The 57,671-nt window shown below is 39.4% G+C and carries 57 protein-coding genes and 3 tRNA genes (1 of these 60 running past the window's edge); 24 read left to right on the top strand and 36 right to left on the bottom strand.

The window, feature by feature from the left end:
* The 6 genes from DI060_RS12850 to DI060_RS12825 form a co-directional block, all read right to left on the bottom strand.
* Positions 1-546, bottom strand: the 5' portion of a protein-coding gene (locus tag DI060_RS12850) for a hypothetical protein (RefSeq protein ID WP_108977272.1). It extends 225 nt beyond the left edge of the window; 546 of the gene's 771 nt are visible here — the first part of the coding sequence; its start codon is at positions 544-546; its stop codon lies beyond the left edge, outside the window.
* 3 nt (positions 547-549) lie between these two features.
* Positions 550-2,064, bottom strand: coding sequence for a rod shape-determining protein RodA (gene rodA / locus DI060_RS12845; RefSeq protein WP_108977270.1), 1,515 nt, complete (start codon positions 2,062-2,064; stop codon positions 550-552).
* Positions 2,064-4,001, bottom strand: a complete 1,938-nt coding sequence (gene mrdA / locus DI060_RS12840; protein WP_108977268.1) for a penicillin-binding protein 2 — start codon at positions 3,999-4,001, stop codon at positions 2,064-2,066. Before mrdA ends, rodA begins: the two co-directional genes overlap by 1 nt.
* Positions 3,998-4,513 carry a rod shape-determining protein MreD gene (gene mreD, locus DI060_RS12835; protein WP_108977266.1) on the bottom strand — a complete coding sequence of 172 codons (516 nt, stop codon included), beginning with the start codon at positions 4,511-4,513 and terminating at the stop codon, positions 3,998-4,000. The genes mrdA and mreD overlap by 4 nt, the downstream gene beginning before the upstream one ends.
* Positions 4,510-5,652 (bottom strand): rod shape-determining protein MreC, encoded by a 1,143-nt coding sequence (mreC, locus tag DI060_RS12830; RefSeq protein ID WP_108977264.1) that lies wholly within the window; start codon positions 5,650-5,652, stop codon positions 4,510-4,512. The genes mreD and mreC overlap by 4 nt, the downstream gene beginning before the upstream one ends.
* 167 nt (positions 5,653-5,819) lie before the next feature.
* A complete protein-coding gene (locus tag DI060_RS12825; RefSeq protein ID WP_108977262.1) occupies positions 5,820-6,467 on the bottom strand; it encodes a hypothetical protein in 648 nt (215 codons plus the stop codon).
* Between the two features lie 110 nt (positions 6,468-6,577).
* Between DI060_RS12825 and DI060_RS12820 the strand changes: the two genes are divergently transcribed.
* Positions 6,578-7,294: a lysophospholipid acyltransferase family protein gene (locus DI060_RS12820; RefSeq protein WP_108977260.1), complete on the top strand. Its 717-nt coding sequence runs from the start codon at positions 6,578-6,580 to the stop codon at positions 7,292-7,294.
* Here DI060_RS12820 and DI060_RS12815 read toward each other — a convergent pair.
* Entirely contained in the window at positions 7,291-8,061 is a 771-nt protein-coding gene (locus DI060_RS12815; RefSeq protein WP_108977258.1) for a 1-acyl-sn-glycerol-3-phosphate acyltransferase, read from the bottom strand. The genes DI060_RS12820 and DI060_RS12815 overlap by 4 nt on opposite strands.
* Positions 8,062-8,231: 170 nt before the next feature.
* On the opposite strand from DI060_RS12815, the gene DI060_RS12810 reads away from it, so the two are divergent.
* A complete protein-coding gene (locus DI060_RS12810; RefSeq protein WP_108977256.1) occupies positions 8,232-10,472 on the top strand; it encodes a hybrid sensor histidine kinase/response regulator in 2,241 nt (746 codons plus the stop codon).
* Positions 10,473-10,525: 53 nt separating this feature from the next.
* Here the strand turns inward: DI060_RS12810 and DI060_RS12805 are convergent, their stop codons facing one another.
* Positions 10,526-11,611 carry a DUF7955 domain-containing protein gene (locus DI060_RS12805; protein WP_108977254.1) on the bottom strand — a complete coding sequence of 362 codons (1,086 nt, stop codon included), beginning with the start codon at positions 11,609-11,611 and terminating at the stop codon, positions 10,526-10,528.
* Between the two features lie 140 nt (positions 11,612-11,751).
* On the opposite strand from DI060_RS12805, the gene DI060_RS12800 reads away from it, so the two are divergent.
* Genes DI060_RS12800 through DI060_RS12790 form a run of 3 tightly spaced genes read left to right on the top strand, consistent with a single transcriptional unit; the run spans position 11,752 to position 13,196 of the window.
* Positions 11,752-12,258 (top strand): DinB family protein, encoded by a 507-nt coding sequence (locus DI060_RS12800; protein ID WP_108977253.1) that lies wholly within the window; start codon positions 11,752-11,754, stop codon positions 12,256-12,258.
* Between the two features lie 9 nt (positions 12,259-12,267).
* Positions 12,268-12,723 carry a GNAT family N-acetyltransferase gene (locus DI060_RS12795; RefSeq protein ID WP_108977250.1) on the top strand — a complete coding sequence of 152 codons (456 nt, stop codon included), beginning with the start codon at positions 12,268-12,270 and terminating at the stop codon, positions 12,721-12,723.
* The gene (locus DI060_RS12790; RefSeq protein WP_209452045.1) at positions 12,723-13,196 is read left to right on the top strand and encodes a VOC family protein; all 474 of its coding nucleotides are present in this window, start codon (positions 12,723-12,725) and stop codon (positions 13,194-13,196) included. Before DI060_RS12795 ends, DI060_RS12790 begins: the two co-directional genes overlap by 1 nt.
* 166 nt (positions 13,197-13,362) lie before the next feature.
* Here DI060_RS12790 and DI060_RS12785 read toward each other — a convergent pair whose 3' ends face one another.
* From DI060_RS12785 to DI060_RS12750, 9 genes are all read right to left on the bottom strand, one after another.
* On the bottom strand, positions 13,363-14,280 hold the full coding sequence (locus DI060_RS12785; protein ID WP_108977248.1) for a phytanoyl-CoA dioxygenase family protein: 918 nt from the start codon (positions 14,278-14,280) through the stop codon (positions 13,363-13,365).
* A 114-nt stretch (positions 14,281-14,394) separates the two neighbouring features.
* Complete coding sequence (locus tag DI060_RS12780; protein ID WP_282097155.1) at positions 14,395-16,257, bottom strand: 7TM diverse intracellular signaling domain-containing protein; 1,863 nt, start codon at positions 16,255-16,257, stop codon at positions 14,395-14,397.
* A 15-nt stretch (positions 16,258-16,272) separates the two neighbouring features.
* Entirely contained in the window at positions 16,273-16,473 is a 201-nt protein-coding gene (locus tag DI060_RS19190; protein ID WP_244594395.1) for a hypothetical protein, read from the bottom strand.
* A 45-nt stretch (positions 16,474-16,518) separates the two neighbouring features.
* A complete protein-coding gene (locus tag DI060_RS12775) occupies positions 16,519-17,343 on the bottom strand; it encodes an SDR family NAD(P)-dependent oxidoreductase (RefSeq protein ID WP_108977246.1) in 825 nt (274 codons plus the stop codon).
* A 157-nt stretch (positions 17,344-17,500) separates the two neighbouring features.
* Positions 17,501-17,875 carry a DUF2256 and DUF3253 domain-containing protein gene (locus tag DI060_RS12770; protein ID WP_108977244.1) on the bottom strand — a complete coding sequence of 125 codons (375 nt, stop codon included), beginning with the start codon at positions 17,873-17,875 and terminating at the stop codon, positions 17,501-17,503.
* 43 nt (positions 17,876-17,918) lie between these two features.
* Positions 17,919-18,518, bottom strand: a complete 600-nt coding sequence (locus DI060_RS12765) for a MarR family winged helix-turn-helix transcriptional regulator (protein WP_108977242.1) — start codon at positions 18,516-18,518, stop codon at positions 17,919-17,921.
* 87 nt (positions 18,519-18,605) lie between these two features.
* Positions 18,606-19,076: a peroxiredoxin family protein gene (locus tag DI060_RS12760; protein WP_108977240.1), complete on the bottom strand. Its 471-nt coding sequence runs from the start codon at positions 19,074-19,076 to the stop codon at positions 18,606-18,608.
* A gap of 1 nt (position 19,077) precedes the next feature.
* Positions 19,078-19,560, bottom strand: a complete 483-nt coding sequence (locus DI060_RS12755; protein WP_108977238.1) for a cytochrome P460 family protein — start codon at positions 19,558-19,560, stop codon at positions 19,078-19,080.
* A 114-nt stretch (positions 19,561-19,674) separates the two neighbouring features.
* Positions 19,675-20,364, bottom strand: a complete 690-nt coding sequence (locus DI060_RS12750; protein WP_135355053.1) for a hypothetical protein — start codon at positions 20,362-20,364, stop codon at positions 19,675-19,677.
* A 101-nt stretch (positions 20,365-20,465) separates the two neighbouring features.
* Between DI060_RS12750 and DI060_RS12745 the strand changes: the two genes are divergently transcribed.
* Positions 20,466-20,846 (top strand): ArsR/SmtB family transcription factor, encoded by a 381-nt coding sequence (locus DI060_RS12745; protein ID WP_108977234.1) that lies wholly within the window; start codon positions 20,466-20,468, stop codon positions 20,844-20,846.
* On the opposite strand, the gene DI060_RS12740 is transcribed toward DI060_RS12745, so the two are convergent.
* The 3 genes from DI060_RS12740 to DI060_RS12730 form a co-directional block, all read right to left on the bottom strand.
* Entirely contained in the window at positions 20,843-21,307 is a 465-nt protein-coding gene (locus DI060_RS12740; RefSeq protein ID WP_108977232.1) for a DUF1772 domain-containing protein, read from the bottom strand. The genes DI060_RS12745 and DI060_RS12740 overlap by 4 nt on opposite strands.
* Positions 21,308-21,319: 12 nt before the next feature.
* Positions 21,320-22,204, bottom strand: a complete 885-nt coding sequence (locus DI060_RS12735) for an alpha/beta hydrolase (protein WP_108977230.1) — start codon at positions 22,202-22,204, stop codon at positions 21,320-21,322.
* A 70-nt stretch (positions 22,205-22,274) separates the two neighbouring features.
* Positions 22,275-23,795 carry an HD domain-containing phosphohydrolase gene (locus DI060_RS12730; RefSeq protein WP_108977227.1) on the bottom strand — a complete coding sequence of 507 codons (1,521 nt, stop codon included), beginning with the start codon at positions 23,793-23,795 and terminating at the stop codon, positions 22,275-22,277.
* Positions 23,796-23,932: 137 nt separating this feature from the next.
* Here DI060_RS12730 and DI060_RS12725 point away from each other — a divergent pair, with 137 nt between their 5' ends.
* The 3 genes from DI060_RS12725 to DI060_RS12715 are packed head-to-tail and all read left to right on the top strand — an operon-like array spanning position 23,933 to position 26,174.
* Positions 23,933-24,571, top strand: a complete 639-nt coding sequence (locus DI060_RS12725) for a hypothetical protein (RefSeq protein ID WP_108977225.1) — start codon at positions 23,933-23,935, stop codon at positions 24,569-24,571.
* A 2-nt stretch (positions 24,572-24,573) separates the two neighbouring features.
* Entirely contained in the window at positions 24,574-25,383 is an 810-nt protein-coding gene (locus tag DI060_RS12720; protein WP_167837005.1) for an SDR family oxidoreductase, read from the top strand.
* Positions 25,341-26,174 carry an RNA polymerase sigma factor gene (locus DI060_RS12715; RefSeq protein WP_209452044.1) on the top strand — a complete coding sequence of 278 codons (834 nt, stop codon included), beginning with the start codon at positions 25,341-25,343 and terminating at the stop codon, positions 26,172-26,174. The genes DI060_RS12720 and DI060_RS12715 overlap by 43 nt, the downstream gene beginning before the upstream one ends.
* Positions 26,175-26,284: 110 nt before the next feature.
* Here the strand turns inward: DI060_RS12715 and DI060_RS12710 are convergent, their stop codons facing one another.
* Together DI060_RS12710 and DI060_RS12705 are read right to left on the bottom strand one after the other, a co-directional pair.
* A complete protein-coding gene (locus tag DI060_RS12710; protein ID WP_108977221.1) occupies positions 26,285-28,141 on the bottom strand; it encodes a TPM domain-containing protein in 1,857 nt (618 codons plus the stop codon).
* Positions 28,138-28,896 (bottom strand): hypothetical protein, encoded by a 759-nt coding sequence (locus DI060_RS12705; protein ID WP_108977219.1) that lies wholly within the window; start codon positions 28,894-28,896, stop codon positions 28,138-28,140. The genes DI060_RS12710 and DI060_RS12705 overlap by 4 nt, the downstream gene beginning before the upstream one ends.
* Before the next feature lie 265 nt (positions 28,897-29,161).
* On the opposite strand from DI060_RS12705, the gene DI060_RS12700 reads away from it, so the two are divergent.
* Positions 29,162-29,650, top strand: a complete 489-nt coding sequence (locus DI060_RS12700; protein ID WP_108977217.1) for a DUF3592 domain-containing protein — start codon at positions 29,162-29,164, stop codon at positions 29,648-29,650.
* Positions 29,651-29,887: 237 nt separating this feature from the next.
* Here the strand turns inward: DI060_RS12700 and DI060_RS12695 are convergent, their stop codons facing one another.
* The 7 genes from DI060_RS12695 to DI060_RS19325 form a co-directional block, all read right to left on the bottom strand.
* Positions 29,888-30,985, bottom strand: coding sequence for an alkene reductase (locus DI060_RS12695; protein WP_108977216.1), 1,098 nt, complete (start codon positions 30,983-30,985; stop codon positions 29,888-29,890).
* Positions 30,986-31,110: 125 nt separating this feature from the next.
* The gene (locus tag DI060_RS12690; protein WP_108977214.1) at positions 31,111-31,758 is read right to left on the bottom strand and encodes an NAD(P)-dependent oxidoreductase; all 648 of its coding nucleotides are present in this window, start codon (positions 31,756-31,758) and stop codon (positions 31,111-31,113) included.
* 65 nt (positions 31,759-31,823) lie between these two features.
* On the bottom strand, positions 31,824-32,273 hold the full coding sequence (locus DI060_RS12685) for an Rrf2 family transcriptional regulator (protein WP_108977212.1): 450 nt from the start codon (positions 32,271-32,273) through the stop codon (positions 31,824-31,826).
* Between the two features lie 376 nt (positions 32,274-32,649).
* A complete protein-coding gene (locus DI060_RS12680; RefSeq protein WP_209452043.1) occupies positions 32,650-32,988 on the bottom strand; it encodes a TRL domain-containing protein in 339 nt (112 codons plus the stop codon).
* Positions 32,989-32,990: 2 nt separating this feature from the next.
* Positions 32,991-33,308: a TRL-like family protein gene (locus DI060_RS12675; protein WP_108977210.1), complete on the bottom strand. Its 318-nt coding sequence runs from the start codon at positions 33,306-33,308 to the stop codon at positions 32,991-32,993.
* Positions 33,309-33,310: 2 nt separating this feature from the next.
* Positions 33,311-33,769, bottom strand: a complete 459-nt coding sequence (gene lsa14, locus DI060_RS12670; protein ID WP_108977208.1) for an adhesin Lsa14 — start codon at positions 33,767-33,769, stop codon at positions 33,311-33,313.
* Between the two features lie 1,165 nt (positions 33,770-34,934).
* The gene (locus DI060_RS19325) at positions 34,935-35,687 is read right to left on the bottom strand and encodes a putative Ig domain-containing protein (RefSeq protein WP_167837004.1); all 753 of its coding nucleotides are present in this window, start codon (positions 35,685-35,687) and stop codon (positions 34,935-34,937) included.
* Between the two features lie 7 nt (positions 35,688-35,694).
* Here DI060_RS19325 and DI060_RS18985 point away from each other — a divergent pair, with 7 nt between their 5' ends.
* Positions 35,695-36,012 (top strand): hypothetical protein, encoded by a 318-nt coding sequence (locus DI060_RS18985; RefSeq protein ID WP_167837003.1) that lies wholly within the window; start codon positions 35,695-35,697, stop codon positions 36,010-36,012.
* Positions 36,013-36,402: 390 nt separating this feature from the next.
* Here the strand turns inward: DI060_RS18985 and DI060_RS12650 are convergent, their stop codons facing one another.
* Positions 36,403-39,261 carry a fibronectin type III domain-containing protein gene (locus DI060_RS12650; protein WP_108977202.1) on the bottom strand — a complete coding sequence of 953 codons (2,859 nt, stop codon included), beginning with the start codon at positions 39,259-39,261 and terminating at the stop codon, positions 36,403-36,405.
* A 434-nt stretch (positions 39,262-39,695) separates the two neighbouring features.
* On the opposite strand from DI060_RS12650, the gene DI060_RS12640 reads away from it, so the two are divergent.
* Positions 39,696-40,757 carry a DUF4352 domain-containing protein gene (locus DI060_RS12640; RefSeq protein ID WP_108977198.1) on the top strand — a complete coding sequence of 354 codons (1,062 nt, stop codon included), beginning with the start codon at positions 39,696-39,698 and terminating at the stop codon, positions 40,755-40,757.
* A gap of 206 nt (positions 40,758-40,963) precedes the next feature.
* On the opposite strand, the gene DI060_RS12635 is transcribed toward DI060_RS12640, so the two are convergent.
* Complete coding sequence (locus DI060_RS12635; protein ID WP_108977196.1) at positions 40,964-41,986, bottom strand: rod shape-determining protein; 1,023 nt, start codon at positions 41,984-41,986, stop codon at positions 40,964-40,966.
* Positions 41,987-42,139: 153 nt separating this feature from the next.
* On the opposite strand from DI060_RS12635, the gene DI060_RS12630 reads away from it, so the two are divergent.
* A complete protein-coding gene (locus DI060_RS12630; RefSeq protein ID WP_108977194.1) occupies positions 42,140-43,741 on the top strand; it encodes a Ppx/GppA phosphatase family protein in 1,602 nt (533 codons plus the stop codon).
* On the top strand, positions 43,738-46,290 hold the full coding sequence (locus tag DI060_RS12625; RefSeq protein WP_108977192.1) for a SpoIIE family protein phosphatase: 2,553 nt from the start codon (positions 43,738-43,740) through the stop codon (positions 46,288-46,290). Before DI060_RS12630 ends, DI060_RS12625 begins: the two co-directional genes overlap by 4 nt.
* On the opposite strand, the gene DI060_RS12620 is transcribed toward DI060_RS12625, so the two are convergent.
* Complete coding sequence (locus DI060_RS12620) at positions 46,279-47,754, bottom strand: leucyl aminopeptidase (protein ID WP_108977190.1); 1,476 nt, start codon at positions 47,752-47,754, stop codon at positions 46,279-46,281. The genes DI060_RS12625 and DI060_RS12620 overlap by 12 nt on opposite strands.
* On the bottom strand, positions 47,751-48,224 hold the full coding sequence (bcp, locus tag DI060_RS12615; RefSeq protein ID WP_108977188.1) for a thioredoxin-dependent thiol peroxidase: 474 nt from the start codon (positions 48,222-48,224) through the stop codon (positions 47,751-47,753). Before bcp ends, DI060_RS12620 begins: the two co-directional genes overlap by 4 nt.
* Between bcp and DI060_RS12610 the strand changes: the two genes are divergently transcribed.
* Both DI060_RS12610 and DI060_RS12605 read left to right on the top strand, forming a co-directional pair.
* Positions 48,223-48,708: a hypothetical protein gene (locus DI060_RS12610; RefSeq protein ID WP_439956918.1), complete on the top strand. Its 486-nt coding sequence runs from the start codon at positions 48,223-48,225 to the stop codon at positions 48,706-48,708. The two genes, bcp and DI060_RS12610, sit on opposite strands and share 2 nt — an antisense overlap.
* 7 nt (positions 48,709-48,715) lie before the next feature.
* Positions 48,716-50,188, top strand: a complete 1,473-nt coding sequence (locus DI060_RS12605; RefSeq protein WP_244594394.1) for a potassium/proton antiporter — start codon at positions 48,716-48,718, stop codon at positions 50,186-50,188.
* 2 nt (positions 50,189-50,190) lie between these two features.
* On the opposite strand, the gene DI060_RS12600 is transcribed toward DI060_RS12605, so the two are convergent.
* Genes DI060_RS12600 through DI060_RS12590 form a run of 3 tightly spaced genes read right to left on the bottom strand, consistent with a single transcriptional unit; the run spans position 50,191 to position 53,141 of the window.
* On the bottom strand, positions 50,191-51,210 hold the full coding sequence (locus DI060_RS12600; protein WP_108977186.1) for a hypothetical protein: 1,020 nt from the start codon (positions 51,208-51,210) through the stop codon (positions 50,191-50,193).
* 7 nt (positions 51,211-51,217) lie between these two features.
* Positions 51,218-52,600 (bottom strand): APC family permease, encoded by a 1,383-nt coding sequence (locus DI060_RS12595; RefSeq protein WP_108977184.1) that lies wholly within the window; start codon positions 52,598-52,600, stop codon positions 51,218-51,220.
* Position 52,601: 1 nt separating this feature from the next.
* Positions 52,602-53,141 carry an LIC10415 family protein gene (locus tag DI060_RS12590; RefSeq protein ID WP_108977182.1) on the bottom strand — a complete coding sequence of 180 codons (540 nt, stop codon included), beginning with the start codon at positions 53,139-53,141 and terminating at the stop codon, positions 52,602-52,604.
* A 176-nt stretch (positions 53,142-53,317) separates the two neighbouring features.
* On the opposite strand from DI060_RS12590, the gene sppA reads away from it, so the two are divergent.
* The 8 genes from sppA to DI060_RS12550 all read left to right on the top strand — a co-directional run bounded on the left by sppA (position 53,318) and on the right by DI060_RS12550 (position 57,668).
* A complete protein-coding gene (gene sppA, locus DI060_RS12585) occupies positions 53,318-54,280 on the top strand; it encodes a signal peptide peptidase SppA (RefSeq protein ID WP_108977180.1) in 963 nt (320 codons plus the stop codon).
* Positions 54,277-54,885 (top strand): hypothetical protein, encoded by a 609-nt coding sequence (locus tag DI060_RS12580; protein WP_108977178.1) that lies wholly within the window; start codon positions 54,277-54,279, stop codon positions 54,883-54,885. The genes sppA and DI060_RS12580 overlap by 4 nt, the downstream gene beginning before the upstream one ends.
* Positions 54,886-55,626: a 5'/3'-nucleotidase SurE gene (gene surE, locus DI060_RS12575; protein WP_108977176.1), complete on the top strand. Its 741-nt coding sequence runs from the start codon at positions 54,886-54,888 to the stop codon at positions 55,624-55,626.
* 10 nt (positions 55,627-55,636) lie between these two features.
* The gene (locus DI060_RS12570; RefSeq protein WP_108977174.1) at positions 55,637-56,674 is read left to right on the top strand and encodes a poly(ethylene terephthalate) hydrolase family protein; all 1,038 of its coding nucleotides are present in this window, start codon (positions 55,637-55,639) and stop codon (positions 56,672-56,674) included.
* 13 nt (positions 56,675-56,687) lie between these two features.
* Positions 56,688-57,359 carry a tetratricopeptide repeat protein gene (locus DI060_RS12565; protein ID WP_108977172.1) on the top strand — a complete coding sequence of 224 codons (672 nt, stop codon included), beginning with the start codon at positions 56,688-56,690 and terminating at the stop codon, positions 57,357-57,359.
* 60 nt (positions 57,360-57,419) lie between these two features.
* A tRNA-Pro gene (locus DI060_RS12560) sits at positions 57,420-57,491 on the top strand.
* A gap of 17 nt (positions 57,492-57,508) precedes the next feature.
* Positions 57,509-57,582: transfer RNA gene (locus tag DI060_RS12555), tRNA-Arg, on the top strand.
* Between the two features lie 14 nt (positions 57,583-57,596).
* Positions 57,597-57,668: transfer RNA gene (locus DI060_RS12550), tRNA-His, on the top strand.
* The last annotated feature ends 3 nt before the right edge of the window (positions 57,669-57,671 follow it).

Genomic DNA, 57,671 nt, shown 5'->3' with positions numbered 1-57,671 from the left:
TCCCTTTCCGGGAAACAAGGGTATTTTCCTTCCATTTAAAACAATATGTGATTTGTATGCTGGAATTTGTCGGAGAATTTTAAAGCTTTGGTATGGTAATAAGAAGAGTACACCATCAGTTTTAAAAATTGTATACCGAGTTTTATGCTTTAGATCTTGAGTGGGAAGTTCCGGATCGGCTTTTTGTAAATTCTTTGCAACTTTTGCAATACGATTCTTTAAGGCTGAATCTAAAAATTCAATGCGATCTTCATTGCGAATTTTCTCTAAAGTATGGTAGATACCATCAAACTCATCTTTTGCATAATGTTTTTTAATTTTTAAGGCGTGAATAAGTGCATCTAGCTTTTTCACCCTTTGGAGAAAGTAAGTGGAATCATTTTGATCTGCTATTTCTTTCATCTTAAGCAGAGAATGATCTATCTTTTGAAATAGAGGATCGGTTTCCATGATCATTTTTTCTAAATCAATCACAGCTTGTTCGAGTCTGATTTTCTCTGTGAAAAAATCCTTACTCTGGGTTACTTTTTTTAGAGGACTTGACATACATTAGTTTGCGAATTTTCTCTTCTTAATGGAAAGAATGATCCCAACAGCGATCATTGCCATTACCAAGTGAGATCCACCATAACTCATAAAAGTTAGCGGAACACCCGTTACGGGAAGCAAACCGATCACAATCCCAACATTGATGGCAATGTGGAAAAAAATCATTGCCACAATACCAGAAGCAAGCAAGGAACCAAATCTATCCTTACTTTCAAAGCTGATCTGCAATCCTCTTAACGGAATGGACATCAGAAAGAATAGAAGAAGCACACTACCGATAAAGCCAGTCTGTTCTGCCCATGAAGCAAATATAAAATCTGTTCCTGCTTCCGGAACATGAGGTACGCGTCCTTCTGTCATTTCACCATTGAATAGGCCTTTTCCAAAGATCTTACCCGAACCGACGGCAGGTTTTGAGGCACGAAGTTGGTAACCCGCACCTTGTTTGAACTGGTCTGGATTCAAAAAAGCGGTCAAACGAATGACCTGGTTTTCTCGGAATGGAATGGATTTGTGAACCGCCATTGCAGACAAGATAGAGATTCCTAGTATGCCGATAGGGATGTAATATTGCCGAATGGTTTTTGATCCTTGTGTTATCCTTATCCCAATCATTACAAGACTGACAAGTAAAAGGATGACTCCAAAACCAATCATAAAAACTTCGTTAGATAAAATTTTAAATCCAATGCTTCCGTACTCATCTTTCACTGATTCCGCTGCTTCGCGAATCAGTTGTAAATTTTTTTGGTTTTGGAAACCAGGGATATCAAAGCCAGGTACTTTTTTTCCTTCGAGGATTGGCCAAATCTTACCTTGCACTTGGCTAACCAAAGAGACCAGCTCGACTTTGTTTTCCTTTCTGAGAAGATCGATAAGCGGTTGCACCAAGGTGAGTTTATAGTATGCCAAATACATCGGGACCATGAGGGAGATTCCACCAAAAGTAAGCAATGAGCCAACGTGTAAAATATCCGCTCCGCCTAAATATAACATGGTAAATAACATTGGTAAAAATGAAACAGCAGTTCCAAAGTCTGGTTGTAAAATGATAAATAACATGGGAACCAAACAGATAATGAAAGGTACAACAAGCACGGTAATTTTATGCATCTCTTTCTCTTTCAACACTAAGTATTGGCCCAATAATATAACGGTAGCTAGTTTAGAAAACTCAGATGCTTGTAGCGTGATGGGTCCTAATTTTAGCCAAGACCTTGCACCACGACCAGAAGGTAAATAGCCGATGCCAGGAATGAGAGTTAGGATAAGCAAAATGATCGAAAGCAAATAAATAGAAAGTGCATAAGATCCAATCAACTGATAGTTGATTCTAGACATAAACCACATTCCTGCAAGTCCTACAAAGAGAAATATAAATTGTTTGTACCAGCGGCCTAAACCATCTGCCGTATTTGCTTCTTGGGTGTACAATGTCAGAACACCTGCTAAACCAACAATACAAACTGAAAAGATCAAAAAGTAATCTAACTTTTCTGTATTTCTTTCGGCCATTAAAATGCCTCCTCTTCCACAGGCGCCTCTTCCTCCATAGTTCTTACTTTTGATCGATCCGTTTTTGGGAAAGATCCAGGTGGAAAGGCTGCTTTAAAAATTTCTCTCGCGGCAGGTGCGGCAGAAGCTGCTCCTCCAACGCCATACTCTACGAAGGTAGCAACTAATATTTGTTTTTCGGGTGGTGCATTAAAAGGAGCATAACCTATGAACCAAGCATGATTTGAGGAGGAAGCACCTCTGCGTCTTGTTTGTGCAGTTCCCGTTTTTCCTGCTACTTCAGGGAGACTTGGAATGTTTAATACACCAGATGCAGTTCCAGAATATCCTACCAAATAAAGACCTTCTTTGATTGCTTCGATTGTGGATTTTTTTAGAGGTATATCTCTTAAAATGGAAGGCTGGGTTTTTTGTATGATGGAATTGTCCAATGGACTTCTAATTTCGGAAACTATATAGGGTTTATAGATTTTACCATTGTTTATGATCGCCATAAAAAAGAGTGCCATCTCAATGGGAGTGACAGAAATAAATCCCTGTCCTATTGAGAGATTGACAGTGTCTCCATCAAACCATTTGTTTCCATAGGTTCTTTTTTTCCATTCTGAACTTGGTATAAACCCAGTGATTTCACCCGGAAGTTCAATTCCTGTTTTTTTGTCCAAGCCGAAAAGTCTAGAATAAGCTAATATTGGTTCTGCGCCTAATTTATATCCTAATTGGTAAAAATAAACAGAGTTTGATTTTTCAATCGCTTGTGCTAGGTTTAACTCACCGTGATTTTTTTTATCCCAATTGTAAAAGACCTGATCAGGTACACCTTTGAAGGTAGATTTTAAAGTAAAACTCGCGGGACAACTAAATGTTCCTTTCGGATCATAATTGATTTTGTGTTCACTTTCCATTGCTGCCAAAGCAACTAACACTTTAAATGTGGAAGCAGGTGGAAATTTAGATTGTATGGCTAGGTTTAAAAAACCACCATTGTTTTGAACCCTTGCAAAATGATTTGCTCGTTCTTGTTTATTTTTTCCTGATAGGAGATTTGGGTCATAGGAAGGATTTGAAGCCATTGCTAAAATCTCTCCCGTTGTTGGTTTGATCGCAATAACTGTGCCTCTCACACCTTTTAAGGCGCGATAGGCGGCAATTTGTAGATCACGATCTATGGTTAATATGAGATTGTTCCCAGGTATCGAATGTTCAATCACCCGCTCTTCTTCAATATTACCTTCTGTATTTCGTTTTTGGATTCTGAAACCATCTTGGCCTCTAAGAATTGTATCAAATTGTGATTCTATCCCTCCTTTGCCCACCAATTGGTATGATTTGATTTCTTTTTCTTGGATATCAGAGGTAGATGGTTTGCCAACGTAACCAGAGACATGTGCGAGAGCCGGGCCCATATGATAGATTCTGGCTGGTGAGGAAACGAGATAGACATAGCGGTTAATATTGTCTAAAACAAGAATTCTTTCTTGTTGGTCTCTGGAGATACCTTCTAAAAGTACAAATGGTTCTCTGGAACGGATTTTTTTGATCAGACGATTTTCTTGAAGATCCTTTTCGTAATATGCAAGTGGTATCGAAAGTGATTCACAAAATTTATAAATAAATTCTTTTACTTTTTTGGGATCATTCTTAAGTAAACTTGTATTCAAAATTACATCCAATGATGCTGAGTTTGATACCAATGGTTGAGATGTTTCTGGTGTGATAAAGTTGCGATCAAAGATCTGCCCTCTGTCAGCAGGTATGGACTCACTTCTACGAACAAAGCGTTCGGCTTTTAGGGAGTTTTCACTTCCTTGCACAACTTGCAAATTGAAAAGTTGAAAGATATATGCAGTCAGAGTGAAAACGATCATCCCTGTAAAGAAATACAATCGTCTTCGAAATGAGTTTTCTAATCTAAACTCGGTAGCGGAACCACTCATTGACGAACCTCATCATGTTCAAGTCGATAGGCCAAAGTTAAAAGAAAAAACATAGCTGGCCCTATGAATGCATTGTAGATTGAAACATATAAAAACGAATAACTATGGTTAGAATGGAAAAATAACCAGAAAAGCAAATAAGTTAATATTCTAGAAAGAATAGTGAAACCAAAAACATAGATCGTTGTTGAAACATAATTTTCCGTATAGGCTCCTCTTGCTACTTTCCCTACCAAGTAACCGGTGATCGCATATGAAAAAGAATGTAAACCAATCTTGTAATAAATCAGATTGTCTGGTCCTATTTCTCCACCTAAGGCAGTATCAGCGAGTAATCCACCAAAAAAACCTAACCAGAGTCCATAAAGCCCACCTTTTCTAAAGGCAAAAAAGATGACAAAAATAATCATGAAGTCAGGGCGAATCGCATTTCCTAACTCAAACAAATTTGACCCATTTAAAAAATGAGCGAGTAACATACCGAAGATGATAAATACTTTTTCGAGAATCATGGATTTGCCTCCACTGGTTCCTCTTTAGGAGCAATTGGATTTTCTTGGCCGTTCTCGGGTTTCAATGAAGGTTTGTTGTTTAGCGGATTTAAGCTCTTCTTAGGAGTTTGTTGGTTTTTCTGGTTATAATCTTTTTCTCTGGGAAAATCAATCTCACCAAAGTACGGCCCGTCAATTTGGATCGTCTTTTCCGCTGGCCACTCTTCTCGCCATTTTTCTGGGAGTTTTTTGATCACAACGACATTCAGGAGTTTATCAAATTCCACGAAGGGGCGCACAAAGGCTGTTTTAAAGGACCCATTCCTCGGCCCCTCTTCGATGATGATCCCGACAGGGATTCCAGAGGGATATACGCCCGATCCGCCAGAACTGAAGACAGGCTTTCCGATTTTGCTAAAGCCTTCTGTAAAGTAGGTGTTGCTTGTTCCAGGAGGAGTTGGGCCCATGGGAAAACTTCCAATGGCTTTTGGGTCAATGACAATCCCTGAGTCAATGTAATCCAAAAGAACATCCGTCCCCCTCCCGCTATTGCCTGAAAGAGAGGCCCAGAGATTGGTTCCAGGGACGGAAACACCCATAGAAAAATTGGAATTGATTAGAGGTTGGACTACGGCAGATCCTTTGGAAACGGCGATGATCTTTCCGACGAGTGCCTCGGCAAAGCGGCCTTTCTCATCGAGAGCCCTCGCGACGACTGGCATATAAGGCTTAATCCCAACTTCCGACCCTTTATTGATGATGATGGTCCGATAAATGGAGTTGAGCCGAACGCTAAGCACCTCTGCCCGTACAGCAGGGTAATCAGAACGAAGAGGAAAATTCAGTTCTTGCCGAAGGATATCATTCTCAGCTTTGAGGCGGTCGATGTCCTTTGCCATTTGTCGGTATTCTTCCATGACGTTTAAACAGGAATCGCGTTCTTCTCTCACACGTTCAAAGGATTCGAGTTTATTGTAAGAACTTTTGATTAAGCTGCCCAAAGAATCAAACGAACCTGAAAAAAAATCACCGACTCCTTGGAAGGTAGCAATCCCCCGCACCATAAAATTCCCATTCCAAATGAGGGAGGTAAAGGAGAAGACCAGCACAAATCCCAGAGACAGCGCTTCCGCATTTTTACTAAATCGGTTCCAGATCATGGATATTATGTCACATGAAATCTAGGGGCTGAGAAAAATTCAACAAGTTATCTAAATCGGCTGGGAATCCAAGGGATCATCATTAATGCGAAGATGAGAGGTTTCCTTACTTTCTTGGAGTTTTAGGCCTGTCCCTTGGCTATGGCAGAGGCAAGATTGACGATCTACTAACCAAGCTGTCCTGTTGGGATAAAAGCAATATGGTTGTGGGAAATTTTTTTACTTTTTCCTTGGAATCTTTGGATGCCAACTCCCTTTCGGTAAACGATGGCTTCCATCTTTCCATTTTGTGGAAGTTTATGGAATTTTTTTCCTTTGATCGAAAGTACAATCTGTTCACTTGATCTGGTTGTTACTTTTGCCAATCCAGAATTTGACTGCGATCGATAGGCAATCATTTCTTTCTCTTGGAGTTCAAATGGACTTTTTAAAGGATAGGAATCGATGGAGCTATTTTGGAAATGTAAGAGATGAATTATTTCTAAATAGGTATCGGAATGGCCATCATCTAAATTTGCGAAATAGTGAAATAACAAATGAAATAGCTGCTCTTTTGAATCGAAAATAGTTTCTTGTTGTTTTAACTTAAGCCTAAAGAAAAAAAGATGTAGTATCTTTTTTTGACTTAGCTTTAATCCTCGTTTTGTGGCAAGTATACTTAAACGAACCCAGTTTTGCCTGGCATTATGGTTTCTTCTGGAAAGATAGCCTAAAAATTGAATCAAAAAATAAATAATCAGAATAAAGAACAAGAATTGAATAAGTGTTTCTGTGCCGGACTTAGGCCAGATCCATATTGCCTTTTCTGAATCCATAACTATTAGTCTATTCGGTAAGTTCCATGGATTTAAACACTTGATAACTTTGACCAAATTCGAAAATCTTTCCTAGAACTCATGATTCATGATAAAAGGTAAGGCATCTCATGTTCCGCACAATTTTATTCTACCTCTATTTTTTCATAAGAGGAGCTTTTAGTTTTATTGGAAGGGCAAAGGCAAAAAAGTTAAGTCTGAATTCCACCGAAGAGACTGATTGGCAGAAAAACAAAATACCAAGACAATGGGCGAGCACCTTACTTAAAATCGTTGGGGTAAAGGTCATTCCAAAGATAGAGACTAGCCCTCCATTTGGTGCCGTTTTATTTGTAGCAAATCATGAAGGAAATTTTGATATTCCCACCTTAATTTCTTCAGTACCAAAGCCATTTGGTTTTATTTCAAAGATTGAAGTCCTCAAAATTCCTGTGGTAGGATCTTGGATGAAAGTCATGCATTGTGTTTTTTTGGACAGAAAGAATCGGAGTGATTCTACCTTAGCGATAGAAACTGGTGTCAAAGTACTGAAAGAAGGACATTCACTTTTAATTTTCCCGGAAGGCACTAGGAGTAAAGGTGCAGGAATGCGGGCATTCAAAGCAGGAAGCTTTCGTTTAGCAATGGACTCTGGCGTACCGATAGTTCCAATTGCAATCAAAGGTACATCCAATATTATGGAAAAGAGTGGGATGATTTTACAACCTGCCTCTGTTCATGTGTCGATTTTGCCAGCAATTTACCCAGAAGAGTTTGCAGGGGTCTCGAGCAAGGATCTTGCATTGAGAGTAGAACAACTCATCAAAGAGGAATTAACCAAAATTTAATTTGGAAAGTACAGTGTGTCCAAATTTTCTTTCTTTTTTTTCATCATTTTTTCTGCACATTGGAGGTAAGATTCAAAGCTAGCATGTTCGCTCGCCTGGATTTTACCGCAGAAAGCTACATAGACTAGATTGTTCTTTCTAAAATGAATGAATTTGGTATCATCACTGAATTTCATCAATCCTCCGACGACAAAGATATCCAAATCTATTTGGAATTTATAGGCTATTTTCATGACTCCTGTCTCAAAAGGCAAAATTTCTTCTGAGTAGGTACGTTTTCCCTCAGGGAAAAGAAATATAGTTCTCCTTTCCAAAACGTACAAAACGTCCTTTTTAAAATTGCGAAAATTTGGTTTTTTTTCGGAATAGGTGACCGCTTCTACAATTCGTGCATGCATCATCAGCGGAATTAGTTTGTATCTTTGGATGATGTCACCTCCTAAATAAGAGAGATTCAAATTGGGAGTATGTTTTAAGTAAGGTAAACCAACGACTATCGGAACTTCAAGGGCATTGGTGTGGTTGCATATGATGAATTTTTTAGATTGCCCGGGCTCCCAATTGTCCAAATCACAAATGAGTTTTGTTCGTGTAAAAAAAAGGAACAGCCTTAACCAAGTGTACGCCAAATGATTATTGATTCGATTGGAGTAGAGATCATTTCCAAGAATTTTCAGTAAATAGGATAGGCACAAACCCAAAAAAAACTGAGGAAAGAGGAAGGGTATGGCATAACAGATGGTTAGATAAAAAGTTAATCGATTCATCGGTTATTCTATTGAACCAAAAAAATCTAGAAAATCAAGACGGATCTGGTCTTTTTCTTGGCTTTAGGTCAAATCTTTCGAGATAAATCATTTACATTCTTGTTAGATGATGCAATAATACAACACCATCACAGAACGATAGTTATCGATCTTTTGGGAGAGGACTACTTGTGGCAAAGTTAATAAAGAGCTTTCAAATTCAGATTACCTTTTTTGTCCTCTATATTGGGTTTGGAAAGCTATGCCTCAACGTATTCGCATTAGATGGTGCAAGCTCTCCGATTTGGCCCTCCGCAGGAATTGCACTAGGCTTTGTACTCGTCTATGGGAAAAAGGTCTGGCCAATCTTATTTTTTGCTTCTTTTCTCACCAACCTTAGCTTTGCATCTTTTCTGCACGCACAAGATATCCCATTCCATGAGTGGTCGCGGATTGGTTTTATTGCTTTTGGAAACACAATCGCCTCAATCATTGGTGGGCTAACTCTCCGGCGTTCTTTGGGACATAAACTTGATCTTTACCAAACAAAGGAGATGAAAAGGTTCTTTTTGATAACCGGCCCTATCACATCGGTTATGTCCGCTTCCATGGGAATATTTGCTCTCGTACTTTTTGATCATATCCAAGTTCAAGAAATATGGGATTCCTGGTTTCGTTGGTGTTTGGGTGATACGATTGGCATTTTGATCTTTACTCCTCTCACATTGTTTTATTGGAATTGGAGAAGGGGTGAAGAAACAGGAGAACGATTCGCATTTTACTTTGTCGCTTCTGCGATCTCGTTTCTTTTAAGTTTGTTGGTATTTTTCTACACTCGAACTTGGGAAAATGAATTTATACAAAATAGGCTTTCTTTTGAAGCAGAAAGGATCCAACAAATCATTGGTGAGCGATTTGAAGAACTAGGGCAACAAAGTACCAGGGACATTTTGGATAAAGATATGCTTGCTAGTACATTATGCATTCAGATAAAAGAAATAGTAGATAAACATAATATACTATTTGACTATAATTGTAATTCTGCTAATAATCCAATTTTTTCGGAATTTGAAAAATCGCTTAGCATACAATCAAAAGAATTCAATTTCCAATTAACCATCATTGCAACGAGAGCATTTTATCTAGTAAATATTTCTAGAGCATCAGAGGTTTTGCTTTTGTTTTCGTCCTTACTTTCAGGGCTTTTGGGTTTGGTAGTCATGATGATTTTAGGAAAGGAAAGAACCGTTGAATCTTTGGTAAAGGAAAGAACAAAAGAATTACAAGAGGCGAACCAAATCAAAACTCAATTCTTAGCAAATATGAGCCATGAAATCAGAACACCAATGAACGGCGTACTCGGTATGTTATCCCTTTTAGAGAGGACAACATTAGACAAGGAGCAAGAAGATTACCTCTTCCAAGCGAAAAAATCCATTTTATCTTTACTTACAATTATCAATGATATTTTAGATGTTTCTAAACTTGAATTTCAAAAAATAGAAATCAAAAAAGAACCCATTCAACTAAGTAGTCTATGTGCAAATTTACAGTTATTGTTTGAAGAGGAATCAAAGGAAAGAAATGTACATTTTCAAATTGAGATTCAAAAGGATCATTTTACAGAACCTTTACTTTTAGACGAAAGTCGCCTTAGGCAAGTACTCATCAATCTCATCAGCAATGCCTTTAAATTTACAAAGATCGGCTCAATACGATTGATTGTCAAAAGAGCCAAAGATCCAAGGTGGATCGAATTTTCCGTCAAAGATACGGGCATTGGAATATCACATGAGGACCAACATCGATTGTTTGAACGATTCACTCAATTGGGGACTTCAAGAACAAAGAAACAGGAAGGCTCCGGCTTGGGATTGTATATTTCCAAAGAACTTGTACACCTTATGGGTGGTGCTATTCGAGTCGAAAGTGAGCTAAAAAAAGGATCCACCTTTATTTTTACCCTTCCTTATGAGACTGCTCGGCGGGAGCATTCCAAAAGCTTAGGTTCGGTTGCACACAATACTTTAGAAAATTCAAAATTCCATTTGTTAATTGCTGAAGACAATCCTTTAAACCAAAAGTTTATCATGCGTATTTTAGAGAAGGAAAACTATACAGTTCATGTTGCAATGAATGGTAAAGAGGTGGTTCATCTATTGGATTTGGACGAATACCCATATGATCTCATCTTGATGGATATCCAAATGCCTGAAATGGACGGGATTGAGGCGACTCGTCAAATAAGGTCAAGAAAAGATAAATTTCAGAATATTCTAATTATAGCTGTTACAGCAAATAGTATGGAAAACCAAGTAAAAGAGTATTATGCTGCTGGCATGAATGCTTGTCTTAAAAAACCAATCATTGTTTCCGAATTGCTATCTACTCTATATTTATTTTTACATAAAGAAAATGATTTTGTGAATTAATAAATGAATCTAGAAAAACTAAATGCAATCATTCGCCTTTACTTGAGAGTAGGCTATTTTATTTTGCTTAACATTTGGTTGAAATAATCCTCATTTGAACTATAGGTTTCTAAAAATGCAGAGAAATTGATCACATGGTATTTCCCTGGTTCAATCTCCTTAATTCTATGAATCATGATGGTTGGCAATTTACTCTCTAAATCAAATACAATGTAAGAGACAGTTGTTTCTTTATCATTGATAGGATTAAAATATAATGAGATAGCTAAAAGCATGGGGGTAGAGTTAGCAATTTTTTGAGCAAAATCTAAACTCGACTTAATTTTTGCCTCTTTGGGAAGTTTCTTATTTTCCACAATTTCGATTCCAATTTGCGCATCTCTTTTTGAGTTCACCTCTAGCCAGAAGGTATCGTGGTAAAGTTTGTTTTTAGCATCTGCTAGGTGAGGTTTCCAGTTTTCGTCTAAGATTAGGGAATAACCCTGGCTTACAAAAACCTGTTCTGTTTTCGAAGGAACAGTAAATTTCGCGTTCTGGTTTTCTACAATCAAAGGAAAATCGAATTGGAAGAAGGAAGTATCATTCCCACTGACCATTCTACCCATTACAGCGATTTCATAATTTGGAGTTTCCGAATCTGTTTTTCTGGTGCTATATAAGTGAAAGAAGGGAATCTCTCTCCAAAAGGTATGCTCCAATGTATAGCCAAATTCTGGCCAAGGATCTTCAAACCGGTCCTTACCTTCCGTGAAGGAAGATTTATGTTTAAACTCTTGCGTTGCTATGTTTTGGAGATCTACAAATACATATTGAATGTCTTTTTCAAAGTTTCCCGAAATCAATTTAAGAGGTTTGAGTTCGAGATTGTTTTCTTTTTCCTCTATTTGGAATGTAATGGTCGTTTGTGATTTGTCTTTCAAATTGATTGTGCGGCAAATAAGAGTGCCATCAAAAAACTTTAAGATCCCAGTGAGTCGTTTCTGGTCTCCTCTTTTGTCCAGATAATAGATATATTGGCCAGGTTTTGTCTCCGGGAAATCATACTTCGTTTGGGCCGAAAGTGTTTGGAAGGGAAACCAGACAAAGAGCACAAATAAAAAAAGTCGATTGATGGTGAGTTGTAGATAGTTTCTGGACATAGAGCATGCAATAGGCTAACAAAAAAGCAATAAAATGCAACTGGAATTACATCAATATAAGGAAAATTAGGATGGGCTTACAGGGTCCACCATAAGATTTTCTACTTTGATTCCTTTCGATTCCAGATGAAGTAGCATACATGAAGGCATTTTTTGTACGAAATCACCAATATCATTTTTGGGCGACTGAAGTATTGTACAGATCCTTGGATGCTTTTTCTGAAGATGACCTAAAAAAAGATATGGGTTTGTTCTTTCGGTCTATCCATGGGACAATCAACCATCTGCTATTGGTGGAAAAATTATGGTTCTCCAGATTGGTAGGCGAAGATTTTCAACCTAAAACACTTTCGCAAGAATTGCAATATGATCCAAAGGCTTTGAAAATGGAACTTTTCCTAGCAATGAAAAGATGGGAAACCTGGCTAGAGAGCCAAACAGAGGATATTTGGCAAAAGGTTTTCACTTATAAAACAATGCGAGGTTTTGTATCTAGACTCCTTTACTGTGACTTAATCCATCACAATATGAACCATAGGACCCACCATAGAGGTCAAATTTCTGCGGCTATCACAGCATTAGGTGGCACTACACCAGAGATGGACTATGTATATTTTCTTCAACAAACTCAATATCAGAATGAATAGGAGGCAAATTTGGACCTAAAAGTAAGAGAGGCAAATTTTAATGATTTACATAAAATTTCGGAACTTTTTGATCTCTACCGTCAATTTTATGGACAAAAAAGTGATCGAGATACTGCATTTCATTTTTTAAAAGATCGGATGGAGCATCGGCAATCAATCATACTCTTGGCAACGGAGCTTGGCCAGGATGTACTTCTTGGCTTTATTCAATTGTATCCTGTATTTTCATCAATCAGTATGGAGCGTTCCTACCTCTTAAACGACTTGTATGTGCTTTTAGAATACAGAAAAAAGGGAATCGCTAAACTCTTGATAAATGAAGCAAAAAAATATACGGAAGTCTTTCAAGGGAAAGGATTGGAGCTGTCCACTTCAAAACACAATCTCACGGCAAGGCGTTTGTATGAAAGAGAAGGTTTTGAAGAGGAAAAGGAATTTTTGACTTATTTCTGGAAACGAGTCTAATGGAATCCAATAGAGCAATGAAGATGATTGGAAAAGTGATTCTCTTTACATGGCTTGTTACTTTGGTTTGTTTTTGTTCTCATAAAAAAGACCTCGAAGGTTCTATGGCAAATCCAGTTGTGTATTTTGAAATTCCTGTCAGTAACCTTGACCGAGCCATTCATTTTTATTCAACTGTATTCTCATTTACATTCGAGAAAACTAGTCTCGATGGCAATGAGATGGCCTTATTTCCCTTTGTGGATGGGAGTTCCCATATTTCTGGTGCACTTGCAAAAGGAAAGACGTACCGTCCCTCCAAAGAAGGAACACTTGTTTACTTTCAATCAGAAGATATAACAAGCACTTTGAAAAAAGTTGTGTCAGAAGGCGGATTCATTTTGTATCCAAGAACAAGAATCGAATTTGGCTTTGTAGCAGAATTTCAAGATTCAGAAGGAAATAGAGTTGCTCTATTCGAAAAAGAAAAATGAAGTTCTCACTTTTTTTATACAAAAAATCTGTTAAGTGGATTGCTGAGCCTTGTTCGGTTTGTTTCCGCTGAGAATGAGAAAGGATTTTTGAATTTCATTCTTTGATAAAAGAAATTCGTCGAAGCATTCTTTAAGAAATAAGAAACTCTTTAAGTATTGCAAAAATTTAATACTCATTTTTAGCAAAGAATGGAATACCTTGGTCAATATACTTTCGTTTGTTATATGATTTGTAAGAGAAGACGGAAAATTTAGGAACGGGTGCCTTTGAAAAAAATACATCTTCGCCATGGATGGGAGCTAATTTAGCTTTGTAATGAAAGACAATAGATTTTCTTGATTGTTTGGAATTGTCAATCTTGGATCCACCATGGGGAAGTTCCGCATGCCAGATTAGGACATCCCCTTTCTTTGCTAAATTTTTTTCTAGTCCCAAACCCAACTGTCTGCACTTCGACTCTATAGCTTTACTATACTCAGACCAACCTCCTCCTTCTTGTATAATTTTCTCTACAGAGATTGGAATCAAATGACCTTTGGGAAAATATACAAGCTCACCTGTGCCTTCTTGGATATCCTCCAATGCTACCCAGACTCCAACAAAGAGATTTTTGGGAACAGTGTAGAAGAAAGGTCCATCGCGATGAATCCTCTGCTCGCTCCCTTTTTCAAAATAAAGACTAGAACATAAAACCGCTTCAGATGAAAAAATCTCATCTAAGATAGAGACTAAAGTTTTATGAAAAGCAATTTCTTTAGCCTTGGAAGAAAACATATGAAAATTACAAAGTCGTGAATGGAAACCGAAGGAATCTTCCGCCGATCGTGCCTCCTCATGATTGGACTCAACGTATTTAGAAAACTTTTGGTTTAATTCATCGCATAGCTGATTAGGTATAAGTTTCGATAGGATGACATACCCTTTATCTTTAAATGTTTTTATAGATTCCCTGTTTCTCCTTTTTTGGATTTCCGTATCATCGGCCCAATCAATCCAAAGGCCAGATTTGGAATCAACAGGAAGGTAGGTTTTCGGTAGAAGAAAATTTAGGATCGATTTAATGAAATTGGCAAGGATTTGCATGGGAAAGCTATTCGAGAACAAGTATAAAATGACCCTTTTGAAATTTCCACTGACTTTTCACATAAATCATTATTTTCAATGGGATCATGATAAGGAATCGGTTTACAATTTATTCTAATGCTCATCAAAACTCTGATCCTTAGTAACAGGATACAATCGTTTCAAATAAAGTTGCGTTGCCTTATCTTGTGGGAATATATTAAGTACCTTTTCAAAATGGACCTTTGCTTCTTCAAAGTAATTGGAGTAAAAAGCATTCACACCTTTTTCATAGGTATCCTTTGTTGCAATCTTTAGATCTTGCTCCTCGGGCTCATCTCCATCGATCACTTCGTAAATCGATACAGGGATTTTTTTTCCTTTGACCTTGACTCTGTCCAAAAAACGAAAATGGAATCGTCCATCACGCTTTACCTCTTCAATGGTGCTTTCACTGACTGCAATTCTAGATCCATATATCTTAGTTAGGTTTTCAATCCTGGAGGCAAGGTTTACTGTATCTGAAATAACGGTACCTTCCAATCTTTCCTCGGCTCCGATGGTTCCCAACATGAGTGAGCCAGAATGAATCCCTACTCCAATTTGGATGGGTACATATCCCTGTTTATTTCTATGATCATTATAAATTTTTAAGTACCTTTGCATTTCGATTCCAGCGTTTACAGCATCGAGAACATTTTTTTGGAATAATGCCATAATGGCGTCACCGATAAATTTATCTATAAAGCCATGGTTCCTCTGTATGATGGGACTCATACGACCTAGGTAGGAGTTGATAAAATTGAAATTTTCAGCGGGTGTCATTTGTTCAGAAAGCGTTGTAAATGAACGTATATCACTAAACAAGACAGACATATCTTTTTGGATTTGGTCACCTAACTTTACATCTAAGATTGATTCTTTGCCTAGATTTGCTAAAAAATCTTTTGGTACGAAACGAGCATACGACTCTGTTAAAATTTTTTGCATCTCTAAAGTCTTTGCTTGTGCTTCTGATTTTTCACGCTTCATGATGTTGATACGGTCAGCTAGAGCGATTGAAAGTAATATTACTTCCATAGTAGATCCAAGATACAAACCGTACTCTGTTATGAATGTGTTACCTAGAATATTGATAAATCTTAAAACGACAACAATACCTGAAACTAGGAGTACGGTAAATGCTAAGAGAAAGTATCTTGCTGGCCTGAATTTTTTTAGGAAACTCATAACGGAGGCAGTTGGAATCATAAAAAGTACAGGGAGGCTCAAAAGGAGTGCGATTTTTACGGTAATCTCAGGTGGAAAGAGTAGAGGTGTAATCACTAGGATAGCATGTGCGACAACCATTACTTTCATGGACTTGTCCAACCAGATAGGAATATTCTCTTTCGTATTTAAAAATCGTTTGGCAAAGAGAAGTGCAGATGACATACAAATGCCGGTAAAAAAAACGTAAAAATTTCTCTGGAGGGACGGATACTCAGGCCAAAGGTATTGGAATCCATGACCCGTCAATACCAGTTGTATACCTAAAAAGCCGAGAATATACGTTACATAGTAAAAGTAACTAATGTCTCGGATCGAAAAAAAGATGAATAGATTATAAAGGATCATTACAATCATCACTCCATAGTAAATACCTAGGCCGTGCTGTACGTCCGCATTGTGGAGTATGAAAGAGTCCTGGTTCCATAAGAGAATGGGAAGGCTTAGGCCACCACTTGTCCAAGTTAAGAAGTAATAAGTCTTCTTTTGCCCTGGCCCAATTGCTATAGGAAAAACAAAATTTCTATTTTTGTATTTCCTAGTGGCAAAGGGAAAGAGCATACCTGTTTCCGTTTTTACAAAAGATCCATCATCTAAAGGTTCATAAAATTGAATGAGATCTATATTGTTATAATTGATTTCGATGAGTTTGGACACAAATACATTAGCCTTGTTTTCAAGGGTGATGCGTAGCCAATAGTGATGGTTTGTTTGTCCAAATTCTAAAATCTCAGAATTAGATTTTTAGAAAATCTCCTGTAATTTAAGAAATTTAATATCCTCAAAGCTAAGTTTTTTTTCACTATCTTCCAAATAGTAAATGAAATTTCCGAGTAGCTGTTTTTCCAGAGCATCGTTCACTTCTACCGTATCATTTGCCTGTAATGTAATGGTAGATAAGAAAAGAAAGGAAGTGAGGAGAGTTACATATTTGTATCGTTTCATTTTTTCGGATTTTTTAAAGAAGGAAACTTTCCTTGTTTTGCGGACTCATCTAAAGAGTCCTTTTTCTTTCCATGACTCTAAATTCTTATATCCTTTCTTCGCCAGAATGGGATAGATCCACTGTAAAAGGTAAGGAAATAGAAGGGCAATCCTAGCCAGTAGGCCTTGCGAGTAGGGAACATAGACTTCCGCAATATCAGAATCGATAGCTTTTGCAATTGCTTGGGCTACATCTGAGGCTGGTAAGGGAGGGTTAAGATATGCCATGGGAGAGCTGTCTTGGGAAGCCATAAACTGAGTCATAGGCGATTGAATGGTTCCTGGCAAAATGTTTGTTACACGGATACCCAATTCTTTCCATTCCAGATACAAACTCAAAGCAAATCCTCTCAAAGCAAACTTGGTCGCGCTATAAATAGAATGATGGGGAGCTGGGACAATTCCAGCTAATGAAGACAAGATGATAAGCTTCCCTTGGGAGGATTTGAGATGCGGCATTGCCAAATGGGTCAGTCGAATCGTACCTTTAATATTTACATCTATCTGCTCTTCAATTGCATCAATGGATAGATTGTGGAATTTTGCAGGTCGCATAATACCTGCATTGTTGACTAAAATATCAATCCGACCAAATCTTTTTATACATTCTTTGATTGCCACAGAGCATTCTTTTGGTGATGCAATATCACAAGGATAGACAATGTGATTTTTATTTAAGGATCCAACAAATTCCTTTAGAGAGGAGATTTGTTCTCGGCGATCGGTTAAAAAAAGAGTAAAACCTTTTTGGGATAGCAAAAGAGCAGTCTCTCTGCCTATCCCTCCTGAGGCACCCGTAATGAAAGCTACCTTTCCAATCCCTTTACTCAATTTGTTCCTACCTTACGAATGGATGTCTTTTACCCATTGAATTGATAGCTTTCGTCAAAAGCCCAGAATTTTCTAGTGCACTAACAAATGATAGCAAGGAAAATTTTTTTATTTAGGAAAGAATTTTCGAAATGAGGAAAAATAAGCAAACTTTTGTTTATTGCAAAGAATTTAATTTTAGACGGATTGGACCTTTGAAGGAGTCGGGATCAATTGCTTTCCCTTTCTGTGTGATGGTGATTTGGCCTTTATTGGCAAGCCTTCTCGCTGCTCTACGCACAAGTTCCATTTTTTCTTTATCTGTTTTTTCTTCGCTGCTTAATACTTCACTAGGGCAAATACTAGCCATAGTAGATCTTGTCCGCAGAAGGGACAGGATAGCTTCCTCGTAGTTTAACTTAGCTTCAACCGATTTGCTCCTGCGACAAGCATCCGAACAATAGAGCACCTCATCCCAAACCTTTTCCCACTTCTTTCGGTAGGAGAAACTGCGCCCACAGACTGTGCATATTTTTGAAGGCAAAGATTTCATCTGGATTTTTGAACCCCTAAATAGAATGAATCCTTTTCAGATATTATACTGAACTAAATTCTGGACAATCCAATCGAAGTTGCTCAGCGGCTAGCTGTCTTTGTAAAAGATTGCAATAATGTTTTTCCTTTCGGTTTGTATAATGAGAACATAGTGTACACATTCTTTGTACTGTAATTACGCCTGACTGATTGAGCTCATAAATAAGGTTAAATAAACCATCTAACATTGATAACTTTGTATCTTCTGGTAGTTGTGATAAAGGTTTTTCTATTTTTTGGGCAAAGTTTGCAGATTCTAAAACAATTTTTTTTCCTTCTTTGCTCAATTTTAAAGTGAAGGAACGGGTGTCATTGGGGTCAGAAATTTTTTCTAAGTATGTTTTCTGTACAAGTACTTTGATACTGTCACTCATCGTGGCTTTCGTGACATTGAATTCATTTGCTAGGTAAGTAACATTGCAGAGTTCTCTGGCATGAAAATATACAAATAATAAAATTTGAATTTGGATTGGGCTGAGAGCAATTTCCTTACTTTGTTGCCACAGTAGTACCCGAAAGGCTTCGGATACTCGTTCCAGTGCAACAACTAGTTTGCTGTCAATACTCTCATTTTGTTGGTCTAAACCAAAGGCGGATTTCATTGCAAAAGGTTCCTTTCAGAAAAGAGTTTAGGTCCTAAACACAATCCTTTACTCAAAAAACCAATAAAAAGGAGAGATTGGCAACCTTTATTCAGCGATTAACTTTCCGATCTCGTAGCCAAATGAGAGTGGGTCTACCGGCCCAAAGTAATGAGATCTCAAATTACCTGCTTTATCAAATAGTAAAAAACTCGGAGTACCTTGTAATTCTAATCTTCGCATCACATCAGGGATTGGATGAGGACTGTTATGTTTGTCGATGACCACAGGAAAGGAATATCGAAATTCAGCAAGATATGTTTCCAGGGCATCAGGACCCATTACATTATGGTGCTCAAATACAGTATGGATTCCGATTACCTTCACTCCCTTGTCGGCAAAGGTTTGATGTATTTTTTGTGCAAATGGAGAACCATGTAAGATACAGGAAGGACAGAGCATTTGAAAGGCATATAAAACAATCACATTGCCTCGTAGCTTTTCCGATCGAATTGGCTCCGTTAGAAGCCATGGGTAGGCTTCTAACTCTAGGAACGAAAAAGAATTTTTTTCTTCCATCTTATTCACGATATTCTGAAAAAGTATAATCAGTAGCTGATTGGTTGGCATGGCATCCAAAACAACTGGCATGATTTCCATTTACGAGACGATCTTTCGTATTTCCTTTAAACCCTTCAAAACCCCATCCCTTTGTCTCAGGAAAGGCTTTTGAATTTTTATACATGACAGCCAATACCTTTCGTTTTCCTTCAGATGCAACTTCTTCATTTGCATCCGATTCCAAAAGATCAAAAACTAAGATAGATCCATCTGGATAGACAGACTTGGAAAGCAATGCATCACGGCCAGTGGGATTCACGTATACGTGGTGGATGCCTCCGAAACTTGCATATAGTGGATGTTTTTCTTTAAGTGTTAGTGTTTTAACATGTGTCCAACTTCGATATCCTTCTGGATATGGAACTTCATTTGTTAACTTTTCTGAACAGGAAAGACCTAAGACAAGGAAAAGACCCAATGCCCATGTTGCGAATTGATTCATACGATACCTCTTTGCTTAAGTTCCATTTAGTAAGGAATCCTAACTATATCAAGTCTTTTTTCTCCCAAAGGCTACAAATTTAGAATTCAATTTATAAAAAAATTGGCTAAGCGTTTACAGTTCTTGTTTAAAACCATAAACTATAAAATTGGATCCACAGGGAGGGGTGGGTGGACAAAAAACTCCATAGATGCCAGAACGATGGTGAATCCTAGAAAAGATTTTTGTTTTATCGGAGAATCCCGGTATGCTGTAGTCAACTTCGAACAAAAGATAATTCAATGTGGCTCTCGATTCTACATCGTCTGTTACAAAGCGGCCCTTATCATATCCTAAATCCCAATTTTCGAGCCTTGGCAATCTTGAGGCAAAGGAAATCCCCTCACCAACCGCCAAACTAAAGTTTGATCCAAATAGATTGGGTATCCTCGCGATCCCAACTCCAACTGCTTCATAGTGGTTCATAGCGCCTGTATGGCGGGCAAGGATACCCTCCAGTTCAAATTGGAAAATGGAAAAACGAGGAGTAATTCCTTGGTTGAATCCAAACCCCCAGATATAAGATGGCTGGTATTTGAAATCCAATTGGAAGGAGATGGGTGCTAAATCGGAGTTAACAAACACACCGCCGAAACCATTGATTGAGCGCTTTTGTGAGAAAAAGGAATCTTGGCTTTGTAATGGAAACTCTTGCCCAAAGAGTATAAGAGAGAAATACAAAGAGAATAATCCAAGTATAGGTCGCATGACAGGGTTTTTGTTATACCAAAGTAGCAAAGATTTGGGCAAGTATCTTTTCTGCAAAAAAAACGATAGTCTTTCCTTTTCTTGACAAGCAAAGAAAGTTGTTTTTATTAACTATTAGGTTAATTACTAAAAAAGTTAATTAAGAGGTTAGTTAATTGATGCAAGATACTCTCAGTCATATTTTTTTCGCTCTGTCTGATCCTACACGGAGGAGTTTGCTAGAGGCTTTGAGTCGAGGTGATGCTACCGTTAGTGATTTGGCATCTCCCTTGCTAAAACAAATGAGTCTTCCTGCTATTACGAAACATATCAAAGTACTCGTGAATGCAGGTCTTGTCACAAAGTCCGTGGACGCACAATTTCGCCAATGCAGTATTAACCACGAAGCATTCAAAGACGTAACAGATTGGATGGAACAGTATCGTCTTTTGTGGGGAGAACGTTTTGATAGACTGGATGCTTATCTCTTAAACACTTCCAAACAAAAGGACAAATCTAGGCATAAAGAAACCCAGACTTTCAAAAAACGTAAATCTTAATGTTCTTTTTGTAAGAATACCAAAGCTGCGATAAACGCAACAGATCCTAAGCCGACTCGAATCCATTGCCAATTTCCCCATCTTTGGATGGTATCAATAAATACTTCTTTGGCAATCGGCCCAGCATTCAACTGTGCATTGGCATCTTTAAAAAATATAAAGAACGTCAAGATTACAAATAAAGAAAATAGAAATGAGATACCCATCCACAATCCTCCCGAGCTCTTTTGAATTTGCAATACAATCAAAGACAAAAGTGTCAATAACAGACTCGATACTTCTAGTAGAGTATAATAATCAACGAGAGATGCTTGGTTCTTTGTATACCAGGAAAAAAATTCATCAGGATTTAATCTTAGCCAGAAAGGAACAATGATACTTGCTTCAGTTAACATCGCTCCAGCCGTAAGTCCCAAAACAAGAGTCGTTACAAAAAAAAGGCTTTTATAAATTGGTTTCATCAAGTATTCAGCTTACCGATTTTCACCTATCCATGTCAAACAATCATTGGCAATCTTTTCCCATCCTTTTTGTCTGTGGAGCAAATGTCCTTTTCCTTTGTATTCGATAAAGTTCGTGATGCCTGCTGATTCAGAATATGCTTTTTTGTTATCTTGAACAAGAGTATTGGGAATCACTCGGTCTTCCTCTGCCGCCACTAAAAGCAATGGACCCCTGGCTCTTTCAAAATCAATGGCACCTTCGTCAGTTAGGATTGATCGCGGCAATCGTCTTGATTCAGGTACGATAAATTGTTGGTAGGCTTGCCTAGCATCAGACTCCTCTAAACCATTTGCGAATTTTTGAACAAAATGTTCCTCTTCCATAAAGATGGGAGAATCATCCGAGGCAAATGGATTGATCACGGGCCATGAGGAAGTCACAAAGCCAAATCCATGTTTGATGGCAGTGGCTTTGGAAACTATTCCTTTCGGTGGTGCAGGGCTGATTGCGATAGCAGAAGATCCAATACCATCGTTTAATAAAGATTGTACGACGAGTCCTCCCATCGAATGTCCAATTAGAATGGGCTTTTCATTCAATGTTTGGATGAATTGTTTGTAATGTTCTTTTACCTGTGCAAAGGTTAGCTTTGCGAGTTCAGGATCTGGGTGTTTTTTTCTCTGAATATCTGGATCGATATCATGAAGAGGGTAGGCAGGAGCGTACACTTTGAATCCTTTTTCTTTGAAAAAGGCCATCCATGGCTCCCAAGTTTTGGGGGTCATATACATTCCGTGTACAAAAACAATCGTTTTGCTGGATTGGATAGTGAGTGGCTTTGTGAGATTTGATTTCTTGGTTTCGGAAGAACAAGAAAGGATAAAAAACATAAGAATGCTCAGTAAAATTTTCATATAGACCTCAAAGAGAAAGTTCTATGAAAAGAATACTTGATCTAGACTTTAGGAAAAAGGGCCAAATGGCCTATAGTTGTAAAATTTTTTCTTTGAATGCAACCATCACTGCGGCCGATCGACTCTTAACCCCCATTTTTTCATAGATGTGGATGGAATGGTGTTGCACGGTTCTGGATGATATCTGTAAATCTTTAGCGATTTGTTTGTTCGTATGCCCTTCTGCGATGAGTTCTAAAACTTGGATCTCTCTATCCGTTAAGGAGTATTTATTCTCTCCACGATTTGGAGTTTTCTGTTTGAATCCCAAGTATTCTTCGACGAAGGGAAAGATCCTTTCTTCTAGGATTCCCGCTAACACTTCTTGCTTTAAAATTTTTAAGATCTCTGTATTCGGATAGGCTTTTCGAAATGATCTGTCCGATCCAAGTGCAATCACTTTATCCGCATAGCAAAGTATAGATTGCCCGATATTTAGATCCTTGGTCCTTCTATGATAGCCAGTACCTTGTAAGTTTTCATGATGGGAGATACAATACTCTAGGTAGGGTTCTAGTAGTTTACTTTTTTTCAATATTTGGTCAGTAAAGAAAGTATGCGTTTCCATACGCTCTCTTTCCGATGGATTTAACTTTCCCTCTTTTTCCAATATCCCCGTGGGGATACAGACCATTCCAATATTCATGAGTAATGCTGAAATGTACACTTTGTTCTGTTCATCTTCAGTTAATTTCAATTTTTTTGCGAGATAAAGAGCAAGTTCAGAGACTTTTTTAGAATGAAGAGAAGTATATCTTGACTTAAAATCTGGCAAATAGGAAATCATCATTGCCACTGATTGTAAGTGGTCTACATATATATTTGGTGAAATAAACAAAGCATCCTCGTGGATAGTATTGGAATGGATCATGAGAGAGAGTTCCTCGATAAATCTGAGCAAATAATCCACAAGGACTGGATCAAACATTTTGCCTTTGTTCTTCTCTAGAAGTTTGCGAATGGATTTTGTATCAGTGATTTCTGATAGACTATTGAAATAATAGGAAATCGATATGATCCGAGCAAGAAAATGTATTTCATTGGCTTTCTTTTTACTTGGTGTTCCTTTGCCATCAAATCGTTCGTAGGTGTCATTGATAATTTTACTGATCTCGGGATCTAAGTTGATTTCTTGGATTAGCATTCTCGCCGAATCGCAATGGGCTTCGATGATATTTTTGTACAAATTATTGCCATCGATGATCAAACGAAACTTCATTTTCAATTCTTCCCATTTGGAATCGGCCCGAAGTTTTTGAATCTGTAACAAGGCTTCTAGTTTGTTGATAGAATCGACTGTTGAAAATGCTGATTTGAAACTGATGTCATCTCCTGAGAAAATTTCAGCTTCTTCGGGAGAATATGAGGTACATCCTATGGATTTAAATAATGAAGAAAGATAGACTAAATGGATCTCTCTTTGGCTACAGTTTGCTAATTTTGCCAAAAAAACAGAAACCAAAGCCAATTTGAGAGTAAATTCAGGTTTCCTTCCATTCGCATAATCGAGTGCAATCGAAATCCGGATTAAGATTTCTTTGATATCTAACATTGGTCGTATTTTGTTTATTAAAATCTAGCCGAGGAATACAATAAAGTTTTTAAAAAATTTTGAACGTAAGCGTTTTAGAATCCATTCCTTTCTACCCGAGTTTTGTAACACCTGAGAGAATCCTTGTCTAATCTGCCATGAAAACAATTGACTACTTCAAAATCCCAAGCCTTCTTCTCCTTCTCTCTTTGGGTGGCAAAGCTATGGAAGCGAGAGATTCCTCACCCGAATTCATTGCCCCTAAAAAGCGAACAGGCACCTGGCTAACTATCACAAAAGTCAAAAAACCTTGGTATGCCTGGAGGAGTCTCGTATCTTCTCGAATGGAGAAGTCTATCCCAGAGTACAAAGCAATCCCTGGGTTGGATGAAAAATTTTATTCCTTTTTAGAAGGGAGCAATCGCTTTGGCGGTATTTATATTTGGGACAAAAAAGCAGATGCAGAGGCATGGTTTTTGCCTTCTTGGTTTGCAAGGATTGAGAAACAATATGGAGAGAGGGGCGTTGTGGATTCTTATTCCATCCTCAGCACTCAAGAAATTGAACCAATCCCTTCCACGGGGGAAAGTCTATATGCGATCATTTCTTACCGAAGATTGGATCCTGCAATAGATTTGATATCTAAGGTAGGCTTATTGCAATTTGTTGAGTTAAAAGACTCAGAACAAAAACCATGCCACCTAACACTGTGGAAAAATCAAGAATCTGCGCTTTCCTATTTCCAAGCAAGCGAGAAAGATCAGATGTTTTTTATCCCTGTATTCTTTCGGAAGTAATTATGGATAGAGTGATCATTGTTACTGGGGCATCTTCGGGAATCGGCAAAGCTACTGCCGATTTTTTTTCTGTAAGGAAATGGAAAGTGTATGCCTTTTCTAGAAAATCGCAGGTGCAAAAGCATACAAACATACAACATGTGGTTATGGATATCAATAGCAAGGAATCAATCCGAAGGTCCATCGAATCTGTCTATAGAAAGGAAGGAAGAATCGACGCCATTGTAAACAATGCGGGCTTTGGTGCCTTTGGCGCTTTCGAAACTTCGAGTGAGGAAGATAGGCAAAGTATGTTTGCGATAAATGTATTTGCCTTAATGAATATGACTCAGGAAGTTCTACCATACTTCAGAAAACAAATGTCTGGAACCATTGTAAATGTATCTTCGATCGGTGGTCTTATGACGTATCCTCTATTTTCTATTTACCATAGTTCAAAGTGGGCAGTGGAAGGATTTTCTGAAAGTGTACATTATGAACTAAAACCATTCGGAATTAAGGTTAAAATCATAGAACCTGGCGCAACAAAAAGCAATTTTAACTCAGAATCCCTTCAAGAATATCAGAATAGTTTAATAAAGGACTATGATCATTTTGTGAATGGATTGAAAGTTATTAAGGACCAATCATTCATGGATGCGGTTTTACCTGAAACAGTCGCGGAAACTATTTTCCAAGCAGTCCAGGATCCTAGTGATCGACTGCGCTATCTTGTTGGTAACAGACGATCCAAATCGCTAGCTCTTTTGCGAAAGGTATTACCCTCACAATGGTTTATTTCTATCCTACAGAAGAGGCTAAACTTAAATTGATTCCTATGCAAGGATTAGAGGATGACCCTGTGCTCCTTCAGGGAGCCATAGCCGGGGATCGAAAGTATCTGGAACTCTTGTTAAAAAAGCACCAGGACTTCATTTATAACATTGCCTTACGCCTATATCTAAATCCTGATGATGCCCTGGATGCTACCCAAGAGGTTCTGATCAAGGTATTCACCAAATTAAATACCTTCCAAGGCAATAGCCAATTTAAAACCTGGCTCTATCGAATCGTTGTGAACCATTTTTTAAACGCACCCAAGGGGAAATATGAAATGACCCATGTGGTTGAACCTTCTTTTGAAGAGGCGGAAGAAGAGTTTAGTGAAGCAGAAGTGGAAGAGGTAAGGATACTCTGTGCAACTGCGATGCTCATGTGCCTCAGCCGAGAACAACGACTCATTTACATCATCGGTGAAATTTTTGGAGCCGATCATAACTTGGGAGCAGAGCTTTTTTCGATTTCACCTTCCAATTATCGTGTCAAATTGCATAGAGCACGCGAGGATCTAAAAACTTATGTTTCCGGCAAATGTGGCTTAGTTGATAGTCGTAATCCTTGTCGTTGTCCTAAAAAAACAAGAGTGATGGTCAAAATGGGTTTAGTGGACAAACAAAATCTGCGATTCAATACATCCTTTACCACCAAAGTCCAAGATTGGGTCAAAGAACAGAGATTCGATGCGAGAAACGAGGTGGAGAAGAAAATGAAGGAGCTCTTCCAAGATAGCCCCTTTCAAATTCGCAAGGATTTAGAACGTTTGATAGATTCGATTCCCACTTAGAGTGGGAAGTAAAACATTTTCAATAACAGAATCGTCTTTTTCTTGAGAGCAGTACGCTTGTTAAAGGCAAGGAGTTAAATCTATGATTCAACTCCACGATTCAAACTGTTTTACCAACTTCCACTTGCCCCGCCTCCTCCAGAACTACCACCTCCACCAGAATAGGAGGAAGACGATGAGGTCGATGAGGAAGAAGAGCTACTATATGAAGAACTGCGAATGGTTGTGGTAGATTGAGAGTTGGAAGAAAAGCCATCGCTTGTGCTACCAATGAAGTCTTCGATTATTTTGGCGATTCCTACGCTTCGGAATAAGAGTGTGCTAAGGTAGCCAGCAATGGTACTAAATCCCAGAAGAAAAATCTCCGTTAGATGCGAAAAGCCTTTTAGTGAGGGAATCCAGTCTCGAAGATAAATGCTCGCATAATAGAATAATACCGAAAGGAAGATCACTCCATTGGCGGATGCAAAGGCGCTGATCAATACGAGCAAGAGACAAACGCGAAAGAAAACCCAAAGGAAAGGAAGTTCAATTGTTGGATAAAAACTTTGTGTCTCTTCTTTTGTTGCACTTTGTTTGTCTGTTACGGAAAGATCTTCCTCTGGATGATAAGTGTTCCAACTTGTAGAAATTGATTCCAGAGCGCGGATCATTGCCCAATTCAAGTCTCCCTCTGAAAGGTATCCTTCGGACGCCTTACGCACAAGCTTTGTTAGCATAGATTCATACTGGCTTTTGTTAAATTGAATTTTGGCATTGCCTGCGATGGGAGGTAGAAACTTTTTTGAAATCCTAACTAAAAATTTTCGTTCGTTCAATGAATAAACTACTAAGATCCCATTTTCAGTTCCCAAGGTTTGATTTAGGACTTTTTGTACATCGGTTTCTATTTCTTGCCTAGTTTTGATGATACTTAGCGATACTTTGAGCCTATCCTCGTTAAACATTTTGTCCAGGAGTTTCGTAATGTTTTCGATGGCAAAGGTTGAAAGTACGCCATTTGGATCATGGACTTTCGAATACTCTTTTGGGATCTGATTTTTATTTACGACATAAGGTTCAATACGATCCAAAGCACTTAAATAGGCTCGATAAGAATAATTTGTCATATCGTCATGCGAGGCTTCCTCGTATAAGTTTTGAAAGAGTTCTATGTTCCTCATTTGCGAAAACAGTGGGCTAAGCTCCGGGCTCACTGCGATTGAGCCACCAAACCCGCGATAGGAATATCCATTCTCAGTTAGGAATTTGGATGCAAGCAAAACGAAGGAGGGCTTTCCGTTCGCAGGGATATTCTTTAAGATCCCAAGAGCTAGACCATCCAAATGCAATTGGTTATAAGAAGCAGTTACACAAAATCTAAAGTTTACTTGGTTTTTTAAGCCTCTAGTTTGGATTTCTTTTTGCAATAAAGGAATTGTATCTTCGTGGATCCAAGAAGCACGGTCTACAAAAGCTTCTGGACAATATTTTGAAATATAATCAAGGGAGGATGCATTCGTCTGTGAGAGGATGGCTATGGTTCCTTGTTTTATAGCTTGCTCGTAGTTACCAAGTTTCATGTTAGGCGCAATGATTTCATTGATGATTCGTTTAGCCGCTAGGTCTGTAAAGACACCTTCTAAACCATAACCGACTTCAATGCGAACCTTTCTTTCCTTCATGGCAAATAGCAAAAGGATTCCGTTATCCTTTTCTTTTTTTCCTAATTTCCAGGCCTCAAAGATCTTGATTGCATCCTCTTCAATGGAACCGAACATAAGGGAATCTTCTAAATAGACAACGATTTGATTCGTTGTATCTGCTTCGTTTTTACGAAGTAAAGATTCCAATTCGGTCTTTGCCGTATTGGACAAAACACCCTTTGGGTCCATGATGGGTGAGGTGAGTTTCGGTAGATCTTCAAGGGAAGCTTTACATTGAAAACAAACTAGAATGAATAATAATAGGCAGTATACTTTTCTCATAGATCTTTTGATTCAATCCGTTTCAGTGGATTGTTTTGTCTTTGAAATGCCTCCAACATTTTTTTGGATACTCTTTTGATAGTTTCGGATTGTGAAGGAGTGAAGTAATAACCAGATTCTCCTTCAGGTAGAGTTTCTGGCGTATCCTCACTGCCTGTCATTATATTGCGGTCTTGGGAAGTTTCATCTATCCCATTGATTGGCTTAACATGTGTTAGACTAAAGGCATGGCCTGCTTCATGTAGTAATAGCTTATCATCCTTTTTTAGGAAGGCTTTTTTCTCAAAAAGAATCCATGAAAAATATTCTGTAAATCGTTTACCATTGACATTCTTTGCTTTGATGATGAGCCCTCCCTGCGATCTTTGTGTCTTTTCTGGATTGCTAAAGATAAACAGATTGATCGCATCCTTTCTAAACATAGGGTGCATCATCATTTCTTTCTTTTGTGACCAAAATTCTTTTGAGCTAGAAATTTTTGAAAGTTGAGGCCAGTCTTTCGCAATCTCCTCTGGTGTGCTGATCCCAATGATATAAAACTCAGCTAAGGACTCTCCCTCTCCCGAGTGGAATTCTTGATTTAAGGTGTCGGAAAACCAGTGCAGGGATTCTTTGGTATAAGGTATTTCTTGGCTATCCGTTATCATATGTACATAGAGAGGAATTCTAGGAATCCTTTCCGCAAACAAATCAAAATGAAAAAGGAAGATAATACCTAAAATGTAAAAATGAAACCTGAGTTGAAAAGAAGGCACGGGTCTTTTTTAGATTTATTTGTTTAGGCTATCAAGAAGTTTTTTCAAAGAAAAACACCTGGATTTTTTTATCAGGATTATCTGGGTATGACAATTCTGCCATCGTAAGAGATGTAAAATCAAAATTGCAAAGTTAAACTTCTTCAGTTCATTGAAATTAGATTTTAGATCTAAAACAACTTTTCTCATAGCTTCTAGGTAAGATTGTATCTACCTTGGTATTGGGAGCTTTTTCCCTCGATACTTAGTAGTATATTCAAATAGTATGAAAACAAAAATAATTAAACGTATCATTCAGTTTTATGCGATCTATCTTTTTTTAAGCTCCGCGTTCACCGTCATTTCAAATATCAATATCATCCGAACAGGCTCGAAAACAATGGGGAAAGTTACCTCTTCCTATAAAGAATTCGATTATTCAACGCAGACGAGCAATAAACGGTATGGAACAAGTCATTATATCCATAGACCCATCATACAATACATCGTTAATGGGGAAACATATGAGATCAATGGCAAAATCCTTGGAGAAATGGGAAGCGAGTATCAGTTAAATCAAAGTGTGCCTCTGATTTATTTAGCAAATAATCCAAGTTATGGAAGAATTGATTCCTTTTTAGAATTCTGGAGTGAACCTTTGAAGATGGGACTCTATAGCATCATTGTATTCTTAATTGGTACTTACTTGGGAGAAATTTTTGACACAATCAAAAAGAAACTGTCTCAGTTCTTTCCAAGAAACTTTACACTTTAGTTAAGCTTTTTCTAAAATACGGAACAGCTTCTACAGAAGCTTGCGTTTCATCCATATAGATAGCATTTTCAATTCTTGGCCTTGGTCTGGATTTCACTTATGCTAGAACTCTTTTTTAAATAAAATTGGACTCCTATTCGATTGACTTAGATCTGCCAGGAGTCCTTGAGAAGAAATTATTGTTTGTTCGTAGATTCTCAAAAAAAGAGTCAATCTCTTCTTTGAGAATCGTATGGTTTACGAATGGGAAGCTACTGTCTTCGAAGCAAAAGGGTAATCGGTGTAACCTGTTTCGCCTGGAGTATACAGAGTTGTTTCATCAAATGGGGCGAGAGGTATACCTTGCTGGAATCTAGTGACCAAATCAGGATTCGCCAAAAATGGTCTTCCAAAAGCGACTAAATCAGCCTTTCCTATTTTGAGATCTTCTTCTGCACGCTCTGCATCATAGCCTCCACTCAAGATGAGTGTACCTTTAAAATGGTTTCGTATCGCTGTGACTGTTTTGGGATCAACTGTTGGTGCACCCATTGCTGAGTGATCAACTAAGTGAATGTAAACTAGGCCAAGTCCATCTAGTTCTTTGGCTAACAAAGAATACTCCTCGTGCGTTTCAGCAAATGGAGTTAGGTCATTGAAGGCTCCGTAAGGTGAAAGGCGAATTCCCGTTTTATCTTTTCCTATGGCTTCACTGACTGCCTTTGATACTTCCATTACAAATTGTAGTCGATTCTCAATGGAGCCACCATAATCATCTTTTCTCTGGTTTGATGAGGGATGTAAAAATTGTTCAAGCAAATACCCGTTAGCTGCATGAAGTTCGACACCATCAAAACCAGCTTCGATCGCATTCTTCGAAGCTAATACAAATTCTTCTATTGTTCCCTTGATATCTTCCTTCGTCATTTCGAGGGGGATAGGATGATCTAACATACCTTTTTCATCTGTCCACATCTTCCCCTTTGCCAGGATGGCGGACGGAGCCAAGACTCTGGCACCTTTTGGTAGATTTAGTTCATGTACGATTCGACCAGTATGCATCAATTGCACGAAGATTTTGCTTCCTTTTGCATGAACTCTTTCTGTTACAAGCTTCCAGGCTTGTACTTGTTCCTTTGAAAAAATTCCAGGGATTCTCGCATAACCTAAGCCATTCGGCGAAGGAGAAGTGCCCTCCGTAATGATCAAACCAGCATCTGATCGTTGCTCATAATATGTGCCTACAATCTCTCCAGGTAAATTTCCAATCGATCGGGATCGAGTCATTGGTGCCATGACAACCCGATTTTTCAAGGGGAGTCTTCCCAAAGTAGCATTTTGAAATAAAAGTTTCATTTGATAGCCTACTAACCTCTTTCGGTAGTTTAGACCTATAGACTAAGAGATTTGATGTAAAATAATTTAATATTAAATTATTTTACCAAAACATATCCGCGTCTTCCGTTCATGGTATTTAACAACTAATATCCGACAGTAAATCTACTTCGTATATGATTTCTTTCTTCCAATTCGTCTACAAAAGCTTTTACCAAGTCAGCTAGAGAAATACGACTTTGTCCATTGGAGTCAATCAGTAGAGACTCTCTAGAGACACGATATTTTCCTGTTTTTGGTCCTTCTGGATCAATGATCATTGAAGGAGAAAGAAAGGTCCATTCTAAGTCATCTTCTGTGCGCAAATAGTTTAGAGTTTGTCTGGCACCATCTGCACCATCAAAATATTCCTTCGGAAACTCCGGAGTGTCAATCAATTGCAATCCAGGTTGAACTTCAAGTGAACCTGCACCTCCCATAACAATGATTCTTTTGACTCCAGCTTTTTTTGTAGCTTTGAAAATAGACAATGATCCATTTATCATATTTTCTCGAATATTTGGGTCAGTCCAACCCGGGTTATAGGAATCCAATACAGCATCAGAACCAAAAATGATCTTCGCCAATTCATCGGTATCAAAAATATCACCTTTGCATTTCTTTAAGTTATTGTGTTCAACTTTCAGTTTACTCGGATCTCGCAAAATAGCTGTCACTTGGTATCCTCTATTTAAACTTTCTTCTAAAGTTTTACTTCCAATAAAACCGGTAGCGCCTATTAATGTAATGTTCATTTTCTATCCTTCTTGTAAATTTGTATGTTACATTATTACAACATATGTTAAAAATTTTTTAAACATTATGCCTGTTTTTTATTAAATCCCTTGTTTTTAGATTCGATTCGTTGACGAATCTCTGAACTAACATCGGATAAATTATATTCTGAAAGTTTATCTTCCATAGCTTTTTGTGCTTCATCTAAAATTCCGGATAGAGCGTTTTGAATGTTTTTTCCTATAGGGCAACTTGGATTTGGATTTTCATGTAAAAGAAACAAGGCAGCTTCTTTTTCAGTAGCATTATAAATATCTAGTAAATTGATTTCCCGTGATGGTTTTGCTAAAGAGGACCCTTTGATACCCCGACGGGCATGAATGAAACCTGCTTTTTTTAATTTTCCAAGTAATAATCGAATAATGGCTGCATTGGTGCCCACAGAGCCAGCTATCTCTTCGGAAGAAGCTCCACGACCCATTTCCAAAATGGTCAATATATGAATGGCAACGGAAAACCTACTAGGGATGGACATGAAGAATACTTGTAACTACAAATATTACAAGTCTGTCGAATGGCAAGCTTAAATTTTATTCCTTCGCCCTTTATTCTAAAAATTAAAAAAAATGATTACGGATGTATGCGAAAAACCAATTGAAATGCATTTGAAATTGCAGAGAATCTGATGATTTCAAATGCGATGTAAGGGTTACCTTTCATAAGCTATCGTCAATAGGCTTGTTGTTTTTGAATATGCATTGAGTAGGTTTTTGGCTCCTTAAGAACTTCGAGAGAGTAATCACAAACCAAAACCTACATGCACAGAAATGAATCCAGATAGTTAGGAATCTACATGAAGGAAAGAGTAGTCGGGTATTTCCCGACTACGATTGTAACCTTATGTTAGCTGGCTATTCGCCCCAAACTTGAACACATTCTCGGTTGAAAATGGGACCCAAGAAGCTTGTGGATTTTCGGTCAACCACTGCTACTTTAGAAATACCACCTTCTTTTTTGGCATCTTCGATTCCTCCGCCAATGCCGTAGAAGAAGAGATAAGCAGGAAAAAAGGTGAATGAACAGGATTGCCCAGATTTCACTACCTTCGCAGACGTCAATTGCCCACCAGGAGTGTTTGTATAAACGTGCTGAGTAGTTCCATTAAAAATAGCACTTGGAACAACAGTACTACAGTTTGTGAAAAATACCATAGCAATGGTCATCAATATCAGATTTATTCTCGTATTCATTCTTATTCTCCTGTAACTTTAGTGCAATAGCTTCGGTAAGCAAGTGTCCAGACACTAATTGTCGAATGATCGATTGTTGCTATGCGCTCAATTTTATTATCTCTTGCAACTTGGCCTGCTCCCGCATCTCCGAAAGTAAATAAACCCAATATGGCATGCTGGCAACCTTCTGCTGATTTAATTGCTTTTACATCATTATTTGGATTAAACTCACCAGGAAAATCATTGTACGTAAATATTAATCCATGAGTAGGACCAGTTGCACAGGAGTAGAATCCAAGAAAAATTGTTAAGAAAAGTAATATTACTGTTTTTTTCATTTTTATCTCCGTTGTTGTGTGTTAGCAGGCTTTCCATCTGCATCAGCTGCTTTGGTTGAGGAAGAACCAGAACCAAGCACTGTCGTGCAGAACTGATGGTACAGAGCTCCAGCTAAAATTCCCAATTGTTTGTATTCGATTGAGCTAACAGCAGATATTTTTCCTGCTTTCTTGGCTGATTCAATGCTGGAATCACCCCAGGAAAATAGCCAAAGAGCTGAATGGGAACAGCTTTCGCCTTTCGAATCAGAACCTGCATTGGATCCAAGTTGGCCAGGAATGGAAGCCAAATGGAATAAAACGCCGTATTTGTAAACGGAATTGTAGCTATTGTATTCTCTGGTAGGGTTTGAATTCTGGACTCCGTAAATCATTCCCACATTACCGCCAGTACAGTTTTGAAAACTAATGGAAGCAATTATTGCTAGGAATAACAGGCCCCATCTATTGAATTTCTTCATTGTAGATATTCTCCTTTTATGAAACGTCTCCTACCATTTTTAAATTTCATTTATCTGGCAATAAAATTTATTTTAATGTATATTCACGGCAGCTTAGGATGCCAAAAAAAAGCTAATCTAACTTTTGTTTTCATTCATTAGTCTCACGTATGTTCCTCGTTAAAAAAACCTTATGTTGCATTGCTTTTTGACTAAAACGACAAAAAATAGCTTGAAACTGATGTTAGCTAATGGTTCCCTTGTAGGGAATTGGCCTACGGTTAACCATAAGTAAACCCTCTCGCCTATTTGGTATTCCATGGATCAGATAAACAGCTGCTTGGTCTTTTATTTGGCTTGGTTGAGGTTCTAAATTCAAAAAAATATAAGGATTTAGGTAATAGATTTCGACACATGTCCATCAAAATATGATTGATTCGAATGCTTTCTTTTTGCTCACATTCTTTGCGCTAAAGCCTCTCAGTCAAGATCGAAGATTATTTAGTGTGGTCTATGAAGTATGCAAATAGTCTTAGAAGCGAGTTCCCATTAAATTACGTTTGGTGCCAGCAGCATCGTCTTGTTGCAACGCATAAAATCCAGAATAGAAGCCCGATTTTCGCAAAACAATGTAAATTGTAAAAGGTAGACCAGCTTAAAAGCGATTATATTTATCTCTTTTTCGTTTTTTGAGTTTTTCTAAATATTCGTTTTTTGAAAGATCACCTAATGAGAGTCGATACAGCAAAAGACAATATAAGTATAATAGAAAAAAGTAAAAAATTGAGACAGGTTTTGTCCTGATTAAAATAAAAGTTCGAGGCCCCAATGTGAATAAAAAAATAAAAAACAGTATGAGAGGATATACTATCCAATAGCGAAACACCAAATCAGGATTTGCTAAAAGCTTTCTAAATTTTTCCCGATCCATGGATTCAATCCTTCTGTTGTTTTTAGAAAGTAAAATCTAAAATTTTCAGACAATCCAATTTTCGATGATAGTATTAGATCTACTTAAAAATCAAAGATACACAGAAAACGATATTTTTGCCGATTATGAATCTGGATTTTCTTTCTTCCTCCATAACTTAATCCAGATAAAGTTTCCAAGAAACTGGCGATGTAGGCATTAGCGAAAGCCAGTCCATTTTTTTCCGAACGAGGATTCTTAGGCCTTTCTGTTTCTCTAATATTGGCAGCTGCCGGTGGGAGCTGACTGTCTACAGGTCGAAAGACTTCCATAGCACAAAGAAGATGCATTGCAAGAAAAAGGTGTCGAAACCGAGCAACCAGACGCAGTGCCAGACGTATTGCATGTTAAGTCTGCGACTGTATGAACCCGAAATGATAGAAGATTTGAATTTGCATTCCCCGCAGAGTTCGTACCTCTAATGGTAATTGAATTCGTGCTCGCTGTTCCCGGAGTTGTTCCTGTTATTGCTCCTGTAGATGTATTAAGGGATATGCCTGCAGGTAATGAGCCAGAGGTAAGCGAGTAAGTAACCGCGCTAGCCGATGTAGTAGTGGGCGTTATACTCACGGATGTACTCACTGGGTAATATAAAAATTGTCCAGAATAAACTATTGATACTGGGACTATGGTTAGAGAGGTACTGTTGGAAGTAATACTACCAGCAGAATTGGAAGCTGTCACGCTATAAGTTGTGGCACTTTGTGCCGTTGTAGGAGTGCCACTGATAACACCAGTTGAAGAATCTAGTGAGAGCCCTGCTGGAAGAGCAGGTGATATGGAAAATGTACAAGGTACACAACCGCCTTTCACTATAGAAACCGAAGTCGAAACTCCTATAACGTAGGTTGAAAAAATTGCGGAAACAAAGGTTGGTGGAGAGGGGTTAATCGTTATATCAAAAGTTGTTGTCTGTGATCCAGCAGTTGTATTTGCAGTTAATGTGTAAGTTGTCCTCGGCTGACTCATAGTGGGTATGCCAGTAATCGTTATCGTGGAAAAGCTTGTTTCTGTAGTTAAACCGCCAGGTAGGCTCGGAGAAATCGTGAAGTTTACCGAGGAAAGGTTTTGTGCGCTCACGCTACAGAATAATGCGGGCATATTTGTTCCGACTCTCAATACAAGCGAAGTGGGTGTCGATGAATTTGAGCATGTAACAGGAAAGTTTGCATTTGTCGAAGATGAGGATGATCCTCTTCCAGAGAGCAATGCTACGAGAAACGTAGTCGAACTGTCACTCTCCGAATTTGAATTAGAACAGTCCGAAGAAAGTATAGTGAAAATTAGTATATAAATTATTTTGCGCATAACTGTAAACATGTCTCAAGCTCTACTGACAGACAAAATATTTGTCAATATTTTTCTGTAAGGTGAGAAGCCATTGATTGGAAAAAAGGGCAGGCAAACCTATGTTCAGTCGAACCTCGATGATCATTTAGGCCAATGGGTAAAATTTGATCCAGGTTAATTCAATATTAAAGTAATTTGCCGAAACGAACCCTATTTTCTCTTATCTTAGTGGATTTTGGGATTGTTTGGGTCTAGGGGGCTCTCGTTAGAACGGACAGACTTTGGTATGGTTGGGTTCTAAATCGAGGCTGTCATCTCTAGATGCAGAATCTAACAAGGGGACCAGTGACTTTTTGTTGAATGGCCTGGCCCCTTGCTAAGACACAAGTATGGCTTAGAAGCGAGTTCCCACTAAATTACGTTTGGTGCCCGCGGCTACGTCTTGTTGCAGCGCATTCCATTCGGCATCAGTTTTGAAGCCGACATTACCCGATGCTGTCCAGGTCACAGTTGGGTTCCATACCCGTTTGTAGAGCTGGCCATTTGGCCAAGGATCGTTAAAAAAATAATTCCCATCGAATCTGAGAGGCATACCTATATCAGCTGTCGTCCAAAAGCCATCTCTGATGCCCGCGTAACCATTTTGCTCCATCAAATAATAATCTGTGACTGGAGGATTGTACAACTGAACTTGCATTCCGTTTGTATCTGGAATAAGTCGGTATGTTGATGATACACACAAATTATTTAAAGGTCTTTGATTACATTCAGTAGGAGTCAAGTTTGATTCCAGTTGACTGATTCGTTCATAATCCACTCCCTCCACAGGTACAGAGTATACGTAACCTGCAGGAGTTGCATATTCATAGCTAACATTCACATAGCCAATGTAATCTGCATAAAGTGTTGTTGTCTTCGCCGAAAGTTTATTAGTTCCCCCACAAACTCCTTTGTCATCAGTAAACGTGAGTTGGAGAACATAGTTTCCTGCGACGTCGGGAGCAAAGGTTGCATTGAGTGTATTGGCTCCAGTAATGTCTGCAGAAGTCCTTGCTGAAGTTGGTGGCTTATTTAACAAAGTCCAAGAATATACATAATTATTGGCATTCGCGGCACAGGCGATGGCATCCGGATCGCTGGAACTAGAACCAGAAAAAAAGACAGGATTTCTGTTAATTGTGGTCAGAACATTCACAACGGAGACAACAGGAGCTTGGTTAGCCCTCGCCGTGGTAGCAGTCGTCAGTGAATTCCATTTGCTGTAGTTACCTGACTCATCTACGGCTACAACACAAAAGTAAAAGACGGTATTGTCAGCAAGATTGGAAACGGTGAATGTAGCAGGGGTACCCGCGGCAGTGGGCGTCACATTGTTTAGTATTTCGACTGCACTTCGGCATTCATTATCATTGGTAATAGGTGATGTAGAACGATAAATTTCATAAGCGGCCGGGATTCCCACATTAGCATCATCGCCAACAGAAACCCAGTCTAGTTTCACCTTATCTATACCAAGCGATGTGGCAGATACACTCACGATATCAGAAGGTGGAATGATGTCTGGTACGCTTTGAGTTGTCGCGGATACTGTTCCTGCCCAAGCGTTGATATTTCCAGAATCATCAAAGGCCCGTATGCAAAAGTAATAAGTAGTATTAGGTGAAAGTCCTGGCACATCGAATCTTTCCGGTAAACCAGAGTTTTTTGGAGTTAAGCCATGATTGACTAGCACGCCGTTGCAATTTGTGTTATTGCTAATTACTGTTGTGGAGCGGTAGATCTGATATATGGAGGCACGTCCAAACACTCCATCATCGCCAGGTGCAGTCCATTCTAAACGGATTTTGTTTTGAGATATGGAATAGGCACTGAGATTGGTGATGTTATTTGGTCCACGAGTGTCCTTAACTATGACGGTGGCTGTTGCATTTCTTGCTCCTACGGTAGCAACGACACCAGCGGTCCCTGGATTTGATGGTTGGAATGTACTTGGCGCAGTCGCGGTAAGCATAGATCCTACTGGATTTCCATCTAATGCGATTCCCGTTGCTGAATAGCTTGCGTTTACATAACGGTATTGCCCACCTAGCGAAGCCATGGCGCCAAAAATTACTTTTTCGGAAATATCCATGGTTACGATGGCAGGAAAGATTTGTAAGCTATCGATGTTTGGATTTGCCTCACCATTGGGAGTATAGTCAGAAGAGTTTGGGATACCATCTCCATCAGAATCAGTAGCGGCTCCCACATCACTCGCATTCGTATCGCTCCTTCCATTGTCTCGTTCCCAAGCACATAGGAGACCATCGTTGTCCTGGTCACGGTCGTAATTGGCAATGAAAATAGGATCATTGGAGCTAGCAGGGTATTTAAAAATCGTGCTTGAGGGAACAAAACTTGTCTGACCGTTGGAATCAGTAGCAGTTACCTGCATCTGGATACCGGAGGAAGCCATAGCTTCATATGGGATATTTGCAGTGTACCAATTAGTTAATCCCTCTCGAGTCATTTGGATAGCCGCCGCACCTCCGTTATTCGGTCCTGTTATCAAATACACGTGCACAGTATCGCCATCTGGATCGATGACTTGTGTACGGACCATATAAGGTAGATAAGCACAGCCTGGCTTGAAATAATAATAGGCACCTGAATTGATAGGAGGTTGGTTTCCGGCTGGTGGAGTTGCCGTACCGAAAATGGAGAAAGTCTCGGTTGAAAAAACAACCTTATCGCCTTCAACTTTTGATTCATGAGCGGTCCAACTTGGAAAACGACCAGCATTGTCTATAGAACTGGTAGAACTAAAGGAAAATCCTAAACTCTTGGATTTGACCAAATTTAAACCTTGGATAGATGTTGTGTTCAATGCTAAACTAACATTGACAGGCTTTTTAAAACGGTAAGACGGTAGCAATTCGTAAGCATCACTTGTCGGAAGGAAACTACCAGGAAAGACGGAGCTTTCAGGAGTGATTTTACTGATCGTAAAATTGATCGTTTCGTCCACTGCCCCGGCAGGGATATCGATCGTGATGATTCCGTCTGAAGAACGGAGAGTTGTCCCAGCGCTTGTGACCTCACCGCCTCCAACAGGTTCACCAGCGGAAATACCATTAGGCGATGCTCCACCCAAAGCTAAAAGAAGAAGACCAGATCCATCGGAACCAGCATTTACCTTCGTTTTGTCAAAAAGTGAGGAAAGGATACAATTTGTATAGAGTAAGAGTAGGGGAAATAAAATAATTCGCTTCATCGTTAGTCCTTGTTAGCATTTCAATTTCAATTATTCTGGCAAGTATAGAAAAAAGGCGAACGAATTGCAATATTTTTAAGCACTAACAAAAAAAAATGAAGGTCGGATTTATATGTCCTTCGTAATTTTTTTGACATTAAATGATCGGAGAACGGACCATATAAGGTAGATAAGCACAGCCTGGCTTGAAATAATAATAGGTACGTGAATTGATAAGAGATTGGTTTCCTGCTACTGGAGTTGCTGCAACGAAAATGGAGAAAGTCTCGGTTGCATATTTAATCTTGTTCCTGCAATAAGAATATCGGTTATTATCTTTTCGATCTTTGGAAGATCTGGATAAGCATTAAGATTAACAATAAGAAGTAATTTTCTTGACCATACTCCGATGTTCGAATGACTATAGCCTATTAATAAATTAAGGGAACTTCCAAATGTACAAGTTTTTTTCATCCACATTTTGCCTCCTTGTTTTTGTTAGCTTATTCATAAATTGTGCCTATTATTCTCTTCCAGGTGAGTTGAATGGAAGGAATCAAGTCATGGGGAAAAAAACTCTAGGCATAGCGCTTACCAGAATGGAAAACAACGGGATTTCTATTAAATCGACTGCAGAATCTTTACCTTTAGCAGTCATGAGAACAATCGCTGAAAAGAATAAATCAAGCGAACAATTTACATTTATCGATACGATAGGAGATGGTAGTCAATTTGATTATTCGCAGGAATATCTAAAAATGAACAAAAGGGATATTCTAGAATTACAATATAATTATCAGCAAAAATCGGTAAATCTCCTAATGAACATTTTAGGATTAACAACCTTAGGAATTTTGCCTCTCAAAAAAACATTCCAATTTAGCGTGGTTCCGATCATCTATGATAGCAATGGAAATGCGTATCCATTAAAACCCATCGACTCACCAACGATAGATGAGTGGAGAAGCTGGCTACTTTTCCCTTTTGGTTCCAGTAAGTCAAAAGAGATTGATTACATTCAATATGTTCTTTCAGAAACTATCAATTCTGCGCTGGAAGAAATTGAAACTAGAAATATAGCTATCTCCACCTTCAGAGGTAACTATAAAAAATTAAATCTTCCCATGAGACTTGCCCATACGGATACCTCTATCTGTGACGTATTAGTAGATTCAGCTAATAGATCTTATATGACCGCGGGAGTCGGTAACAAAATTTGTAGAGTGGAACTTTTGTTTCAGAATAATACAGATCGAATTTTATCGATAAGCTCTCAAAATTTTAGACTTGTTGTAGATGGAAAAGAAGTTCCAGCTATGGAGAGTATTTCTGCCGAGAATAACCAGTTTAAGACACTTTCGAGCTTTGTAAGTTTGAAGCCAAACTCGTCTGGTTGGTATCCTGAAATGATTGTTTACTTCAGCATTCCAAGGTCGAGTAAACCGACTCTATTACGTTATGTAGATAAAGAACTTTCAGAGAACCCAATTGAAATGAAATTTACCGTAAAAAATTAATCTTTGTACTTTCATTCAATAATTTTTTAAGAGGTCAGATTCTTTTTTTGATACCCCCCCCCCCCCCGCGCCCCGGATCGCAGCGGAAATCCTTTGCGTAAGCAAAGATTGGAGCGGAGAGCCGGAAACGTGCGCCCAAAAAAAAAAGGGAACAGATTGTTCCCTTTTTCTCTTTGGATGAACCGCCATGAGAGCGGAATCTTGATTTAGTGGATGCCTGGTTTGATGTACTTCAATTCGTCTAGGTAACGACCTGTTCCTAACACAACGCATGTTAGCGGGTTTTCAGCACGGAAGACCGGCACACCTGTTTCTTTTGTGAGGTAATGTTCCAGTCCACGGAGAAGGCAACCACCGCCTGTCAAAACGATCCCTCGTTCCACAATGTCTGCTGCCAGTTCTGGTGGGGTGCGTTCCAAGACAGATTTGATTCCGTCTAGGATTTCGTCGGTTGGTTCTTTCAGAGCTTTTCGGATTTCGTTGGAGTCTAGTTCCAAGGTGCGAGGGAGACCAGAAATGGCATCACGGCCTTTCACTTCCATAGTATCCACTCGTTTGTCCGCAAATGCATTGCCAATGGTAAGCTTGATGTCTTCCGCTGTTCTTTCCCCTACGACCAAGTTGTACTGGTTACGCAGATACTTAACGATGGCGTCATCAAACTCATCTCCACCCGTTCGGATGGATTCTGCGATCACCATACCACCAAGAGAGATCACGGCGATTTCGGTTGTACCACCCCCGATATCTACGATCATGTTCCCTGCTGGTTCATGGATAGGAATATTGGCACCAATGGCTGCTGCCAGGGCCTCCTCAATGAGGAAGATTTCACGGGCACCGGCTTGCTCTGCCGATTCGCGAACGGCTCGTTTTTCCACCTCGGTGATTCCAGAAGGAACCCCAATCACGATGCGGGGTTTGACGAAGGTCGTGCGGTTGTGCACCTTAGCGATGAAGTATCGAATCATTTTTTCGACGGTTTCGAAGTCGGCGATGACACCGTCTTTCATAGGCCGGATGGCAACGATGTCCCCAGGTGTCCTTCCGAGCATCCGTTTTGCCTCTTGGCCAACGGCCAAAACCTTGCCAGTGGAAGCCTGGACTGCCACCACAGAAGGTTCCGAAAGGACAATTCCCTGGCCTTTTACGTGGACGAGCGTATTGGCCGTTCCGAGGTCGATGCCCATGTCATTCGAGAAGAGTCCATAGAGGTTATCAAAAATCATAGTAAGTCCTGGTGAAAGAATGAAAACGGTAGGAAACTTGGGAGATCCTTTCGGAAAACCACCGTAATTGAATAAAACTACCTGTTCCCAATAATTTTCGGCTGGATTTTGCTTTCAACCGTAAAAATTTTCTATACACTTTGTAAGACCAAAATGATACCACTTGGACAAAGATTTAAGAGCCGTTTACAAGCAGAATCCAAAGAACGAATCCTAGCCGCCATCGACTTAGGCACCAACTCCTTCCACATTGTCATTGTCAAGGTCCGTTTAGATGGCACTCTTGAGTCACTCACAAAGGAAAAAGAGACCGTACGATTAGGAAGCGGTAGCGCGGATTATGCGGTCATCCAAGAAGATGCCTTCGATCGAGGCATTGCTTGCCTCAAACGATTTAAGACTCTAGCAGATTCTTACAAAGCAGACATTCGAGCAGTCGCCACTAGTGCGTTACGTGAAGCAGAGAATCGTGATGTGTTCTTGAGACGTGCCGAAATAGAAGTCGGTTTAAAGATCGATGTCATTTCAGGCAATGAAGAGGCGAGGTTGATTTACTTAGGAATCTTGCAAGGTTTGCCTTTGTATGAAAAAAGAATTCTAATGATAGATATAGGCGGAGGAAGTACGGAACTTCTTGTGGGAGAAAAAGGAGAAATTCTATTTTCCAGCAGTTTAAAGTTAGGTGCTATTCGGCTCACCGAAAAATTTTTAAAAAAAGATCCGATCACAGCCTTAGACCTGCAAAAATGTAAGATACATATTGAATCTGTGCTCTCTGCTTTTATCCCACAAATTGAACCTTGGAAGCCATTTACCGTTGTGGGTTCTTCGGGAACGGTTACTTCATTGGCTTCGATGATTTTAGAAAAGGCTGGGGAGAAACGAGAGCGTTTGAATGGTTATGAATTTCGTTATGACCAATTCAAAGAGGTAAAAAAACACCTTCTCGAAGCGGACACGGTGAAGAAGCGATTAAAATTACCTGGCTTAGAGTCAAAAAGAGCAGACATCATAGTTGGTGGGCTCCTTGTTTTGGATGAAGTCCTACATCGTTTAAAGGCACAGTCTGTAACAGTCTCTGATTTCGCCCTCCGTGATGGGATCGTGTATGATACCATTGAATCCTACTTTCGCCTTGAAAGCTCACCTGTCCCGGAACTGGGCAATATCCGAGAGAAGGCGATCAAAACAATCGCCAATTTATACCCAAACGGAAAGGCGCATGCAAAGCAAGTCACTTTACTCACATTGCAATTATTTGATGATTTAAAGGATGTACATAAATTAGGTGGTGTAGAAAGAGAATACTTGGAGGCGGCTTGCCATTTGCACCAGGTTGGACTTTGTATCTCTCACCACTCCTACCATAAACATAGTTATTATATCATTCGGCATTCGGATGCGATGGTTGGTTTTTCAAATGCTGAAATCGAAATCATTGCGCTAATTGCAAGGTATCATAGAAAAGGTGGTCCAAAGCAAAAACATGAAGAATTTAAAGTCCTTCGACCAGAAGACCAACTATTGGTAAAAAAGTTAGCCGCATTGCTGCGGATAGGTGATGGTTTAGATCGATCAGAAACATCGATACTGAACTCTGTTTCTGCAAAGGTTATAGGCAATCGAGTAATCTGTGAGTTATTTCATGACAAAAATAAAGATCCACATTTAGAACTTTGGTCAGTCGAAGAAAAGAAGGACTTGTTTGAGAATACCTTTCCTTTTCAGATTGAATTTGTGAGTGTAATGAAATGATATACAAGCTTCTCCTGGCCATTGGTGTTTTTTATTCTCAAACGCTTTGGGCACTTCCTGTAGATTTAACCAAGGATTGGTACGTAACAAAAAATTGGACAGAAGAAGACCAAGTATCTCCCTCTTGGGTAAGCTTAGCAGAATTGCCCATTGCAAATGCATTGAAAGATATTGACTTCGGTTCCGATTCGGTGCGTCGGATAACAACGATACGTAAATTCCAAATTAAAGAAGAAGATTTCCAGGCAACACTTTCCGATGCATTTTCTTTGCACCTTCCCTATATATCAAATGTCCACCGAGTCTTTATCAATGGGAAACTAGTACACTCGCAAGGTGATCTGGACGGAGAGCATATCAAAACGAGTGGATATAGAAGGCATATCATTGTGCCCATCAACCGTAACGATTTGAGGATAGGGGAAAATGTTCTTAGGATATGGATTGCATCGGAATTGGGAGAAGAGTGTACAATTTATAAAACGATGAATGACATTCCAGCAAAGATTGACTTTGCTTCGGAAAACCAAAAGATCAATGAAGAGTATTTTACCTACATGCTATTGTTTCTGTATCTCTTTGTAGGGATCTACCATGGTTTATTCTATTTGAAACGAAGGAATGAAGTCTATAATCTTTATTATGCGATGTTTGCCGTCTTTTTATCTATTTATATGGTTTTTCGTTCGCAAGCAGTCTATTATTTAGGATTGGAGCCATATCTACAAACTAGAATCGAATACGTTGTGGTTTTCTTTATTCCTGTTTGGCTCTTATTGTTTATGGATGTGTTTTTCTTGGGGCGTTTGAGTCGTTTTGCCAAAATTATATTTTCGGTGATTGCCGTTGCCGCTTTCCTTCAGTTTTTTGTAACTCGTTCTATATCAGGTAAAATTCTCTTAACTTGGCAATTTACTATCCTGATTTTAGCAATTTATTACATTTATTTGATTATTAGATCAATGATTTCTCGCAATAAAGACGCATATCGTATGTTAATCGGTATGGTTATGCTACTGATCTGCGGGGCTTGGGATATCCTTGGTGCTACAGGGCTCCTTCCCTTACAAAACTTAAATTTGCTTAGGTTTGGTTTCCTAAGTTTTGTGCTCGGGATTGCAGTCGTATTGGCAAATCGTTTTTTACGTGTGCATAGACAAGTAGAGATATTGAATGAAACTCTGGAAAAGAAAGTGGAAGAGCGAACTCGGGAGTTGAAAAATACATTGACCAAAGTCCAAGAGTTAAAAATCCAACAGGACGGAGATTATTTCTTAACATCACTTTTGTTAGATCCTCTTTCTAAAGCGATTGTAGATTCTTCAAAGGTACAAATACAAACATTTACAAAACAAAAAAAAGAGTTTGAGTTTAAGGGCAAACGCAAAGAGATCGGCGGAGATATCATCATCGCAGAAAAGATAGAATTGGAAGGAAAGTCCTATATTTCTTTTGTGAATGGAGACGCCATGGGTAAGTCCATCCAGGGAGCAGGTGGTGCTTTGGTTATGGGAGTTGTCTTTCGGTCGGTTCTCAAACGCACCCAATCTAAGGAAGAATACCGAAACAAAACACCCGAAAGGTGGTTAAAGGATTGTTTCATCGAACTTCAAAGTATATTCGAATCCTTTGACGGGACAATGCTCATTTCTGTTGTTATGGGTTTGATCGATGAGGAGAATGGACTTCTTTATTTCACAAACGCGGAGCACCCTTGGACAGTTCTTTATAGGGATGGTGTTGCTGAATTTTTAGAAAGAGAATTGGAACTTCGTAAAATTGGAACGAGCGGTCTCAATGCAGAGATTCGTATCAAAACTTTCTTTTTAGAGAGAGATGACGTGATCTTCATAGGCTCTGACGGAAAAGATGATTTAATCCTGGGAGAGACTGAAACGGGCGAAAGGATCATCAATGAGGATGAAACTTTGATCCTACGCGAAATCGAAGAAGCCAAAGCTGAACTACCAAAACTTGTAGAGATTTTGCAAAGAAAAGGTGAGTTCTCTGACGACTTAACCTTGATTCGCATCCAATGGTTAGGTGATACATCGCAAGTAAGAAAAAAAGATATTTTAGAAGTAGGGGATAAGACTTTTCCAGACTATGAATACAAAAAAGCGATCGAATCTGGTTCCTACCAAGAAGCTTGGGACAGGATCCAATCTCTTCTTCTTTCTGATTCCTTGAGTTCAGATACAAAAGTTCACTTAAAGAAAGAGGCAGCAAGGATCGCAATCCTCAGAAAAGAGTTCTCTGAAGCAATTCAACTTTTAGAAGAAGTCCAACCTTCGTTATTGTATGACAACGAAGTCCTTTTGCATTTGAGTTATTCATATCGTAAAGTTAAGAATGTAAAGAAAGCAATTGACTTAGCGGAAAAGATTCGAGCCCGAGATCCCAAACACTTTCGAAATTTGAGCCACCTAACGGAATGTTATCGATTGATTGGAGCCAAAGAAAGAGCCGAGAAGATATTGGCAAAGATGGCTACCTTGGATCCAAACCATCCACAGGTAGCCAAACTAAAGACTTTGTTAGGAAGCTAAGATATCCGCAAGTTCCACAAGCAATCGGACCCCATATCCTGTAGGTCCATTGCCTTGTGTGCCCGATGATTTTTTTCTCCAGGCTGCACCTGCGATGTCAATATGGGCCCATTCTATTTTTTCATCTACAAACTTGGAGAGAAATACGGCAGCGGAGACCGTACCACCACCCTTTCCACCACCAGTGATATTTTTCAAATCGGCGATATCTGACTTAAGGTCCTCACCAAATTCATCCCAAAGAGGTAGTTCCCAAATGCGGTCGTCTGATCGTTCAGATGCCATTTGCAAAGCTTCTCGCATGACTTGTGATTTTGTCATCACTCCGGCAGCTTCATGGCCCAAGGCTATGATCACCGCACCAGTGAGTGTTGCCAAATCCACCATATAATCCGGCTTATACTGTTTGCTGACATAGGAGAGAACATCTCCTAAAACGAGTCTACCCTCTGCATCCGTGTTTTGGACTTCGACGGTTGTTCCATTGTACGCAGTATAGACATCGCCTGGTTTGATCGCTTTGCCATCTGGCATATTTTCAGCAACACCGATAGCCGCAATGATATGTATGGGTAATTTTAACGCTGCGATGGCGGCGATTGCATGTATCGTTGTAGCAGCACCGCACATATCGTACTTCATTTCATGCATTTCTGCAGCAGGTTTTAGAGAAATGCCACCTGTATCAAAGGTTAAACCTTTGCCAACGATAGCAAATTTACGTTTTGCTTTGTTTGGTTTGTATTCCAGGACAACCATTTTCCCTTGTAATTCGGAGCCACGGCTTACAGCTAATATGCCACCAAATCCTTCTTTTTTCAGTTGCGGTTCATCCCAAACTTTTACATTCAATTTGAATTCTTTCGCAATCTCTCTAGATCTTGCTACAAAATCGTCAGGTGTAAAGTAGTTGGCAGGAAGGTGGGCAATATGCCTAACTCCGTTTAGGTGCCGTGCTACAACCAATCCCTTTTGGAATCCTGACTCAGCTTGTTTGGCAACTTTTTTGTCTTCAAAGAAAAGATATACATCACCTGGATTGGTTTTGTCTTTTTTCTTTGTTTGGAGTAAGCTAACAGGATAGGACCCGATTGAGATACCATTGATGATTTGGTAGGCAATTCGATCCGCTGCAAATAACTTTGAGATCTCGGTAGATATTTCAATCTCAAGTCCCATTCCATCCCATTTGATGATCCTTTCTCCATATTTTAGAAAGAGACTGGCAAACTTACGAAAGACCAATTTTTCTTTTTCGCCTAAACCTACATAGATGATGCGATTGGCTTCGTCTTTCAATTCTTGGCCAAAGTCGCCAGTGAAGATTTTGCTAGAAATTTGAGCCGCAAATCTTTGGTTTAGCTCTTCACTGATTTCTTTTTGAAATACAAATCGTACTAAATAATGAGAGGCACCTTTGGCCTTTCCCAAGTGAAACGATAATGGCAAATTTTCCACTTTCATTTGAGTTCCTGAATGTCTTTGATGATTTCTTCTACGTGTCCTTTCACCTTCACACTGTCATAGATTTTTTTAATTTTAAGAGAAGAATCTAAAAGAAATGTGGAGCGAACTATCCCCATTGCCTTTTTGCCCATAAAGGTTTTTTCTCTCCAAACCCCATACTTTTCGCAGATTTCGCCGGTTTCATCAGAGATCAGGTCAAAGTTTAAACCCTCTTTTTCGATAAATTTTTGGTGAGATTTCGTAGTGTCTTTGGAGATTCCAATGACGTTGTATCCCAACTTCTTCAGTCTCTGGAAATTATCTCGGAAATCACATGCTTCTGTGGTGCAACCGGGAGTCATATCCCTTGGGTAAAAATACAATACAAGGCCTTCCTTCCCTACCAAATCAGCTAGTTTTACCGATTCTCCTTGTGCATTTTTTGCTGTGAACGTGGGCGCTTTTTTACCTAATGCGATCTCTGCCATGCGATCTCCTCTTTTCGATTTCTTTCTTTTTAGACAAAAATCTGTTGTAAAACAGGGAAAATCTAGCGATAACTTAGGTATGGACATAAAAGTGAGAGCACAGTTGATCCGAGAGGGGAACCAAGCCTTCAACGCGGGCGACATCCGCAAGGCAAGGGAGCTCTTTCTCAAAACTGGCTACCAGGATGGGCTCATCCGTCTAGGGGATCACTTTATGTACGAGCGAAAGCTACCAATGTTAGCTTTTGGCTATTACAAAAAAGCAGGAAGACAGGACAAAGTGGATGAGATCTTCCAAAGAATGCTCATGGCTTTGTCGGAGTGGTTGGGTAAAGATAAAGTCCAATTAGAAATGAAACCTCCAGGGCCTAGTAAAGCTCCCGCCAATTCAGAAGTTCCCACACAAGAACTGAACCCAGATGACTTTCGTGTACACCCCATTCTCCGAGCCAAAGCCTTACAAATCCTAGGCAGATCGGAGTAAGAACCATTTGGATCCGATTGATCAATTTACATTACAGGCATTTGTATATTCAGCTTTAATTCTCTTTTCTATTTTATCTAGTAAACTATTCTTTCGATTTGGTTTCCCTATCCTTTTGATTTTTCTCACCTTTGGTATGTTAGCTGGTACCGATGGTTTCGGTGGGATAGAATTTAGCGACTATGGCTTAGCCCAATCCATTGGTGTCTTTGCATTGATGTACATTTTATTTTTAGGTGGTTTGGAAAGTGATTGGGATGCGATAAAGTCAACACTCTCGATCAGCATGAAGTTGTCTATTTTGGGGACAATCATAACTGCTCTTGTACTTGGACTATTCATCCATTTATTGTTTCCTGTACTCGGATTTTTGGAATCCTTTCTACTTGGCTCCATAGTGAGCGCCACCGATGCAGCCTCTGTGTTCAATATATTCAAAACTGGCGGTTCCAATCTACAAGAACACATCAAAAAGATCATTGAATTTGAGAGTGGATCAAACGATGCCATCGGGGTTTTATTGACTTCTGTTTTTTTAAGTTTAATCACAAGCGAAGGCACAAACCATACTGGTTGGTATTTTGTTCGGTTTTTTTTCTTTCAAGTGATGATAGGGGTCTTAATGGGATACGGCCTCGGAATGGTATTTTTGTATCTCATGAATACCGTCAAACTAGGATATGACGGTCTTTATTTGGTTTTTATCACTGCATCTGTTCCCTTTATCTACGCTGTCACTACGATGTTTCAAGGGAATGGATTTTTAGCCGTTTATTTGGCTGGTATTCTGATTGGAAGATTTCCCTTCATTCATAAGAAATCTATTTTTCGTTTTCTAAATGGTTATGTATGGATACTCCAAATCGGTATGTTCCTTTGTTTTGGTTTATTGGTATTTCCTTCTCGTTTGGACAATCTATGGTTACCTGGATTGACAATAGCCGTTTTACTAATATTAGTCGCTAGACCGATAGCTGTCTTTCTCTCTTTATGGCGTGAACCAGTCACTCTAAAAGAGAAGTTGTTCATCTCTTGGGTGGGACTACGCGGTGCCTCTCCCATCATTTTAGCTACCTTCCCTGTTGCTCAAGGAGTCGCAGGTGCGGAAATTCTCTTCCACGTGGTTTTCTTTGTGGTGCTTGTTTCTCTCCTTTTGCAAGGATCAACCATCCAAAAGATGGCTGAATATTTGGGCCTTTTACAAACAAAATCTGATAAATTGTTCCAACCAAAGGATTTTGATAACATGGAGTTTCCAGGAATGTCTCTACAAGAGTTTATCATTCCATATAACTCTCATGTGGTGGAAAAAGCACTCTATGAAATCAATCTTCCTAAAGATTCTCATATTCTTTTGATTGCACGAGGTGAACAATACCTCATACCATCTGGGAATACAACGGTGAAGGGAGGAGACGTGATTTGGATTTTGGCGAAGGATGAAGTTCTACCTCATGTAGGTAGAACTCTAATGCACTAATCTTAAAAACTGATATCCTTCGAGAGTCCAATTTGAATGGTGGAAGCCTCATATCTTTGTTTTTGGCTATACATAACATACTCAGTGAGAGTCTTTCTAGCTGTATCAGAAGACACTAATGCGCCACTTCTTCCAATGATAGATACAAGCACCAAATTTGTTCCAAAAGGAGCAGAGATTTGTGACTCGATCACATCTCTTTCAAAGGATACAAAAAATCGAAGGCTCTCAGACAATTTTAAACTAGTACCTAAGGAAAACCGATTTCCAGAAATTTTATAGGTTCCACTGGAATCATCAAAGCGATTGGAGATACCAGCACTTGCATTTGAAATCAAGTAACCCTCCGCTTCTTTTGTATACTTGTAACGTCCTGAAGATGTGAAAAAAACATTGTGAAACAAAAGAGCATCAAAATAAATAGTGAGGTTTGGCGTAATATCGTATTCCAATCCGAGTCCTAAAAATCCCGCACTATCACGATTGCTAATCTTTTCTTTGCCTCGTGTGATGGCTGCATCTACAGAATCATAAAAAAGATAAAGGGTATCCGTTTGTAAATCTTGGCGGATGGATCTATGAACAAATTTAGTAATCACGCGAAAATCTGGTAAAACTGAAATCACTGTTCCGAATGTAACTGAAATTTGTTGTTGGTTGCCTTTGTAGTTGAGTGTTTCGATTTGGCTTGTTCCAATCCGACTAGAAGGAAAACTTCCTTTTAGATCGGCAACATTCAAACCAAAGAGTAAATGTGTAAACAAGGGATTGCCTAAAGCTGCATAATAGTCTGCACCTAATCGAATCCCAGTTGCTTTGTTTTGGTCTTGCCAATTGGATTCTAGACTTCTCGCATATACCAAGTTAAAGTCTTGGTTTCGCCTTTCCCAATCAGAATTGTAGATACCTCCAAGACCTGCAAACTTCAGGCGCAGCGCAGATTTTTCTAGTTTTCCTGCTTCCGCATACACGGGTAGAGATAAAAAGACAAACAATAGACCAAAGAGTAGAGATTGTTTCATGAGAACTTTAGCTTACAAGTTCACGTTTGGCTTGTAAAACTTTTTTCTGGTGTTTGATACCATAATAAACAGGCAATGCAGAGAGAGTAATGGCAAGACCCCATAGCGCATTGGCAGGTTTTTCATAAAATAAAACAACCATCACCGCCAAATTTGCAGAAATATAAAACACGATCGGCCAAGGAAAGAAGGGAATCTTGTAATCAGACTCATAACCCAATTTTTGGAAGCGAAACGGTGTTGCTGCTGTTAGAGAAGAGAGGATTAAGATCGAGCAGGTGATCATATACAGAAGTGTTTCGATTTCTTTGATCCCTAAGAATAGAATGGCAATCGTTGCTTGGAAAAATATCGCGATGTAAGGACTTCTGTACTTTTCATGGACTCTGGCAAAGGATTCTATAAAGGCACCATCTCTTGCCATAGCAAAGTAAACTCGACTTCCTCCGATGATGATTGCAGAGAGAGAACCAAGGATGACCCAAGCTATGAATCCTGTTGTTAAAAGAGAAAGGTGGGTACCAAAAAGGTTCTGAAAGGCGATGGCACCGATCCCATCCTTTCCTGCAAGAGAAGAAGAGGGTGCGGAAACAAAGAATAGCAGATTTAAAGTAACATACAACCCAGTCACCATAAAACAAGCAGTCACTGCCGAACGAATCAAATTTTTCTCGGGCGATTGCACTTCCTCAGCTATATAGGTAATCATATTCCAGCCCAAATAAGAAAAAGAAACAGGAACGATACCAATTAACAATTTCGAAAAGAAAGAAAGACTAAAGATATCAGGGAAAGGCTCGTTCCATAGGAAAGACCAATTGGTATTTCCTATAGCAAAACCTATGCAGATGAATAAAACTAGGCCAATAATCTTGATTAGGGCAAATACATTTTGTACCCTTACCGCCGATTTGATTCCAAAATAGTTTAACAAACTGAAAAAAAGAATGGGAAGTATGCCGATCACAGTGGCTGTGCTGATTTCCCAATTAACACCTAGCATCTGATAAGTGCCCGTAGACCAATTTGGTATACTTGGGAAAAGGAGAATGACATACTTGCCAAAGGCTAAAGCGAGAACAGATATACAGGCTGAAAAATTTGTCAAGAGAGAGGACCAACCACTCATAAAAGCAAGAGCAGGGTTATAGGCAATCTTTAGGTATACATAATCACCACCTGCATAAGGAAGCAAACGAGCCGCATATGCATAAGTAATGGAACCCGATAGCGCAAGGAATCCGCCTAAACCCCAAGCTAAGAGCACAATCCATAGGTTGCCTGTTTCTTTTAATAAAAAGCCGGAAGTGAAAAAGATACCCGACCCAACCATAGATGAGAAGAGTAGGGAGATAGAGTCAAAACGATTTAGAGTTCTTTTGAGCTCCAGTTTAACCGCCTAAGAGGCGTTTCACAACATTTTCTGAAAGTGGTTTTTGGAAATTGGAGGAGAGGCCTTCTATCTTTCCTTTGAACTCTTCTGGGCTCAGGATCATTCCTAGAGAGAAAATGTTTTCGCCTTCGACTTCTTTTTTTCGAAGTTCTTGTGTTAGGTTTTGGATCTCACCTTTGGAGGTGCTAAGTGCAGATTGCCTATCGAGCGAAGTAGAGTCTCCGAGAAGTTCTGGAAATAATGGCTCATTCTCGAAGAGAATTTTGATTAGGTCTTCTTTTGCCGTTCCCTGGTCTTCCAAAATCCCGGCACGAGCTTGTTCGCGCGAAAGTTGTCTCTGCAATTCTGTGAGTCGTGTTTGGATATTGTGGTATTGGATGGGAAGGCTTACCGCAAAGTCACTTTGGCCAGCGGCATTAAGCTCCGTTTTTACGGAAGATGCCAAGTTTGGGTTGGCTTTATCAGTTTCTTTGGATTCTTTTTTATCCTGAACGAATCGTTCAGCTGAATTGAGAAGACGATTGATTCGAACATCCATGTCCCTACCTTCCTTTGGTCACACCTTATGTCACGCGCCTAGTGCGGACTTTCCTCTATGACTACCTATCCATTGTCGGATGGGTGGTACAAGGAAAATAATCATTTTTTTGCGAAAAAAGTAAAGTATTATTAAAGTTGACTGTGCTTTTTAGAGACATTTCCTAGAGATTCAACATGGAAAGAAACCAAGTCCTTCTTTTTTTCACATTCCTCCTCAGCATTACCGCTACTATCCTGGGCATAGCCCACATGGTGACAGATAGCGGGAATTTGAAGTTTTCCTCGGGCACGGGTGGGGGTCTTTTCCAAGCCAATGAAATTGGGGCGGTCGTCATTAAACTCTCGGGAGAGATCCATTCTGGCGAGTCCACCTATGATTCTGTAGGCTCAGATACCGTATTGCAAGAGTTACGTGAGCTTGAGGATGACCCAAATGTGAAAGGCATACTCCTTGAAATCAATTCCCCGGGAGGGACGGTTGCAGCTTCTCAAGAAATTTTCCAAGAGCTATTGCACCTCAGAAAGACCAAAAAGATCGTAGTTTCCATGAAGGACGTGGCCGCCTCGGGCGGGTACTACATCGCGGCCGCCGCCGATTACATCTTTGCTGAAAATGGCACCATTACAGGATCGATTGGGGTGATATCATTCAGTCCCAACTTCAAAGGACTTATGGATCGCTATGGTGTTTCCATGCGGACATACAAAGCTGGAAAATACAAAGATATGTATTCTCCCTTTCGTGACTCAACCAATGAAGAGGACGACATCATCAATAAACAACTTATGGACACCTATCGCACGTTTGTGGAAGATGTGGCCAAAGGCAGAAATAAAACTGTCAAATCCATTGAAGAATTGGCAGAGGGAAAGATCTATTCTGGCGATGACGCCTTCCGCAATAAACTGGTAGATGATATCGGCGGAAGGAGAGAGGCCCACGCAAAGTTGTCGGAGTTATGCCAATACGATGGTCTCATTCCTTTGTTTGAGAAACAACTCACTCCTTTTGAAAGATTTATGATGACCTTCGGTGCCAATTTTATGGGAGGTAGTTCTGCAAAGAAAGTGAGTCTGCTTCTTTCTTCCCCGGTATTGGTCATTCTTCCTACTTGGCTAGGTAAACTACCTTTATGAGAGATTTGTTCTACGATGTAGTCGATCTTCTAGAACTCCTTTTTTTTGAGCCTTACCGGTATGGCGAAGAGTTAAAGGAGATTCCTTTTGCTCGGAGAAAGATCAGCAATTGGTTGTTTTCTATTTTTGCTGCCCTTAGTATCTCTGCCGGTATGAGTTTGTTGTCACCACCATACACGATTTCTACGATCAGCTTTCTGCTATTTGGTTTCATCGCAAATCTCATTGTTTTGAGATTTTTTCCTTTTATCCAAATGCTTATTTTGGATTATTATGCGGTCTCCAAAGGAAGGAGCTCTCGTTTGTCTCACTCCCTTCAATTTGCAAGGCATTTGATGGTGGTCTATCTTTTGTTTGCGCCCACAGCACTTATCCTTGTTTCCTTTGGTGTATACGGACTTGGCTATGGATTGTTTTTACTTCTCATCAGCTTGTTTGTCTATCTATTCTTGTTAGCGAGAGGGACGAAGTATTTCTATGACTTAAAAGATAGGGATATTTACCGATTCGTATTTTTTTCTTTTCTCATCACTGTTCTTTTCCCTCTAATCTTTAACATGTACACTGCGACTACAATTCTGCAATCCGTGAGCGGGGGGTTTTAATTGAATATTCTCATCACAAACGATGATGGAATTTCCTCAGCTGGTATCAAGGCACTCGAAACTGTTTTAGGAAAAGAACACAACACCTATTTGATCGCACCCTTAAAAGAACGGTCAGTGACCTCCATGGCATTGACGGTATTCCAATCCATGCGAGTGGAAAAGGTCAATGAGAACCATTACATTGCGGATGGCTTTCCTGCAGACTGCGTGAACATCGGGCTCTATGCAGAGATTTTCCCGAAGATTGACCTGGTGCTTTCCGGTATCAACCGTGGTGTCAACATGGGTTACGATATGCACTACTCAGGAACTGTAGGCGCTGCCAAACACGGAGCTTTGCATGGAATTCCTAGCCTTGCCGTGAGTTCGGGTCGCATTGATCCAGAAGATGGATATATACGCGAGGCAAGATTGGTTTTAGACTTTATTCAAAAATACGGAAGTCTCATCCAAGCAGGTGAAATTTGGAACATGAATTTCCCTCCAGAAATTTCCGGGGACGGAGGGCTTAGTCAGCTTGCGTTTGTTAGACTAGGTAGGCGAAGGTATCACGAAAAGTATGAGAAAACTCAAATCATCGGTGGGGTCAGCGAATTTAGATTGAATGGAAGTTTGCTCGGCCATGACCAGGAGGCGGGGACTGACTTTGAAGCATATGACTTAGGAAAGATTCCCGTGACTCCTATACTCTTAGATCTGACCCATCATGTTCGCTTGGAAAAGCTAAAATCAACATAAGGATACCTGGATGTCAAGGCAACTCGTGAGTGTTTTCTCACTGATTATCATCTCTTTCTTTGTTCAATGTAAGGAAAAAGAAGAGAAAAGTTTTAATGATGTATTGTTGGAATCGATTGGCCTCTCGTTTGCTAGTAGCACAGGAAGGTGTGCCATCAACTCCTCCAACAATGCCTCTTATTTCTCAAAAGGCACAAGCCCAGCAGGTAGTCTTGTTGTCGTTGACCGTATCGATGCAAGGTTACCAACAGCTGGTTCAGTTGAAATCTACTACCCCAAAACAGGGACTGGTCCCTTTCCCATTATCACTTTATTCCCAGGAGGGAATGTTCACGGATCTTTTTATTCGCGTTATGCGGCAAGAATAGCAGCAGATGGGTATGTTGTATGGATTCCTAGCCAATGTGTTCCCTTCTTCACTCAGTATTTTTTGAAGCCTTCTTCAGCCGCAGGAAATGAAGTATTAGCATATGCTAAACAATTGCAGACCGATTCAACTTCCGCTTTGTTTGGTAAACTGAATACAGACTCCATGGCTTATCTCGGACATTCTTTAGGAGGTGTGACCGCCATCTATGCACTGAATGGCATATGCCAGGTTCCATTTTGTGATCCAGGCACTTCCTTTTTAAGTGAAGTAAAGGTAGCTCTTGTGTATGGAGCGGGATTGACTAATACCTTAGACCCAAACCAGATCCGATTGAATAGCGCAGGAAAGGCCACTCCCTTGGTCTTTTTGCAAGGGGCCTTGGATACTGCTTTTCCTCCACAAAATGCCCTTTCAAGTTATGAAAATTACAAAAGTATTAAGTATTTAGCCAATATTGATGGAATGAACCACTATGGGATTACAGATGTCAACAATCCTTTTGGAGCAAATGCAGAGCGTACACAAAGTACCTTATCCCAAGAAGAATCTATCACACGATTGGCAAATCTTTCCATTTTATTTTTGAATGCTTATTTAAAATCAAACACGGCAGATTTGACCAAAGTAAATGGAAATACAACAGGGATTACGGGAGTGACCATATCTAATTCTCTTTAGTAGGTGAAGGACTATGCCAGAGCAAATTGATTATTTGACAACAATGAATAAAGGCAATTATGCTTTGGCACTTACCTTATTGGATTCCGAGATCCAAAAGAAACCCAATGACCCTATTCTCTATTATAACTTCGCGATCTGTTGTTTCCAAACCAAAAATTTTAAAAAATGCATACATGTCTTAGATGACCTTATCAAGGAATATCCAAAATTTATTGAATTGGACAGTGCCTATCGCTTGAAGGTATTTGCCCTTATCGAACAAAAAGAATGGGTGGAAGCAGAAAGATTGATCCATGACCGTTTGCGTTACTCTGTTGATGATCCAAAACTTTTGAGTTTCTTAGCTCATATTTACGAGTATACACATAGATTGGAGGAGGCGATCGATATTCACAGAAGGATCTTACAAGCAGAACCCAATTACAAAAATAGCCTCAACTCTCTGGGTTATCTTTTGGCACTCAAAGAAAAACCAAGCCAAGCGGAAAAGATAGAGGCGCTGAATTCCTTAAAAAAATTGTTGGAGTTAGAACCTAACCACCCTGCCTACCTAGATTCTTTTGGCTTTTTACTGCAAAAATCAGGCAACCATGCTGGAGCTTGGAAGGCATTCCAAAAGGCATTGAAGCTAAACCCAAACCACCCGGTACTTCTGGAACGACTCAAGAACTTGAGAAAATAAAAACTCCCTTTTCTTGACAGCACCCCCTCTCGCAAAAAACTGGAGTTTCAGAACTTCATTCGGGATGTAGCGCAGTGGTAGCGCATCTGTTTTGGGTACAGAGGGTCGCAGGTTCAAATCCTGTCATCCCGAATCAGTTGGTTCTATCTGACCCGGTAGCTCAGCTGGATAGAGCAACTGCCTTCTAAGCAGTTGGTCGGGGGTTCGAATCCCTCTCGGGTCGTGTGCATTGATACGGTGGATGTAGTTCAGCGGTAGAGCCCCGGTTTGTGGTACCGGTCGTCGCGGGTTCGAATCCCGTCATCCACCCAC

Source organism: Leptospira ryugenii, assembly GCF_003114855.1.
GTDB classification, from domain to species: domain Bacteria; phylum Spirochaetota; class Leptospiria; order Leptospirales; family Leptospiraceae; genus Leptospira_A; species Leptospira_A ryugenii.
This window is presented reverse-complemented; position numbering and strand designations above follow the sequence as displayed.

Excerpts from the sequence above, each read along its gene's own strand:
- rodA (WP_108977270.1), bottom strand. The coding sequence starts at position 2,064 with ATGGCCGAAAGAAATACAGAAAAGTTAGATTACTTTTTGATCTTTTCA.
- mrdA (WP_108977268.1), bottom strand. The coding sequence starts at position 4,001 with ATGAGTGGTTCCGCTACCGAGTTTAGATTAGAAAACTCATTTCGAAGA.
- mreD (WP_108977266.1), bottom strand. The coding sequence starts at position 4,513 with ATGATTCTCGAAAAAGTATTTATCATCTTCGGTATGTTACTCGCTCAT.
- mreC (WP_108977264.1), bottom strand. The coding sequence starts at position 5,652 with ATGATCTGGAACCGATTTAGTAAAAATGCGGAAGCGCTGTCTCTGGGA.
- DI060_RS12825 (WP_108977262.1), bottom strand. The coding sequence starts at position 6,467 with ATGGATTCAGAAAAGGCAATATGGATCTGGCCTAAGTCCGGCACAGAA.
- DI060_RS12820 (WP_108977260.1), top strand. The coding sequence starts at position 6,578 with ATGTTCCGCACAATTTTATTCTACCTCTATTTTTTCATAAGAGGAGCT.
- DI060_RS12815 (WP_108977258.1), bottom strand. The coding sequence starts at position 8,061 with ATGAATCGATTAACTTTTTATCTAACCATCTGTTATGCCATACCCTTC.
- DI060_RS12805 (WP_108977254.1), bottom strand. The coding sequence starts at position 11,611 with ATGTCCAGAAACTATCTACAACTCACCATCAATCGACTTTTTTTATTT.
- DI060_RS12800 (WP_108977253.1), top strand. The coding sequence starts at position 11,752 with ATGAAGGCATTTTTTGTACGAAATCACCAATATCATTTTTGGGCGACT.
- DI060_RS12790 (WP_209452045.1), top strand. The coding sequence starts at position 12,723 with ATGGAATCCAATAGAGCAATGAAGATGATTGGAAAAGTGATTCTCTTT.
- DI060_RS12785 (WP_108977248.1), bottom strand. The coding sequence starts at position 14,280 with ATGCAAATCCTTGCCAATTTCATTAAATCGATCCTAAATTTTCTTCTA.
- DI060_RS19190 (WP_244594395.1), bottom strand. The coding sequence starts at position 16,473 with ATGAAACGATACAAATATGTAACTCTCCTCACTTCCTTTCTTTTCTTA.
- DI060_RS12770 (WP_108977244.1), bottom strand. The coding sequence starts at position 17,875 with ATGAAATCTTTGCCTTCAAAAATATGCACAGTCTGTGGGCGCAGTTTC.
- DI060_RS12765 (WP_108977242.1), bottom strand. The coding sequence starts at position 18,518 with ATGAAATCCGCCTTTGGTTTAGACCAACAAAATGAGAGTATTGACAGC.
- DI060_RS12760 (WP_108977240.1), bottom strand. The coding sequence starts at position 19,076 with ATGGAAGAAAAAAATTCTTTTTCGTTCCTAGAGTTAGAAGCCTACCCA.
- DI060_RS12755 (WP_108977238.1), bottom strand. The coding sequence starts at position 19,560 with ATGAATCAATTCGCAACATGGGCATTGGGTCTTTTCCTTGTCTTAGGT.
- DI060_RS12745 (WP_108977234.1), top strand. The coding sequence starts at position 20,466 with ATGCAAGATACTCTCAGTCATATTTTTTTCGCTCTGTCTGATCCTACA.
- DI060_RS12740 (WP_108977232.1), bottom strand. The coding sequence starts at position 21,307 with ATGAAACCAATTTATAAAAGCCTTTTTTTTGTAACGACTCTTGTTTTG.
- DI060_RS12735 (WP_108977230.1), bottom strand. The coding sequence starts at position 22,204 with ATGAAAATTTTACTGAGCATTCTTATGTTTTTTATCCTTTCTTGTTCT.
- DI060_RS12730 (WP_108977227.1), bottom strand. The coding sequence starts at position 23,795 with ATGTTAGATATCAAAGAAATCTTAATCCGGATTTCGATTGCACTCGAT.
- DI060_RS12725 (WP_108977225.1), top strand. The coding sequence starts at position 23,933 with ATGAAAACAATTGACTACTTCAAAATCCCAAGCCTTCTTCTCCTTCTC.
- DI060_RS12720 (WP_167837005.1), top strand. The coding sequence starts at position 24,574 with ATGGATAGAGTGATCATTGTTACTGGGGCATCTTCGGGAATCGGCAAA.
- DI060_RS12715 (WP_209452044.1), top strand. The coding sequence starts at position 25,341 with ATGGTTTATTTCTATCCTACAGAAGAGGCTAAACTTAAATTGATTCCT.
- DI060_RS12710 (WP_108977221.1), bottom strand. The coding sequence starts at position 28,141 with ATGAGAAAAGTATACTGCCTATTATTATTCATTCTAGTTTGTTTTCAA.
- DI060_RS12700 (WP_108977217.1), top strand. The coding sequence starts at position 29,162 with ATGAAAACAAAAATAATTAAACGTATCATTCAGTTTTATGCGATCTAT.
- DI060_RS12695 (WP_108977216.1), bottom strand. The coding sequence starts at position 30,985 with ATGAAACTTTTATTTCAAAATGCTACTTTGGGAAGACTCCCCTTGAAA.
- DI060_RS12690 (WP_108977214.1), bottom strand. The coding sequence starts at position 31,758 with ATGAACATTACATTAATAGGCGCTACCGGTTTTATTGGAAGTAAAACT.
- DI060_RS12685 (WP_108977212.1), bottom strand. The coding sequence starts at position 32,273 with ATGTCCATCCCTAGTAGGTTTTCCGTTGCCATTCATATATTGACCATT.
- DI060_RS12680 (WP_209452043.1), bottom strand. The coding sequence starts at position 32,988 with ATGAATACGAGAATAAATCTGATATTGATGACCATTGCTATGGTATTT.
- DI060_RS12675 (WP_108977210.1), bottom strand. The coding sequence starts at position 33,308 with ATGAAAAAAACAGTAATATTACTTTTCTTAACAATTTTTCTTGGATTC.
- lsa14 (WP_108977208.1), bottom strand. The coding sequence starts at position 33,769 with ATGAAGAAATTCAATAGATGGGGCCTGTTATTCCTAGCAATAATTGCT.
- DI060_RS19325 (WP_167837004.1), bottom strand. The coding sequence starts at position 35,687 with ATGAGTCAGCCGAGGACAACTTACACATTAACTGCAAATACAACTGCT.
- DI060_RS18985 (WP_167837003.1), top strand. The coding sequence starts at position 35,695 with ATGCCAGTAATCGTTATCGTGGAAAAGCTTGTTTCTGTAGTTAAACCG.
- DI060_RS12650 (WP_108977202.1), bottom strand. The coding sequence starts at position 39,261 with ATGAAGCGAATTATTTTATTTCCCCTACTCTTACTCTATACAAATTGT.
- DI060_RS12640 (WP_108977198.1), top strand. The coding sequence starts at position 39,696 with ATGTACAAGTTTTTTTCATCCACATTTTGCCTCCTTGTTTTTGTTAGC.
- DI060_RS12635 (WP_108977196.1), bottom strand. The coding sequence starts at position 41,986 with ATGATTTTTGATAACCTCTATGGACTCTTCTCGAATGACATGGGCATC.
- DI060_RS12630 (WP_108977194.1), top strand. The coding sequence starts at position 42,140 with ATGATACCACTTGGACAAAGATTTAAGAGCCGTTTACAAGCAGAATCC.
- DI060_RS12625 (WP_108977192.1), top strand. The coding sequence starts at position 43,738 with ATGATATACAAGCTTCTCCTGGCCATTGGTGTTTTTTATTCTCAAACG.
- DI060_RS12620 (WP_108977190.1), bottom strand. The coding sequence starts at position 47,754 with ATGAAAGTGGAAAATTTGCCATTATCGTTTCACTTGGGAAAGGCCAAA.
- DI060_RS12610 (WP_439956918.1), top strand. The coding sequence starts at position 48,223 with ATGCGATCTCCTCTTTTCGATTTCTTTCTTTTTAGACAAAAATCTGTT.
- bcp (WP_108977188.1), bottom strand. The coding sequence starts at position 48,224 with ATGGCAGAGATCGCATTAGGTAAAAAAGCGCCCACGTTCACAGCAAAA.
- DI060_RS12600 (WP_108977186.1), bottom strand. The coding sequence starts at position 51,210 with ATGAAACAATCTCTACTCTTTGGTCTATTGTTTGTCTTTTTATCTCTA.
- DI060_RS12590 (WP_108977182.1), bottom strand. The coding sequence starts at position 53,141 with ATGGATGTTCGAATCAATCGTCTTCTCAATTCAGCTGAACGATTCGTT.
- sppA (WP_108977180.1), top strand. The coding sequence starts at position 53,318 with ATGGAAAGAAACCAAGTCCTTCTTTTTTTCACATTCCTCCTCAGCATT.
- DI060_RS12580 (WP_108977178.1), top strand. The coding sequence starts at position 54,277 with ATGAGAGATTTGTTCTACGATGTAGTCGATCTTCTAGAACTCCTTTTT.
- DI060_RS12570 (WP_108977174.1), top strand. The coding sequence starts at position 55,637 with ATGTCAAGGCAACTCGTGAGTGTTTTCTCACTGATTATCATCTCTTTC.
- DI060_RS12565 (WP_108977172.1), top strand. The coding sequence starts at position 56,688 with ATGCCAGAGCAAATTGATTATTTGACAACAATGAATAAAGGCAATTAT.